This is a genomic window from Achromobacter sp. EG18, from assembly GCF_059759395.1.
This window is the reverse complement of the sequence record NZ_CM186213.1, coordinates 4,154,377-4,208,662: the sequence shown is the minus strand read 5'-3', so window position 1 is coordinate 4,208,662 and position 54,286 is coordinate 4,154,377. Positions and strand designations below refer to the sequence as shown.

Annotated in this window: 55 protein-coding genes and 1 riboswitch (1 of these 56 cut by a window edge); of the genes, 31 read left to right on the top strand and 24 right to left on the bottom strand. The window is 67.8% G+C overall.

The genetic code is table 11. The annotated features are described in order from the left end of the window. The 9 genes from AC6CR5_RS19255 to AC6CR5_RS19215 form a co-directional block, all read left to right on the top strand. Positions 1-121, top strand: partial view of an ABC transporter ATP-binding protein gene (locus tag AC6CR5_RS19255; RefSeq protein WP_020925885.1) — the 3' portion only. The gene continues 719 nt to the left of window position 1, outside the view; the window shows 121 of its 840 coding nt (coding positions 720-840); the start codon falls outside the window, past its left edge; it ends in the stop codon at positions 119-121. Continuing rightward, positions 108-1,064, top strand: a complete 957-nt coding sequence (locus AC6CR5_RS19250; protein WP_026382054.1) for an MlaD family protein — start codon at positions 108-110, stop codon at positions 1,062-1,064. Before AC6CR5_RS19255 ends, AC6CR5_RS19250 begins: the two co-directional genes overlap by 14 nt. Beyond that, complete coding sequence (locus tag AC6CR5_RS19245; protein WP_498084820.1) at positions 1,061-1,666, top strand: ABC-type transport auxiliary lipoprotein family protein; 606 nt, start codon at positions 1,061-1,063, stop codon at positions 1,664-1,666. Before AC6CR5_RS19250 ends, AC6CR5_RS19245 begins: the two co-directional genes overlap by 4 nt. A 32-nt stretch (positions 1,667-1,698) precedes the next feature. Next, positions 1,699-2,352 (top strand): alpha/beta hydrolase, encoded by a 654-nt coding sequence (locus tag AC6CR5_RS19240; RefSeq protein ID WP_006389740.1) that lies wholly within the window; start codon positions 1,699-1,701, stop codon positions 2,350-2,352. Between the two features lie 153 nt (positions 2,353-2,505). Beyond that, positions 2,506-3,768 carry a D-alanyl-D-alanine carboxypeptidase family protein gene (locus AC6CR5_RS19235; RefSeq protein WP_102949840.1) on the top strand — a complete coding sequence of 421 codons (1,263 nt, stop codon included), beginning with the start codon at positions 2,506-2,508 and terminating at the stop codon, positions 3,766-3,768. A gap of 132 nt (positions 3,769-3,900) precedes the next feature. Then, entirely contained in the window at positions 3,901-4,767 is an 867-nt protein-coding gene (locus tag AC6CR5_RS19230; protein WP_006389742.1) for a D-amino acid aminotransferase, read from the top strand. A gap of 110 nt (positions 4,768-4,877) precedes the next feature. Further along, a complete protein-coding gene (locus AC6CR5_RS19225) occupies positions 4,878-5,150 on the top strand; it encodes a DUF493 family protein (RefSeq protein ID WP_006389743.1) in 273 nt (90 codons plus the stop codon). Positions 5,151-5,161: 11 nt separating this feature from the next. After that, positions 5,162-5,806: a lipoyl(octanoyl) transferase LipB gene (gene lipB, locus AC6CR5_RS19220; RefSeq protein WP_006389744.1), complete on the top strand. Its 645-nt coding sequence runs from the start codon at positions 5,162-5,164 to the stop codon at positions 5,804-5,806. Then, on the top strand, positions 5,803-6,531 hold the full coding sequence (locus AC6CR5_RS19215; RefSeq protein WP_054443616.1) for a tetratricopeptide repeat protein: 729 nt from the start codon (positions 5,803-5,805) through the stop codon (positions 6,529-6,531). The genes lipB and AC6CR5_RS19215 overlap by 4 nt, the downstream gene beginning before the upstream one ends. 64 nt (positions 6,532-6,595) lie before the next feature. On the opposite strand, the gene AC6CR5_RS19210 is transcribed toward AC6CR5_RS19215, so the two are convergent. Continuing rightward, entirely contained in the window at positions 6,596-7,408 is an 813-nt protein-coding gene (locus AC6CR5_RS19210; protein ID WP_150101114.1) for a substrate-binding domain-containing protein, read from the bottom strand. 149 nt (positions 7,409-7,557) lie between these two features. On the opposite strand from AC6CR5_RS19210, the gene lipA reads away from it, so the two are divergent. Both lipA and AC6CR5_RS19200 read left to right on the top strand, forming a co-directional pair. Then, positions 7,558-8,565 carry a lipoyl synthase gene (lipA, locus tag AC6CR5_RS19205; RefSeq protein ID WP_054446385.1) on the top strand — a complete coding sequence of 336 codons (1,008 nt, stop codon included), beginning with the start codon at positions 7,558-7,560 and terminating at the stop codon, positions 8,563-8,565. A gap of 93 nt (positions 8,566-8,658) precedes the next feature. After that, positions 8,659-10,004 (top strand): IS3 family transposase gene (locus AC6CR5_RS19200; protein WP_412169861.1). Its coding sequence is split into 2 segments (ribosomal slippage): positions 8,659-9,123 and positions 9,126-10,004, totalling 1,344 coding nucleotides; the frame shifts between segments, so codons are not numbered across the junction. A gap of 43 nt (positions 10,005-10,047) precedes the next feature. On the opposite strand, the gene AC6CR5_RS19195 is transcribed toward AC6CR5_RS19200, so the two are convergent. Continuing rightward, the gene (locus tag AC6CR5_RS19195; RefSeq protein ID WP_150101115.1) at positions 10,048-10,611 is read right to left on the bottom strand and encodes a cob(I)yrinic acid a,c-diamide adenosyltransferase; all 564 of its coding nucleotides are present in this window, start codon (positions 10,609-10,611) and stop codon (positions 10,048-10,050) included. 143 nt (positions 10,612-10,754) lie between these two features. On the opposite strand from AC6CR5_RS19195, the gene AC6CR5_RS19190 reads away from it, so the two are divergent. After that, positions 10,755-11,060, top strand: a complete 306-nt coding sequence (locus tag AC6CR5_RS19190) for a copper-binding protein (RefSeq protein ID WP_047993158.1) — start codon at positions 10,755-10,757, stop codon at positions 11,058-11,060. A 154-nt stretch (positions 11,061-11,214) separates the two neighbouring features. Here the strand turns inward: AC6CR5_RS19190 and hslU are convergent, their stop codons facing one another. From hslU to AC6CR5_RS19165, 5 genes are all read right to left on the bottom strand, one after another. Continuing rightward, the gene (hslU, locus tag AC6CR5_RS19185) at positions 11,215-12,549 is read right to left on the bottom strand and encodes an ATP-dependent protease ATPase subunit HslU (protein WP_173000099.1); all 1,335 of its coding nucleotides are present in this window, start codon (positions 12,547-12,549) and stop codon (positions 11,215-11,217) included. A 73-nt stretch (positions 12,550-12,622) separates the two neighbouring features. Further along, entirely contained in the window at positions 12,623-13,162 is a 540-nt protein-coding gene (gene hslV, locus AC6CR5_RS19180; RefSeq protein WP_006389751.1) for an ATP-dependent protease subunit HslV, read from the bottom strand. A 207-nt stretch (positions 13,163-13,369) separates the two neighbouring features. After that, a complete protein-coding gene (gene dksA / locus AC6CR5_RS19175; RefSeq protein WP_006389752.1) occupies positions 13,370-13,834 on the bottom strand; it encodes an RNA polymerase-binding protein DksA in 465 nt (154 codons plus the stop codon). A 127-nt stretch (positions 13,835-13,961) separates the two neighbouring features. Beyond that, entirely contained in the window at positions 13,962-15,092 is a 1,131-nt protein-coding gene (locus AC6CR5_RS19170; protein WP_006389753.1) for a CobW family GTP-binding protein, read from the bottom strand. 361 nt (positions 15,093-15,453) lie between these two features. Beyond that, on the bottom strand, positions 15,454-15,957 hold the full coding sequence (locus tag AC6CR5_RS19165) for a Fur family transcriptional regulator (protein WP_006389754.1): 504 nt from the start codon (positions 15,955-15,957) through the stop codon (positions 15,454-15,456). Between the two features lie 314 nt (positions 15,958-16,271). Here AC6CR5_RS19165 and AC6CR5_RS19160 point away from each other — a divergent pair, with 314 nt between their 5' ends. The 5 genes from AC6CR5_RS19160 to AC6CR5_RS19140 are packed head-to-tail and all read left to right on the top strand — an operon-like array spanning position 16,272 to position 20,664. Next, a complete protein-coding gene (locus tag AC6CR5_RS19160) occupies positions 16,272-16,994 on the top strand; it encodes a metal ABC transporter ATP-binding protein (RefSeq protein ID WP_020925903.1) in 723 nt (240 codons plus the stop codon). Beyond that, entirely contained in the window at positions 16,991-17,857 is an 867-nt protein-coding gene (locus AC6CR5_RS19155) for a metal ABC transporter permease (protein ID WP_047993160.1), read from the top strand. The genes AC6CR5_RS19160 and AC6CR5_RS19155 overlap by 4 nt, the downstream gene beginning before the upstream one ends. A 19-nt stretch (positions 17,858-17,876) precedes the next feature. Further along, a complete protein-coding gene (locus AC6CR5_RS19150; RefSeq protein ID WP_498084819.1) occupies positions 17,877-18,887 on the top strand; it encodes a metal ABC transporter substrate-binding protein in 1,011 nt (336 codons plus the stop codon). A gap of 50 nt (positions 18,888-18,937) precedes the next feature. Further along, on the top strand, positions 18,938-19,531 hold the full coding sequence (locus tag AC6CR5_RS19145; protein WP_230846565.1) for a DUF1007 family protein: 594 nt from the start codon (positions 18,938-18,940) through the stop codon (positions 19,529-19,531). Continuing rightward, entirely contained in the window at positions 19,522-20,664 is a 1,143-nt protein-coding gene (locus AC6CR5_RS19140; RefSeq protein ID WP_047993161.1) for a nickel/cobalt transporter, read from the top strand. Before AC6CR5_RS19145 ends, AC6CR5_RS19140 begins: the two co-directional genes overlap by 10 nt. A gap of 13 nt (positions 20,665-20,677) precedes the next feature. Here AC6CR5_RS19140 and xerC read toward each other — a convergent pair whose 3' ends face one another. The 5 genes from xerC to AC6CR5_RS19115 are packed head-to-tail and all read right to left on the bottom strand — an operon-like array spanning position 20,678 to position 25,135. Then, entirely contained in the window at positions 20,678-21,652 is a 975-nt protein-coding gene (xerC, locus tag AC6CR5_RS19135) for a tyrosine recombinase XerC (RefSeq protein WP_498085750.1), read from the bottom strand. A gap of 34 nt (positions 21,653-21,686) precedes the next feature. Next, positions 21,687-22,364, bottom strand: a complete 678-nt coding sequence (locus AC6CR5_RS19130; protein ID WP_024070714.1) for a DUF484 family protein — start codon at positions 22,362-22,364, stop codon at positions 21,687-21,689. Positions 22,365-22,368: 4 nt separating this feature from the next. Continuing rightward, positions 22,369-23,280 carry a diaminopimelate epimerase gene (gene dapF, locus AC6CR5_RS19125; RefSeq protein WP_054448280.1) on the bottom strand — a complete coding sequence of 304 codons (912 nt, stop codon included), beginning with the start codon at positions 23,278-23,280 and terminating at the stop codon, positions 22,369-22,371. Between the two features lie 48 nt (positions 23,281-23,328). Continuing rightward, positions 23,329-24,219 (bottom strand): lysophospholipid acyltransferase family protein, encoded by an 891-nt coding sequence (locus AC6CR5_RS19120; RefSeq protein ID WP_020925911.1) that lies wholly within the window; start codon positions 24,217-24,219, stop codon positions 23,329-23,331. 49 nt (positions 24,220-24,268) lie between these two features. Then, positions 24,269-25,135, bottom strand: a complete 867-nt coding sequence (locus AC6CR5_RS19115; protein ID WP_006389764.1) for a lysophospholipid acyltransferase family protein — start codon at positions 25,133-25,135, stop codon at positions 24,269-24,271. A 277-nt stretch (positions 25,136-25,412) separates the two neighbouring features. Here AC6CR5_RS19115 and metK point away from each other — a divergent pair, with 277 nt between their 5' ends. Further along, positions 25,413-26,576, top strand: coding sequence for a methionine adenosyltransferase (metK, locus tag AC6CR5_RS19110; RefSeq protein ID WP_006389765.1), 1,164 nt, complete (start codon positions 25,413-25,415; stop codon positions 26,574-26,576). Positions 26,577-26,638: 62 nt separating this feature from the next. Here metK and AC6CR5_RS19105 read toward each other — a convergent pair whose 3' ends face one another. Next, positions 26,639-28,066, bottom strand: a complete 1,428-nt coding sequence (locus AC6CR5_RS19105) for an amidase (RefSeq protein WP_498084818.1) — start codon at positions 28,064-28,066, stop codon at positions 26,639-26,641. A gap of 93 nt (positions 28,067-28,159) precedes the next feature. Beyond that, positions 28,160-29,464 carry an MFS transporter gene (locus tag AC6CR5_RS19100; RefSeq protein ID WP_006389768.1) on the bottom strand — a complete coding sequence of 435 codons (1,305 nt, stop codon included), beginning with the start codon at positions 29,462-29,464 and terminating at the stop codon, positions 28,160-28,162. A 111-nt stretch (positions 29,465-29,575) separates the two neighbouring features. Here AC6CR5_RS19100 and AC6CR5_RS19095 point away from each other — a divergent pair, with 111 nt between their 5' ends. Then, on the top strand, positions 29,576-30,550 hold the full coding sequence (locus AC6CR5_RS19095) for an Lrp/AsnC family transcriptional regulator (RefSeq protein WP_498084817.1): 975 nt from the start codon (positions 29,576-29,578) through the stop codon (positions 30,548-30,550). Between the two features lie 41 nt (positions 30,551-30,591). On the opposite strand, the gene AC6CR5_RS19090 is transcribed toward AC6CR5_RS19095, so the two are convergent. Genes AC6CR5_RS19090 through AC6CR5_RS19080 form a run of 3 tightly spaced genes read right to left on the bottom strand, consistent with a single transcriptional unit; the run spans position 30,592 to position 35,168 of the window. Next, positions 30,592-33,081, bottom strand: a complete 2,490-nt coding sequence (locus AC6CR5_RS19090; protein WP_047993167.1) for a branched-chain amino acid ABC transporter ATP-binding protein/permease — start codon at positions 33,079-33,081, stop codon at positions 30,592-30,594. After that, on the bottom strand, positions 33,081-33,959 hold the full coding sequence (locus AC6CR5_RS19085; protein ID WP_150101120.1) for a branched-chain amino acid ABC transporter permease: 879 nt from the start codon (positions 33,957-33,959) through the stop codon (positions 33,081-33,083). The genes AC6CR5_RS19090 and AC6CR5_RS19085 overlap by 1 nt, the downstream gene beginning before the upstream one ends. 18 nt (positions 33,960-33,977) lie before the next feature. Then, positions 33,978-35,168: an ABC transporter substrate-binding protein gene (locus AC6CR5_RS19080; protein WP_047993169.1), complete on the bottom strand. Its 1,191-nt coding sequence runs from the start codon at positions 35,166-35,168 to the stop codon at positions 33,978-33,980. A 197-nt stretch (positions 35,169-35,365) separates the two neighbouring features. On the opposite strand from AC6CR5_RS19080, the gene AC6CR5_RS19075 reads away from it, so the two are divergent. Genes AC6CR5_RS19075 through AC6CR5_RS19065 form a run of 3 tightly spaced genes read left to right on the top strand, consistent with a single transcriptional unit; the run spans position 35,366 to position 37,749 of the window. After that, positions 35,366-36,325, top strand: a complete 960-nt coding sequence (locus AC6CR5_RS19075) for a polysaccharide deacetylase family protein (protein WP_026382078.1) — start codon at positions 35,366-35,368, stop codon at positions 36,323-36,325. Between the two features lie 34 nt (positions 36,326-36,359). Then, entirely contained in the window at positions 36,360-37,124 is a 765-nt protein-coding gene (locus AC6CR5_RS19070) for a GntR family transcriptional regulator (protein ID WP_006389774.1), read from the top strand. A 1-nt stretch (position 37,125) separates the two neighbouring features. Further along, the gene (locus AC6CR5_RS19065) at positions 37,126-37,749 is read left to right on the top strand and encodes a flavin reductase family protein (protein ID WP_020925921.1); all 624 of its coding nucleotides are present in this window, start codon (positions 37,126-37,128) and stop codon (positions 37,747-37,749) included. A gap of 18 nt (positions 37,750-37,767) precedes the next feature. On the opposite strand, the gene AC6CR5_RS19060 is transcribed toward AC6CR5_RS19065, so the two are convergent. Continuing rightward, positions 37,768-38,691: a LysR family transcriptional regulator gene (locus tag AC6CR5_RS19060; protein WP_020925922.1), complete on the bottom strand. Its 924-nt coding sequence runs from the start codon at positions 38,689-38,691 to the stop codon at positions 37,768-37,770. Between the two features lie 130 nt (positions 38,692-38,821). Between AC6CR5_RS19060 and AC6CR5_RS19055 the strand changes: the two genes are divergently transcribed. The 9 genes from AC6CR5_RS19055 (at position 38,822) to metF (ending at position 47,573) form a co-directional block, all read left to right on the top strand. Further along, positions 38,822-39,808 carry a tripartite tricarboxylate transporter substrate binding protein gene (locus AC6CR5_RS19055; RefSeq protein WP_047993171.1) on the top strand — a complete coding sequence of 329 codons (987 nt, stop codon included), beginning with the start codon at positions 38,822-38,824 and terminating at the stop codon, positions 39,806-39,808. 61 nt (positions 39,809-39,869) lie between these two features. Continuing rightward, complete coding sequence (leuC, locus tag AC6CR5_RS19050) at positions 39,870-41,291, top strand: 3-isopropylmalate dehydratase large subunit (RefSeq protein ID WP_047993172.1); 1,422 nt, start codon at positions 39,870-39,872, stop codon at positions 41,289-41,291. Beyond that, positions 41,288-41,926: a 3-isopropylmalate dehydratase small subunit gene (gene leuD, locus AC6CR5_RS19045; protein WP_200222030.1), complete on the top strand. Its 639-nt coding sequence runs from the start codon at positions 41,288-41,290 to the stop codon at positions 41,924-41,926. Before leuC ends, leuD begins: the two co-directional genes overlap by 4 nt. Positions 41,927-41,955: 29 nt before the next feature. Next, positions 41,956-42,852 carry an alpha/beta fold hydrolase gene (locus AC6CR5_RS19040; RefSeq protein ID WP_047993174.1) on the top strand — a complete coding sequence of 299 codons (897 nt, stop codon included), beginning with the start codon at positions 41,956-41,958 and terminating at the stop codon, positions 42,850-42,852. A gap of 208 nt (positions 42,853-43,060) precedes the next feature. After that, positions 43,061-43,297, top strand: coding sequence for a DUF1289 domain-containing protein (locus AC6CR5_RS19035; protein WP_047993175.1), 237 nt, complete (start codon positions 43,061-43,063; stop codon positions 43,295-43,297). 79 nt (positions 43,298-43,376) lie between these two features. Continuing rightward, entirely contained in the window at positions 43,377-44,417 is a 1,041-nt protein-coding gene (locus tag AC6CR5_RS19030) for a glycosyltransferase family 4 protein (protein ID WP_054517697.1), read from the top strand. A 67-nt stretch (positions 44,418-44,484) separates the two neighbouring features. Beyond that, positions 44,485-44,620: riboswitch (S-adenosyl-L-homocysteine riboswitch) on the top strand. Between the two features lie 100 nt (positions 44,621-44,720). Next, entirely contained in the window at positions 44,721-46,139 is a 1,419-nt protein-coding gene (gene ahcY / locus AC6CR5_RS19025) for an adenosylhomocysteinase (RefSeq protein WP_006389783.1), read from the top strand. Positions 46,140-46,259: 120 nt separating this feature from the next. Next, the gene (locus AC6CR5_RS19020; protein ID WP_006389784.1) at positions 46,260-46,595 is read left to right on the top strand and encodes a phage holin family protein; all 336 of its coding nucleotides are present in this window, start codon (positions 46,260-46,262) and stop codon (positions 46,593-46,595) included. Positions 46,596-46,730: 135 nt separating this feature from the next. Next, positions 46,731-47,573 (top strand): methylenetetrahydrofolate reductase [NAD(P)H], encoded by an 843-nt coding sequence (gene metF, locus AC6CR5_RS19015; protein WP_020925929.1) that lies wholly within the window; start codon positions 46,731-46,733, stop codon positions 47,571-47,573. Positions 47,574-47,740: 167 nt separating this feature from the next. Here the strand turns inward: metF and AC6CR5_RS19010 are convergent, their stop codons facing one another. The 6 genes from AC6CR5_RS19010 to AC6CR5_RS18985 form a co-directional block, all read right to left on the bottom strand. Continuing rightward, positions 47,741-48,739 carry a tripartite tricarboxylate transporter substrate-binding protein gene (locus AC6CR5_RS19010; RefSeq protein WP_498084816.1) on the bottom strand — a complete coding sequence of 333 codons (999 nt, stop codon included), beginning with the start codon at positions 48,737-48,739 and terminating at the stop codon, positions 47,741-47,743. Between the two features lie 153 nt (positions 48,740-48,892). Further along, complete coding sequence (locus AC6CR5_RS19005; RefSeq protein ID WP_026382086.1) at positions 48,893-49,756, bottom strand: proteasome-type protease; 864 nt, start codon at positions 49,754-49,756, stop codon at positions 48,893-48,895. Between the two features lie 55 nt (positions 49,757-49,811). After that, positions 49,812-50,615 carry a transglutaminase family protein gene (locus AC6CR5_RS19000; protein WP_024070704.1) on the bottom strand — a complete coding sequence of 268 codons (804 nt, stop codon included), beginning with the start codon at positions 50,613-50,615 and terminating at the stop codon, positions 49,812-49,814. A 13-nt stretch (positions 50,616-50,628) separates the two neighbouring features. Continuing rightward, positions 50,629-51,615, bottom strand: coding sequence for an alpha-E domain-containing protein (locus tag AC6CR5_RS18995; protein WP_049055700.1), 987 nt, complete (start codon positions 51,613-51,615; stop codon positions 50,629-50,631). A gap of 2 nt (positions 51,616-51,617) precedes the next feature. After that, positions 51,618-53,048: a circularly permuted type 2 ATP-grasp protein gene (locus tag AC6CR5_RS18990; protein ID WP_054505683.1), complete on the bottom strand. Its 1,431-nt coding sequence runs from the start codon at positions 53,046-53,048 to the stop codon at positions 51,618-51,620. Positions 53,049-53,454: 406 nt separating this feature from the next. Further along, positions 53,455-54,129: a 5-formyltetrahydrofolate cyclo-ligase gene (locus AC6CR5_RS18985; RefSeq protein ID WP_150101123.1), complete on the bottom strand. Its 675-nt coding sequence runs from the start codon at positions 54,127-54,129 to the stop codon at positions 53,455-53,457. Between the last annotated feature and the right edge of the window lie 157 nt (positions 54,130-54,286).

The window sequence follows — 54,286 nt, the reverse complement described above, 5'->3', positions numbered from 1 at the left end:
CACGGTGCCGGAAGTGCTGAAGGTCGATCACCCGTTCATTCATACATTCTTCCTGGGCGAGCGCGGCTTGCGCGCGCTCGGGGACATGGCGCCGAAGGGAACGCATCATGGAAAACCGTAGTCACGCGCTCATGGCCGGCATCTTCACGCTGGTGCTGCTGGCCGCCGCTGCGCTGGTGGCCGTCTGGATCGGCCGCGACCGGACCAAACTGCAAACCTATGAAATCATCTCGGCAACGGCCGTCAGTGGGCTCAATCCGCAGTCGACCGTGCGCTACCAGGGTGTGCCGGTGGGCAAGGTGCAGTCGCTGGCGCTGAACCCCGACAAGCCCGGGCAGGTGCGTATCCGCATCGGTGTCGCGCCGAACACGCCCATCACCGAGTCGACCTGGGCCGAGCTGGGCGTGCAGGGCGTCACGGGCATGGCCAACGTGGAACTGCGCGACGACGGCAGTTCGTTCAAGCGGCTGGCGTCGAGCGCCGCCAACCCGGCCGCGATCCCGCTGCGGCCGGGTTTCCTGGACCGCATCGAGCAGCGCGGCGGGCGTCTCATTTCCAATGTCGAGGACGCCACCGAGCAGCTGCGACGCCTCTTGAGCGAGCAGAACGTGCAGGCGCTGACCGCCAGCCTGCAGAATGCCACCGACATCACCCACTCGCTCAAGGAAGCCAGCCGCGACCTCGGGCCGGCGCTGGCCAAGCTGGGGCCCCTGGTCGATTCGCTGGGCAGCACCTCGCGGCAGGCGGATCGCGCGGCGCGCGAGGTGGCCGACCTGGCCCAGCAGGCGCGCCAGTCGCTGGCGCGCCTGAATGCGCCGGACGGCGCGCTGGCCGCGGCCACGCGCAGCTTGAACGACATCGCCTTTGCCGCCTCACGCCTGGATGGCGAGACGCTGCCGGCCGTCACCAGCATGGCGGCCAGCGTCAGCGAGGCCGCGCGCGGGGCCACCTTCACATTGCGTCGCGTGGACAACACGCCACAATCGCTATTGTTCGGACCGCCGCCGGCCGCGCCCGGTCCCGGCGAGGCCGGGTTCGCCGGATTTGGGAGACAGCAGAAATGAAGATGCGCAGTGCGATTCAGGCCCTGGCTTTGACGCTGGCGTTGGCCGGCTGCGGCGTGGGCCGCGTGGGCGCGCCACCCGCCGTGTTCGACCTGGGGCTGGATGCCCGCCCGGCGCCGCAGCTGCCGGCCCGCGAGCCGATGGCGCTGGTGTTCTCGGCGGTGCCGGCGCTGTCCGGCACCGGCGTCATCTGGCGCGTTGGCGACAGCGCCGCGCCGCAGTCCTATGCCACTTATCGCTGGGCCTCGTCGCCGTCCGACCTGGTGCGCCAGCGCCTGATCGAGCGGCTGTCGCGCCAGGGGCCGGTGCTGGCCGAGCGCGCCAGCGGCCAGACGCCGCAGTTGCAGGTCTACCTGTCGCAGTTCGAGCAGGTGTTCACGCCGGATGGTTCCGCCAGCGAAGGCCGCGTGCTGCTGCAGGCGGTATTGCTGAATGGCCGCAACGTGGTTGGCCAGGTGCGCATCGCGACACAGGCGCCGGCGCCCACGCAGGACGCCGCCGGCGGCGTGGCCGCGTTGCGCCAGGCCACCGACGACGCCGCCGACCAGCTGGCGCAATGGCTGGCCAGCCAGCCCAAGGCCGCGGCCCGGCCCGGCGGTTAACATTCTTTCTTTTCAAGCAGCACGAGTCCGATATGCCCGCAAGCACAGAAACCCACGCCTTTACCGGAGCCGCCGGCCGCATCGATTGCGCCGTGGATTGGCCTGACGGCACGCCGCGGGGCTGGGCCCTGGTGCTGCATCCGCACCCGTTGCAGGGCGGCGCGCGCGAGAACAAGGTGGTGACTACGCTGTCGCGCGCCTGCGTCCAGCACGGCCTGGTGGCGGTGCGCCCCAATTTCCGCGGCGTCGGGCTGTCCGAAGGCGAATTCGACAAGTCCGTGGGCGAGACCCAGGACATGCTGGCGGTGGTCGCGCAAATGCGCGAGCGTCATCCGGAACTGGCGGACGCGCCGTGGGTGCTGGCCGGCTTTTCCTTCGGCACCGCGGTTGCCGCGCAGACCTACGCCGCGCTGGCCGACCAGGGCGACACGGTACTGCCCAGCGCGCTGATGCTGATGGGGCCGGCCGTCAACCGCTTCCAGTCGCATGAGGTCCAAGTGCCCGGCGACACGCTGATGGTGCATGGCGAAGAGGACGAAGTCGTGCCGCTGTCCGAGGCCATGGACTGGGCCCGTCCGCGTTCGATCCCGGTGGTGGTGATCCCCGGCGCCTCGCATTTTTTCCACGGCAAGCTGCTGGTGCTGCGCCAGCTGGTGCAGGCGCACCTGAAGGTCAAGCTTGACTGAATGGCGCGCCGCGCAAGGCGGCGCGTTGCATCAGGTTGCATGTTTTAGCTGCCCGAGGAACCCATCGCGGGCCGGACGGGTCTCATCGACTGCCTATAATTGTCAGCCACTTGCCCCGCGCCAGCGGGCGTCTTTCCTGGACCCACGTTGCCGATGAAGAATTTGCCTCACTCCGTTCACTCCCCCGTTGTCTTTGCTCGTCGCGCCCTCGCCGGCGCGGTGCTGTCGGCGATGCTCGCCGCCTCGCTGCCGGCCTGGGCCCAGCAGGCGCCCGCCGCGGCGCCGGCAGCCGCGGGCGCCACGGCCCCCGCGCCGACGGCGACGGGCGTGGTGCCGGTGGGCGACGTGTCGGCGGTGCCCGCGCCGACCATCGCGGCCAAGGCCTGGATCGTGATCGACGTGAACAGCGGCCAGACCCTGGCGGCGTCGAACCCCGACATGAAGGTCGAGCCGGCCTCGCTCACCAAGATCATGACGGCCTACGTCGTGTTCAATGCGCTCGAGGAAAAGCGCCTGACGCTGGAGCAGACCGTGCCCGTGTCCGAGCACGCCTGGCGCACCGGCGGTTCGCGCATGTTCATCGAGCCGCGCAAGCCGGTCACTGTCGATGAGCTGAACCAGGGCATGATCGTGCAATCGGGCAACGACGCCTCGGTGGCGCTGGCCGAAGCGGTCGGCGGCAGCGAAGCCGCGTTCGCCACGCTCATGAACCAGGAGGCCGAGCGCCTGGGCATGCGCAACACCCACTTCATGAACGCCACCGGGCTGCCCGATCCGCAGCACATGACGTCCACGCGCGACCTGGCCACGTTGTCGGCGCACCTGATCACCGATCATCCGCAGTTCTTCCACTACTACAAGCAGAAGAGCTTCACCTACAACAAGATCACCCAGCCCAACCGCAACCGCCTGCTGTGGGCCGACCCGTCGGTCGACGGCATGAAGACCGGCCACACCGATTCGGCCGGCTACTGCCTGGTGTCGACCGCGGTGCGCGGCGACCGCCGTATCCTGGTGGTGGTGGTGGGCACAGACAGCGAAGCCACCCGCGCCGAGGAAAGCCTGAAGCTGCTGAACTGGAGCTTCCAGAACTTCGACACGGTCAAGCTGTTCGACAAGAGCCAGCCCGGCATCGACGCCCGCGTCTGGGAAGGCACCGCCGAGAACGTCAAGCTCGGCCCGCCCAACCCGGTCTCGATCGCGGTGCCGCGCGGCAAGGCCGGCGATCTCAAGCCCGTGGCGCAGCGCACCGATCCCCTGATCGCCCCGCTGACCAAGGGCCAGCAGGTCGGCACGCTGCAGTTCACGCTCGACGGCAAGGTGCTGCGCACCGAGCCGCTGGTGGTGCAGGACGCCGTCGAACGCGCCGGCTTCTTCGGCCGCATGGTCGACACCGTCAAGCGCTGGTTCCAGTAAACGGACCCGCCGCGGCCGCGGCCGCGGGTGTAAGCTAGCAACGGGCGTTTCGTGCGCGAGACGCCCGTTTTGCATTCTTCCGGGGCGGGCCGGCGGCGCGCCCCTGTTCCATTTCAAATTCAGGAGTGCGTCATGATTCCGGGCGTGCCGGGCGAAAGCCAGGTGTATCTCAACGGTGAGTTTCTGCGCGTGGACGAGGCCAAGGTCTCCGTCCTGGATCGCGGCTTCATTTTCGGCGACGGCATCTACGAAGTCGTCCCGGTGTACCAGGGCAATGCCTTCCGCATGGCCGAACACCTCGACCGCCTCGATCGCAGCCTGGCCGCCTTGCGCATCGCGCAACCGTTCGACCGCAGCGGCTGGATCAACCTGATCCAGCAATTGCTGGAGCGGACCAACCTGGACACCTGCATCGTCTATCTCCAGGTGACGCGCGGCGTGGCCAAGCGTGACCACCAGTTCCCGGCCGAGCCGGTAAAGCCGACGGTGTTCGGCATGATCTCGGCGTGGGCGCCGCCCGGGGCCGCGGTGCGCGCGCAGGGGCTGTCCGCCATTTCCATCCCCGACGAACGCTGGCTGCACTGCGAGATCAAGTCGGTGTCGCTGCTGGGCAACGTGCTGGCCAAGCAGCAGGCGGTCGACGCCCATGTCGACGAGGTGCTGCAGTTCCGCGACGGCTTCCTCACCGAGGGTTCGTCCACCAACATCTGGGTGGTCTCCGGTGGCAAGTTGCTGGCGCCGCCCAAGAACAACCTGATCCTGGAAGGCATCCGCTACGGCCTGATGGGCGAATTGGCGGCCGAGGCCGGCATTGCTTTCGAGGCGCGCCGCCTGACCCAGGACGAGGTGGCGCAGGCCGACGAGCTGATGCTGTCCTCGGCCACCAAGGAAGTGCTGCCGATCGTTTCGCTGGACGGCCGTCCGGTGGGAGCCGGCAAGCCCGGCCCCGTTTATGAGCAATTGCGTGCGGGTTATGATGCCCGCATCGCCGCGCTCTAGGCCCCGCGGGGCGGCCCTGGCGGCCGCCCGCGCCGCGCGCTCCGGCGGCGGGCCTTGCCTGCTCGATGCCTGCCCCCATATAGATGTATTGACGCCCCAGGCCATCCATCATGCATATTCCGCCCGAAGAATCCCTCATCGAATATCCCAGCGACTTCCCCATCAAGGTCATGGGCAAGCATCATCCCGACTTCGCGCAGACGCTGACCGAAGTCGTGCTGCGCTTCGACCCGGGCTTCGATGCCGCCACGGTCGAGATGCGGCCCAGCAAGGGCGGCAACTACATGGGCCTGACCTTCACGGTGCGCGCCACCTCGCGCGAACAGCTCGACGGCCTTTACCAGGCCCTGCACGGCCACCCGATGGTGTCGATCGTCCTGTAAGGCCAGCGGTTGTGATCAAGTGGCTCGCGCGGCCGGCGGACTACCTGTCCGTGTGGCGGGAGATGCAGGCGTACACCGACCAGCGGTCGGCCGAGACGCCCGATGAAATCTGGCTGTGCGAGCATGCGCCGGTCTATACCCTGGGGCAGGCGGGCCTGCCCGAGCACGTGCTCAACCCGGGCGCCATCCCCCTGGTCCAGTGCGATCGCGGCGGCCAGGTCACCTATCATGGCCCGGGCCAGGTGATGGCGTATGCGCTGTTCGACCTGCGCCGCGTCGACATGTACGTGAAGGAATACGTGGCCCTGCTGGAGACGGCGGTGATCGATACGCTCGATGCGATGGGCGTGGCCGGCGCCTGCCGCAAGCCTGGCGCGCCGGGTGTCTATGTACCCGACCCCGACGGCGGCCGCGAATTGGCCAAGATCGCCGCGCTGGGCATCAAGATCCGCAATGGCCGCGCCTATCACGGCGTGTCGCTCAACGTGGCGATGGACCTGGCGCCGTTCCTGGGCATCAATCCCTGCGGCTATGCCGGCCTGCGCACGGTCGACATGGCGTCCTGTAGCGTGCGGCGCGATCCCACCGAGGTGGGCGACGCGCTGGCCCGCAACCTGGCCCGCTTGTGGCGCCAGGCAAGGACAACACCCGCATGAAGACAAGCTTTACGCCGGCCGAAGTGGCCGCGACCACGCCCGAGCAACTGGCCGCCCTGCGCGCCGGGCCGGCGCCGCAGTATGCCGCCTGGATCCGCGCGGCGGCCGAAATGGGCCTGGTCGAGGCGCAGACCATCTTCGGCCAGATGCTGCTCGATGGCGTTGGCGTGCGACAGGATCAGGCCGAAGGGTTGGCCTGGTTCAAGCGCGCCGCCAATGCCGACCATCTCATGGCCATCAACATGATCGGCCGCTGCTATGAAAACGGCTGGGGCGTGCCCGCGGACGATACCGTGGCGGCGTACTGGTTCCGGCTGGCCGCCGACCGCGGGTTGGACTGGGGCATGTACAACTACGCCCACATGCTCAAGAGCGGCCGCGGCGGCGTGACGCAGAACCGCGCGGCGGCGCTGGCGCTGTACCAGCAGGCCGCGCAGGGCGGTCACGTCAAATCCATCGGTGTGGTCGGTCGTTTCTACGAAACGGGCGACGTGGTCGAGCAGGACCTGGAACGCGCGTTCGACTGCTACCGGCGCTGCGCCGAAGGCGGCGATTTCCGCGGCATGTTCCACCTGGGCCGCATGCTGTTGCTGCGCGGCCGCAAGGAAGAGGCGGTGCAATGGCTGGTGCGCGTGCCGGAGACGTCCACGCCGGCCTTTCTGCGCGAGGCCGACGCCATGCTGCGCGACTGCGGCTTTCCTGCGTTGTACGAGACTGGCGCCTGAGCGGCGTCCGGGGCCGCGCCGCACGCCCGACCCGATCGATTTCTGGCCCGGCCGCGCGCGCCGGTCAGGTACTCAAGCGTGCCTCGAACACGGCATTCAGCGTCAGCCGCGTGCCGGCCGGCTGCTCGCCATCGAGCCGGTCCAGCAGCAGTTGTCCCGCGCGCCGGCCCAGCTCGGCCGCGTCCACGCCCAGCGTCGTCAGTCCCTGGACCCATTGCGGCGCGCTGCCGTCCTCGGTGAAGCCCAGCACCGCCAGGTCCTGCGGCACGTGCAGGTCGCGGTTGTGGGCCTCCGACACCGTGGCGGCGGCCAGCAGGTCCGAGGTACAGAACACCGCATCGAAGATCGTATTGGTGGCCAGCAGGCGCAGGAACGCCATGCGGCCATCGTTCAGTTGCTGCGCCTCGGGTTGCACGATGTCGGCGACCACGGCCAGCCCCAGCGCGGCCGCGCTGCCGAGGAAGCCTTCGCGGCGGGCCCGTTCCCACGGGGTGTCGGCGCTGACACAGGCGACACGGGCATGGCCCTTTTCGGCCAGATGGCGGGCGGCCAGGCGGCCCGCCTCGGCATTGTCGATCGTCACCAGGCTGTCCAGCGGGGTGGCGGGCAGGCTCCAGGTCTCCACCACCGGGATTTCCAGCGCCGTCACGGCGGCGCGCAGTTGCGGGTCGTCGAGCGGGCCGATGACCAGCGCCGCGGCCGGTGCCAACTGGGCCAGTAGCGACAGCAGGGACGCATCACGCCACGGGCCGGCGGCCAGGTAGTAGCCGGCTGGCGCCAGCATTTCGGCGCATGCCTGCACGGCACGGGTGGCCGGCGCAAGATCCAGCCGGGGGGCGATCAGGACGATGGGGCGGAGCGAGGACAGGGTGGACATGAGGGGAGGCGGCGCGAATTCGTCAGGCGTGACGATAACCCGGCGCGGCCCGGTGTCGGGCCTTTCGGGGTGGATTCGGGCACAGGGGGTAAAATGTCCTCTTTTGTCTCAGACCGCAACGCCTTGCGCGCCGGTCGTGAAGGTGTTCCATGTCCACGCTTGCCGAGTCGTCTGTGCCCTCGAACGAAGCCGCCGCCGCGCCCGCGGAAACGGCGTACGATCCGACGCAGAAACAGAAATCCCAGGCCAAGACGGCGCGCATCCCGATCAAGATCATTCCCGCCGAGCGCCTGAAGAAGCCGGAATGGATCCGCGTCAAGGCGGCCCAGCCGGGGTCGCGCTTCTACGACATCAAGCGCATCCTGCGCGAGCACAATCTGCACACGGTGTGCGAGGAAGCGTCCTGCCCGAACATCGGCGAATGCTTCGGCAAGGGCACGGCCACGTTCATGATCATGGGCGACAAGTGCACCCGCCGCTGCCCGTTCTGTGACGTGGGCCATGGCCGCCCCGACCCGCTCGACACCAAGGAACCGGAAAACCTCGCGCGCACCATCGCCGCGATGAAGCTGTCGTATGTGGTGATCACTTCGGTCGACCGCGACGACCTGCGCGATGGCGGCGCCGGCCATTTCGTCGACTGCATCACCCACATCCGCGAACTGTCGCCCAGCACGCGCATCGAGGTGCTGGTGCCCGACTTCCGCGGCCGCCTGGACCGAGCGCTGACCATCCTGAACGCCGGCCCTCCGGACGTCATGAACCACAACCTGGAAACCGTGCCGCGCCTGTACAAGCAGGCCCGCCCGGGTTCGGACTACATGCACTCGCTCAAGCTGCTGGCCGAGTTCAAGAAGCTGCATCCGAATGTGCCGACCAAGTCGGGCCTGATGCTGGGCCTGGGCGAGACCGACGAGGAAATCCTGCAGGTGATGCGCGACATGCGCGAGCACAACGTCGACATGCTCACCATCGGCCAGTACCTGCAGCCGTCGGAACACCACCTGCCAGTGCTGCGCTACGTGCATCCCGACACCTTCGCGATGTTCGAGCGCGAGGCCTATGCGATGGGCTTCTCGCACGCGGCGGTGGGCGCCATGGTGCGTTCGTCGTACCACGCCGACGAGCAGGCGCATGCGGCGGGCGTGCCCAACTGAGGGCCGCGCCGTCTCCACGTCAGAATGAAAAATGCCCCGCGATGAACTGACCCCCGAAAGTTGGACGCAATCCAACCTTCGGGGGTTTTTCGCATGGCGAAGTACGAAGAGCAATTCAAGATCAAGGTGGTGCAGGCATACCTGCAAGGCACAGGCGGCTTCAAATCGGTGGGGCGCCGACACGATGTGCCGTACTCCATGGTGCGGCGGTGGGTCGAGAGCTTTCGAGCGCATGGCGTTGATGGGTTGCGCAGGCAATCTGGCTCGTACAGTGCGGCCTTCAAACAATCGGTGCTGATCAAGATCCGGCGCGAAGGTCTATCGGACACGCAGGCAGCGGTGTTGCTGGGGATTCGTCATACAGGGCACATTATGAAATGGCGCGCCCAGTATGATGCTGGGGGTATAGAGGCGCTGGCGCGCAAGCGCCCAGGAGCAAGCATGCCGCATAAGTACCCCCCAGAGCCGGTGTCCAAGGACATGACCAAGGAAGAACTCGAGCAAGAGCTGGCCTATCTGCGCGCGGAGAACGATTACCTAAAAAAAATGAAGGCCTTGATCGAAGCGGAGAAGACCCGGGCGCTGGTTGGAAAGCGCAAGTGGTCCAAGGATTAAGGCCCAAGCATCCGCTGGCACTACTGCTACGCGTAGCCAAGCTGTCGCGCAGCACGTTTTATTACCACCTGAAGTCGTTCGGAGCCGTGGACCCGTACACCGAGCTCAAGCAGCGCATCAGCGCGGTCTACGCCCATCACAAGGGCCGCTACGGCTACCGCCGGATTACGGCGGTCTTGCGCCAGGCCGGCGAGCTAGTGAACCACAAGACCGTGCAGAAGCTGATGCAGGCGCTAGGCTTGAAGTCGCTGGTGCGCGCCAAGAAGTACCGGTCCTACCGAGGCCAATCGCACCACGTGGCGGCCAACGTGTTGGCGCGCGACTTCGAGGCGGCGCGTCCGAACCAAAAGTGGGTCACCGATGTGACCGAGTTCAACGTACGTGGCGAGAAGCTGTACCTGTCGCCGGTGATGGACCTGTACAACGGCGAGATCGTGGCCTACGAGACCAGCCGCCGGCCGGTGTTCAAGCTCGTAGGCAGCATGTTGAAGAAGGCGCTGGCGAAGTTGTTGCCCGATGACCGACCCGTTCTGCACTCCGACCAGGGATGGCAATACCAGCAGCCCAACTATCGGCAGATACTGGCATCTCGGTCTGTGACCCAGAGCATGTCACGCAAGGGCAACTGCCTGGACAATGCCGCCATGGAAAGCTTCTTCGGCACGCTCAAGGCCGAGTTCTTCCACCTGAACCGCTTCGAAAGCATCGACCAGTTGCAGACCGGTATCCGGCAATACATCCGTTACTACAATCACGATCGCATCAAGCTCAAGCTAAAAGGCCTGAGCCCGGTGCAATACCGAGTCCAGGCCTTCGGGCTTTAGCCGACCGTCCAACTTCTGGGGGTCAGTTCACGAGGGGCATTTTTCATTCTGACGCCTGCCGCGACACGCGGCTGGTCCAGAACACGTCGGGCCGGCCCGCCTCGCGGTTCAGATAGCGCGCCAGCACGAACATCAGGTCCGACAGCCGGTTCAGGTATTGCCGCACCGGCGCGTTCACCGCTTCCTCGCGCGCCAGCGCCACCACGGCGCGTTCGGCGCGGCGGCAGGCGGTGCGCGCCAGGTGGGCCTGCGCCGCCGCGCGCGAGCCGCCCGGCAGGATGAATTCGCGCAGTGGCGGCAGGGCCGCGTTGTAATGCGCCAGCCGCGTATCCAGGTGCGCCACCTGGGCGTCTTCCAGCGCGACATGGCCGGGAATGCACAATTCGGCACCCATATCGAACAAATCGTGTTGGATCGTCAGCAGATCGGCGGCCACGTCGGCCGGCATGGGCTCGGTCAGCAGCAGGCCGATGACGCTGTTCAGTTCGTCCACGTCGCCCAGCGCGGTGATGCGGGCCGCGTCCTTGGGCACGCGCGACCCGTCCCCCAGTCCGGTGCTGCCGTCGTCTCCGGTGCGGGTGGCGATGACTGAAAGGCGATTGGCCATGAAACGTCCTTTGCAAACAACCGTCAGAATTGTTGCGTTATTGCGGGGAAACTATTGCACGAGGACGGTATCCTAGCATTGTGGAAAGCGTGCGCGGGCCGCAAGGCCGGCATGCCGCTTTCGTCGCAATCGGAGGATAAAGCATGGCTTTCAACCGCAAGTACACCACGCCCATGGCTGTCGCCACCGCGATGGCCGTCGTGTCGCTGGCCACGCCGCTGGCGTTCGCGCAGCAGGCCGAGGCCAGCGGCGAGGTGCGGCGCGTGGACCCGGGCGCGGGCAAGGTCACCATCAAGCACGACGCCATCAAGGCGCTGGACCTGCCGGCCATGACGCTGGTGTACGACGCCGATCCGGCGTTGCTGGCCAAGATCAAGGCCGGCGACAAGGTGCGTTTCACCGCGGAGCGCAAGGATGGCAAATACGTGGTGACCGCGATCACCAACTGAACTGCCTGGCCGGGCGCCGCTGGCGCGTCCGCCCGGCGACAGATTCCGCCGCCGGTGGTTTCGGTGGAGGTGGCCTTCGCACGAAAAAGGCCCGCCGCAATTGCTTGCGGCGGGCCTTTGTATTCGTGCTGCCGGCCAGGCCGGGACGCGAGGCTTAGAGCACGTAGCGGGCCAGGTCCTGGCTGCTGGCGGCTTCGGCCAGTTGCGCGTTCACGTAGGCGGCATCGATCTTGACCGTCTTGTCGGTGCTGGAGGTCGCGTCGAACGACAGTTCGTCCAGCAGCTTTTCCATCACGGTGTAGAGGCGGCGGGCCCCGATGTTCTCGGTGGTTTCGTTGACCTCGTAAGCCAGTTCGGCCAGCCGGCGCACGCCTTCTTCAGTGAATTCCAGCTGCACGTCCTCGGTGGCCATCAGCGCGGTGTACTGCTTGGTCAGCGAGGCGTCCGTATCGGACAGGATGCGCACGAAGTCCTCGGCGGTCAGCGATTCCAGTTCGACGCGGATCGGGAAGCGGCCCTGCAGTTCGGGAATCAGGTCCGACGGACGCGCCAGGTGGAAGGCGCCCGAGGCGATGAACAGGATGTGATCGGTGCGGACCATGCCGTAGCGCGTGTTGACGGTGGTGCCCTCGACCAGCGGCAACAGGTCGCGCTGCACGCCCTGGCGCGAGACGTCGGCGCCGCCGCTTTCCTGGCGCGCAGCGATCTTGTCGATCTCGTCCAGGAACACGATGCCGTTCTGCTCGACGTTGTTGATCGCGGCGGTGCGCAGGTCTTCCTCGTTGACGCGCTTGGCGGCTTCCTCGTCGACGATCAGCTTGAAGGCTTCGCGCACCTTCATCTTCTTGGATTTCTTCTTGTCGCGCGCCATCCCGGCGAACATGCCGCGCAGCTGCTCGGCCATTTCTTCCATGCCAGGGGGCGTCATGACGTCCATGTGCGGCGCGGTCTGGGCTACTTCGATCTCGATTTCCAGATGGTCAATCTTGCCCTCGCGCAGGCGCTTGCGGAACGTCTGGCGGGCGCTGTTGTCCTCGCCGCGCTCGGGCTCGCCCGAGCTGCCGCGGGGCGGCGGCACCAGGGCGTCGAGGATGCGGTCTTCGGCGGCGTCCTCGGCCTGGGTGCGCACGCGGCGCATTTCCAGTTCGCGGGTCTGCTTGATCGAGTATTCGGTCAGGTCGCGGATGATGGTGTCGACGTCGCGGCCGACGTAGCCCACCTCGGTGAACTTGGTGGCCTCGATCTTGATGAACGGCGCGTTGGCCAGCTTGGCCAGGCGGCGCGCGATCTCGGTCTTGCCCACGCCGGTGGGGCCGATCATCAGGATGTTCTTGGGGTGGATCTCGTGGCGCAGCGGCTCGGCCACCTGCTGGCGGCGCCAGCGGTTGCGCAGGGCCACCGCCACCGCGCGCTTGGCGCGGTTCTGGCCGACGATGTACTTGTCGAGTTCGGAGACGATCTCTCCGGGCGTCATGTTGGATGCGGACATGAGGGCGGATCCTTGAAGCAGGGCTGGGCTGGGGGACGGGCCGCGGCGCCGGACGGGCGCCGCGCGGCTGGCGTCAGTCGCCCAGCGTCTCGATGACGTGGTTCTGGTTGGTGTAGATGCAGAGGTCGCCGGCGATCTCGAGCGATTGCTTGACGATGGTCTCGGGCGCCAGCTCGGTATTGCGCAGCAGCGCCAGCGCGGCGGACTGGGCATAGGCGCCGCCCGAGCCGATGGCGGCCAGGCCATGCTCGGGTTCGAGCACGTCGCCGTTGCCGGTCAGCACCAGCGTGTGCTCGGCGTCGGCCACGATCAGCATGGCTTCGAGCCGGCGCAGGACGCGGTCGGTGCGCCAGTCGCGGGTCAGTTCGACCGCCGCGCGCATCAGGTTGCCCTGGTGTTTCTCGAGCTTGGCTTCGAAACGCTCCTGCAGCGTGAACGCGTCGGCGGTGGCGCCGGCGAAGCCGGCCAGGATCTTGTCGTGATACAGGCGGCGGATCTTGCGCGCCGTGCCTTTGATGACGATGTTGCCCAGGGTGACCTGGCCATCGCCGCCGAGCGCGACGCGGTTACCGCGACGCACGCACACGATGGTGGTGGCGTGAAATTGTTCCATGCGTTCCTTCCTTTGAAAGGACTAGCTGGGGGCGATGCGGACGAAATCAAGCCTTGCGGGTCGATGAAAATCGATCCGCGCGTCGCGCCTTCGGCTTTGCTGGCGCAGATTGCAGGCGCTTTCGCCCCGAGGCGGTTCGGCAATGAAAAAAGGCCATGCTGGAAACCAGCATAGCCTTTTGGTGTGGCGCTTGAATAACGGGACGGATCAGTCGCCGTACAGCTTCTGCCGCATTTCGCGCCGTTCCTGCGCTTCCAGCGACAGGGTGGCGGTGGGACGGGCCAGCAGGCGCGGGATGCCGATGGGTTCGCCGGTTTCCTCGCACCAGCCGTATTCGCCACTGTCGATGCGGGCGATGGACTGTTGCACCTTCTTCAGCAGCTTGCGCTCGCGGTCGCGGGTGCGCAGCTCCAGGGCGTGTTCTTCCTCGATGGTGGCGCGGTCGGCGGGATCCGGCACGAATTGCGTTTCACGCAGGTGCTCGGTGGTTTCGCCGGCGTTGGCCAGGATGTCCTGTTCGAGTTGTTTGAGCCGTTCCTTGAAGAACGCCAGCTGGCGTTCGTTCATATAGTCGGACTCGGGCATGGCCAGCAATTCCTTCTCGCTGGGCAGATCAATCGCCGTATCGCTCGTCGACTTGCTTGATTTTTTGGTTGCTGCCTTGGTAGCCATGAAAACACTCCACTATGAATCGATCCTGGCGCGGGCTTGTCTTCCCGGTCCGTGTGCTTGCTGCCTACGCTATTCGTACCTCACAGTACTGCCTTCGTCGCACCGCGTCACGTATCCAAAAAGGGGATCACCCCGCCAGGCACTGCTCCAAGCCCCGGGTAAAAATCTCCTGGGGCAGCTTGCGGCCAATGAAGACCATCTTGGTGGACGGCTTTTCGGCCGCGGTCCACGGTTTGCCGGGTTCGGCGCCCATCATCATGTGCACACCCTGGAACAACATGCGGCGGTTGATGCCCTTCATGTACAGAATGCCCTTGTAACGCAACAGGTCCGGGCCATAGACCTGCACCACGCCGCCCAGGAATTCCTCGAGGCGGGCAGGATCGAACGGCTTGTTGGAGCGGAACACGAAGGCGCCGATCTCGTCGTCGTGCTTGGGGTGGTGATGATGCGCGTGATTGCAGTGCGCCCCGCATTCGCCGTCGTGATCGTGGTCATGGTCGTGACCGTGGTGGTCGTGGCCGTGATCATGATCGTGGCCGTGCCCGTGGGCATGGCTGTGGGCGGCATCGGGGTGCTCATCGGCCAGGAAGTCCGGGTCGATGTCCAGAATGGAATTCAGGTTGAAGCCGCTGATGTCGATGATCGACTTCAGGTCGGCGTCGCCGAAGTTGACCGGCGTGATGGGCGCGCGCGGGTTCATCCGCAGCAGGCGGTTGCGCAGCGCTTCGTAGTCGACGTCGTTGACCAGGTCTTTCTTGGAAATCAGGATGCGGTCCGCGAAGCCGACCTGCTTCTGGGCCTCGGGCTGTTCATCCAGCGTCGCCATGCCGTGCTTGGCGTCGACCACCGTGACCACCGCGTCCAGGCGGTAGTATTCGGCGATGTCGTCGTCCATGAAGAACGTCTGGCACACCGGGCCGGGATTGGCCATGCCCGTGGTTTCCAGGATGACGCGTTCGAAATTCAGGGTGCCGGCCTCGCGCTTGGCGCGCAGGTCGGACAGGGTGCGCATCAGGTCGCCGCGCACCGTGCAGCAGACGCAGCCGTTGGACAGTTCGATGATTTCCTCGTCGCTGTCCTGCACCAGCAGGTCGTTGTCGATGCTTTCCGGCCCGAATTCGTTTTCGATGACGGCAACGCGGCGGCCGTGGAATTCGGTCAGGATGCGTTTGAGCAGGGTGGTCTTGCCCGCACCGAGAAAGCCGGTGAGGATGGTGACGGGAACCATTTTGTCCAAACTGCGCGGGGTGTTCATGGCGAAGCTGCTTGCGTGAATTAAAGGCGGTTAAACACGGCGGTCAAGCGCTGGGGTCTGGCGGGGCGGCGGCGGGTGCCGATTGCCTGCCAGACATCGCTCGACCGATGTTACTGCCACAGGCTGCGAGGGCCGCCGTTAGCGGCCGGACGCAGGATTACAGCACAGTCGGGGGCGGGGGGCAAACCCCGGGCCAACCCGGGGGGCGTAGCCGCCCAGATCGCGGCCGTACGCCGTCAAGTATCGGGCGATATCACTATTTTGGGGCGCTTTTCCGGATTTCAAGGGCCGGATCGAGGCGCGCCCGATGGAATGGGTGGCCGGCGAACCCGTAGGGCGCCGGCGGCCGTGCCCGATGCCTTCAATGATGATGGTGATGGTGCCCGCCATCGGCGGGTTGTTGCTTCTGGCACTGCGGGCACAGCGCGCGGATTTCGGTCTCGTGGGTGGCCAGCGTGTACCCGGTCTGGGCAACGCGTTCGGCCAATTGCCGGCTCATGGCGGGATCGGATACCTCGGCCACCGCGCCACAACTGGTACAGACCACCAGCAGATCGTGGGGAGCGCCGCCGGCGTCGTGGCAGGCGCTCCAGGCGTTGACGGCGTCCAGTCGGTGGATCAGGCCTTCGTCCATCAGGAAGTCGAGGGCGCGGTACACCGTCGGGGGCGCGGCGCCCGGATGCACTTCACGCATGGCGTCGAGCAACTCGTAGGCTTTCAGGCTGCGGCCATGGCGCAGCAGCAGTTCCAGCACCTTGCGGCGGATGGGGGTCAGGCGGCGGCCGCGTTGTTCGCACAGCGCTTCGGCGACGCTGAGTTGGGCGCCTACGGTGTCGCTGCGGGGAGAGCGGGGCGGAGCGGGCATGGCGGGTTTCATCTGGAAAGGGAACGCGCGCGAGCGCGCGAGATGCCTGGAAGGTAGCAGAAAACCTCCAGGTGCGGGCGAAACGCTCCCATTCAAGTGGGTATGGTTATGATATAACATAATAATATTCCGCTGTTTCTCTTCGTCATGTCCCATTTTTCGCTTTTGCCCCCGCGGTCCGGCGCCGCGTCGGGTCCGGGCGCTTCCTTGCGCTCCGCTTTCCTCGCCTCCGCTTGGCGCCGCATGGCTGTCGCGCTGGCCGCGGCGGCGGCGTTGTGGGCGTTGACCGGCTGGGCGCTGGACTGGTGGGCGCGATGAGCGTCGCGCCGGTGGCCATCGAGTTGTGCAACGCCTCCTTCGGTTGGCATGGCCATGCCGCCTTGCATAGTGTGTCGGGCCGCTTCGAGGCGGGCGCGATGACCGCCGTGGTCGGTCCGAACGGGGCCGGCAAATCCACCTTGATCAAAGGCATCATGGGCGTATTGCGGCCCCTGTCCGGCAGTGTCAGCGTCGGCGGCGTCGGCCGTTCCGAACTGGCGTGGCTGCCGCAGGCCGCGGAGCTGGATCGCTCCTTTCCCGTGTCGGTGCTGGACCTGGTCGCGATGGGAGCCTGGCGCCGGGTCGGCGGCTGGCGGCGCTATGGCGGCGAAGAGATCGACCGCTGCATGCAGGCGCTGCAGACCGTTGGCCTGGCCGACATGGCTGGCCGGGGGATCGATACGCTGTCCGGCGGACAGCTGCAGCGCACACTGTTCGCGCGCATGCTGGTGCAGGATGCGCCGGTGTTGCTGCTCGACGAACCCTTTACCGCTGTCGACAGCCATACCGCCGATGAGCTGATGGCGTTGCTCTGCGGCCTGCACGGCCAGGGGCGTACGGTGATCGCGGTGCTGCACGACATGGATCTGGTGCGTGACCACTTTCCACAGTGCCTGCTGCTGTCCGGTTCGGTGGTGGCGTGGGGCGATACCGCCGAGACGTTGACCGAGGCGAATCTGAAGACGGCGCGCCAATGGCACGCGAGGGCTTTCGCATGAGCGTGTCGCAATGGTTGATCGGCCCCTTTCTCGACTACGGCTTCATGCGGCGCGCGCTGGCTGGCGCCAGCGCCCTGTCCCTGGGGGCCGCGCCGCTGGGCGTGTTCCTGGTGCTGCGGCGCATGAGCCTGATGGGGGATGCCATGTCGCACGCGATCCTGCCGGGCGTGGCGGCGGGCTTCCTGCTGGCCGGCCTGTCGTTGGGCGCGATGATGCTGGGCGGCATCGCCACCGGGCTGGCCGTGGCGCTCCTGGCCGGCCTGGTCGCGCGCCTGACGCCGCTGCGGGAAGACGCCAGCTTCGCCGCCTTCTACCTGATATCGCTGGGCCTGGGGGTGCTGCTGGTGTCGCTGCGCGGGTCGAACATGGATCTGCTGCACGTGCTGTTCGGCACCGTGCTGGGACTGGATGACGCGGCGCTGCTGCTGGTGACGGCAACGGCCAGCATCACGCTGCTGGCATTGGCCGCGCTCTATCGCATGCTGGTGGCGGAATGTCTTGATCCTGGCTTCCTGCGCGCCAGCGGCGGCCGGGGCGGCTGGGTCCACATGGGCTTTCTGGTGCTGGTGGTGGTGAACCTGGTGGCCGGCTTCCAGGTGCTTGGCACGCTGATGGTGGTCGGCATCATGATGCTGCCGGCCGCGGCCGCCCGCTTCTGGATGCGTTCGGCTGCCGGCCAGATCCCGCTGGCCGGCGGCGTTGGCGTGGCCGCTTCGGTGACGGGCCTGCTGGTGTCGTATCACTTCAACGTGCCGGCTTCGCCCGCGATCATCCTGGCGGCCGGGGGCTGCTATCTGTTTTCCATCGTCTGCGGCCCGTATGGCGGGCTGCTGCGGGCGCCGCGCGCATTGCGTCGGGCCTGAACCCTCAAGGAGATTCGCTATGCGTTCCATTCTGCCGGCGTTGCCACGCCGCCGCGCCTTGCTGGCCGCCGCCGGCCTGTGGCTGTCCACGGCCTTCGGCGCGGCGCATGCCGCCGAACCGCTGCCGGTCGTGGCAAGCTTTTCGATCCTGGGCGACATCGTGCGCGAGGTGGGCGGCGACGATATCAAGCTGGACACGCTGGTGGGCCCGGACGGCGACGCCCATGAATACGAGCCAACGCCTGGCGATGCCAAGAAACTGGCGGCCGCCAGGATACTGTTCGTCAACGGCCTGGACTTCGAAGCGTGGTTGCCGCGGTTGGTGAAGGCCGCGGGCTTCACGGGTCCGACCGTCGTCGCCTCCAAGGGAGTGACGCCGCGCAAGTTCGCCGGCCATGAGCACGGCACGCACGATCACGGCCATGGCGGCAAGGACCACGACCACGCCCACGACCATGATCATGATCATGGCGCTGGCGAGGGCCAGCATCACCATCATGGCGACGCCGACCCGCACGCCTGGCAGAACCTGGCCAACGGCGTGACCTATGCGCGCAATGTGGCCGAGGGCCTGGCCGCCGCCGATCCCGCCCACGCTGGCGCCTATCGCAAGCGCGCCGATGCCTACATCGCCCGCCTTCAGGCCGCCGATGCCGCCGCGCGCAAGGCCTTCGCCGCGATCCCGGCCGAACGCCGCAAGGTAGTCACCTCGCACGACGCCTTTGGCTATTTCGGCGATGCGTATGGCGTGGATTTCATCGCGGCAATGGGCGTATCGACCGCGGCCGAACCGTCCGCCGGCGACGTGGCACGCATCATCGAGCAGGTCAAGCGCGACAAGGTGCCGGCGGTGTTCGTCGAGAACATCACCAGCCCCCGCCTGGTGCAGCAGATCGCGCGTGAAACGGGCGCCAAGGTGGGTGGTACGCTGTATTCCGATGCGCTGTCCAAGCCCGGACAGCCCGGCGCCACCTACCTGGAAATGTTTGAATGGAACGTACGTCAGCTCACCGCCGCATTGCGGCCCTGATCGCTGTCGCGGGCGCACTGGCGGCCAGCGCCGCCAGCGCCCATCCGCACATGTGGATCGATGCCCGCGCCGTGATCGACCTGGACGAGCAACATCGGGTCACGGCCGTGAGGCAGGTCTGGCTGTTCGACGAAATGTTCGGCGCCTATGCCACCCAGGGTCTCAAGAAGGGCAAGGGCGGCGCCCTGCCCGACGACACCTTGAAGACCATGGCGCAGGATTGGATGAAGGCGCTGGGCGAGCCGGTGTCGCATTACTTCACGCGTGTCACCGTGGCGGGCAAGAGCGCGGTGTTCGCCGCGCCGCGCGATGCGCGCGTGACCTGGAACCCCAAGACCGGTCGATTGGCGTTGGCGTTCACTTTGCCGCTGGCCGAGCCTGCCGCGCTGGACTCCGCCGGCGCCCAGGTCGATATCTATGACCCGACCTATTTCGTGGCGTACGCCTTCGAAGAAAAAGGGGCGGTCGCGTTGGGCGGACCCGGCGCGGCGGCCTGCAAGCAGGCTTACCGCAAGCCCAAGGAACTGGATTGGAACACCATGCAGCAACTGGCCGCGATCCCGGCCGATCCGGATGCCCTGCCGGAAGAGCTTTTCGCCATCACCAAGGGGCTGACGCACCGCATCGAGGTGCAATGCTCCTGACGCGGGGGCGGCCCATCGCGGCGGCCGCGTGCGCGTGGCTGCTGGCCCTGGGCGCGCTGGCCTGGACCGGCATGGCCGCGGCGCAGGGCGCCCATCCTTTCGGCGTGCCGGAAAGCGGCGCGGGGCTCGCCGGCGGTCCCGGTTGGTTGTCCGCGTTCTTCGGCCAGGTGTCGGTGTGGCAGACGCATTTCTATCGCCAGCTCACTGCCGCCGTGCGTGCCTGGCAGGCCGACGGCGGCGCTGCCTGGACGCTGATCGGCCTGTCTTTTGCGTACGGCGTGTTCCACGCGCTTGGGCCGGGACACGGCAAAGCGGTGATTTCTTCTTATGTGCTCGCCAATCGCCAGACCGCCCGCAATGGCGCGCTGCTGGCGTTGCTGTCGTCGTTGGTGCAGGCCCTGGTGGCCATTGCGATGGTGGCGGCGCTGGCGTTGGTGTTCAACGCCACGGCGGCGGTGATGAATCAGGCGACGCGTTGGCTGGAGCTGGCGTCGTATGCGCTGGTGACGTTGCTGGGGGCCTGGCTGGTCTGGATCAAGGCGATCCGGCCGTTGTTGCGCCGTCGGCCGGCCCCGGCAATGGCAGTGGCCGCTGCGCCGACGTCCGTGGCGTCCGCGCCGGTCTTGAAGGGCGCCGCGGCCTTGCGTGCCATCGGCGTGCGGGCCTCGGCGCCGCACGGGCATGCGGTGGCGCCTGCCCAACCGCATGACCACGACCATGACCATGACCATGTCCATGCGCATCACGACGATTGCGGCTGCGGCCACGCGCATGTGCCGCCGCCCGACCAGGTAGCGGGGCCGTTGAGTTGGCGTCGCGCCTGGTCCGCGATCTTTGCGGTGGGCCTGCGGCCCTGCAGCGGCGCGTTGATCGTGCTGGTGTTCGCGTTGTCCCAGGGATTCTTCCTGGCGGGGGTGGCGTCGGCGCTGGCGATGGGGCTGGGCACCGGCCTGACCGTGGCCGCGCTGGCCTGCCTGGCGGTCGCGGCCGGCGGCGCCGCCACGACACTGGGATCCCGCCTGTCGGGCGTGGCGGCGGCGCGGTTGCGCTACGGCGTGGAAGCGTTGGCCGCTCTGGCCGTGCTGGCATTGGGCGTGTTGCTGTTGGGTGGCATGCTGGCCGGCGGCGGATGAGCGCGCCCGGTGCTCAGGACTTGCGGCCGGCGCGTGGATGCGCCTGGTCGTAGGCGCGCGCCAGGTGTTGGAAATCCAGCCGGGTATAGATCTGGGTCGTGGAGATGTTGGCGTGGCCGAGCATTTCCTGCACGGCGCGCAGATCCTGCGCCGATTGCAGCACATGGCTGGCGAAGCTGTGGCGCAGCACGTGCGGATGCACGTGGGTCGGCAGGCCCGCGGCCTGCGCGACGTGCGCCAATTGCAGCTGCACCACGCGCGGCGAGATGCGGCGTCCGCGCGCGCCCAGGAACAGCGCGGCGGCATCTGATGGCGATGCGGCGGGCGGGGCCAGTTGCGGCCGCGCTTCGATCCAGCGTTGCAGCGCCGCCACGGCCGCCTGGCCCACGGGCACGGAGCGGCGCTTGCCGCCTTTGCCCAGCACGATCACTTCCGCTTCATCCAGATTGAGCCAACCGCGCGATTCATAGTCGGCCGAGCGCGCGAAGCGCAGGTCGAGCCCGACCAGTTCCGACAGGCGCAAGCCGCTGGAATACAACAATTCGAACATGGCCTGGTCGCGCAGCGCGGCCGGTTCGGTCGCCACTTTGGCAGGCGCGCGGTCCAGCAGGGCCTGCGTTTGTTCCACCGACAGGGCCTTGGGCAGGCTGCGCGGCGCCTTCGGCGCGCGCACGCCGGCGACCGGATTGCCGGCCAGGCCGATGGCGGGCGCCCACCACTGGTAGAAGCCGCGCCAGGCCGCCAGCGTGCGAGCCAGGCTGCGCGGGCCGCGGCCCTGAGCATGCAGGCGCGCGACGAACTGGCGGATATGGCCGTTGCCGAGCTTGTCGAGCGGCATTTTGGCGCGTTCGGCAAGTGCGTGCAGGAAACCCAGCTCGCGCCGGTAGCCGTCCAGCGTGTGGGGGGAATAGCGGCGGTTGCTTTCCAGATGGCGCAGCCATGCGGCCATCGGATCGGGCAGGGGAGCGTCCGGCGCCGGGTCCTGCATGGCGTGTTCCGGGGCTCCCGCGCTCATGGCTGGATCACGCCTTGGGGGCGGCCGGGTTCAACCGGTGCAGCGCGGCCGAGGCCAACTGGCCGATGGACTCGAGGAACGCGGTGCCCATGTCGGGCGTGAAACGCTCGGCGTCGTCCGAACCCAGCACCAACAGGCCCACGCTGGCGCCTTCGGCCTCCAGGCGCAGGGGCACCAGCGCCAGCGACTTGGGCTTGGCGTCCAGCCAGGCGACCGCCTCGAAGGCCGTGTCAGTGCCGCAGTACGGCGCCTTCAGGCTGTCGGTGAAGGTGCGCACGTCCTGGCTGACGGGTTCGCCGTAGCCGGTTTCGGGCAGGTCGGGCAGGTTCCACAGGCGCAGCGCCACGTGGTTCAGTTCGAACTGTTCGGCCAGCCCCAGGGCGATCTCGCCAGGCACCAGCTGCGGATCCGGTTCCGACAACAGTCGGCAGCACCATTTGGAGATGTGGCTGCCGATGGTTTCGTTGGCGGTGGCGTTGCGCACCAGTTCGTTCAGGCGCCATTCGAGTTCGCGGTTGCGTTCGCGCAGCGTGAGGATCTGGCGTTCGCCCAGCGAGATGGCGCGCGAGCCGTGCGGATGCGGCACCTGCAGCGTGGCGAAGACGTCGGCGTGTTCGTCGAAGAAGCCGGGATGTTCCTGCAGGAAAGCGGCGATGTCCTGGGCGGTGAAAGCGGTATCGGTCATGGGGTCAGCGGTTCAGCGCCATGGAGAAGACGAGCTTGTCGATATCGACCTGGCCCGTGAAGACGGATTCGGCAGGGCCGGTCAAGCGCAGTTGTTCGCCATTCCAGGCGATGGTCAGCACGCCGCCGCGCGTCTGCACGCGCACCGGGGAGTCGAGCAGACCGCGGCGGATGCCGGCAGCGACGGCGGCGCAGGCGCCGGTGCCGCAGGCCAGCGTCTCGCCGGCGCCGCGCTCATGCACGCGCAGGCGGATGCTGTGGCGATCGACGATCTGCATGAAGCCGGCGTTGACGCGGCGGGCGAAGCGAGGATGGTTTTCGATCAGCGGGCCGACGATGGCGACGGGCGCGGTGTCGACGTTGTCCACCACCTGCACCGCGTGCGGATTGGAAATGGCCACGGCCGACAGGGCCACGCTGCGCGGCAGGCCGGCGGGCACGTCGAGCTCCAGCTGCCAGAGCGTGTCCTGGCCTTCGGTGCGCGAGGCCAGGCCGGCGGTGTCGAACGGCAACGCGGCCGGGTCGAAACGGGTGCTGCCCATGTCGACGGTGACCTGTTCGTCGTCGCCTTCGTCCAGCACCAGGATGCCGGTGGCGATTTGGGCGCGCAGCGGGTTACGGTCGGACAGGCCTTGTTCATGCACGAAGCGCACGAAACAGCGGGCGCCATTGCCGCAATGCTCGACCTCGCTGCCGTCGGCATTGAAGATGCGGTAGCGGAAGTCGGCATCGGGCCGGGTGGCGCGTTCGACCAGCAGGATCTGGTCGGCGCCGATGCCGAAATGGCGATCGCCGAGGGCGCGGGCGCGCTCGGGCGTCATTTCGATGGCCTGGCGGACACCGTCCAGGACGACGAAATCGTTGCCCGCGCCATGCATTTTGGTGAAATTCCAGTTCATGGGAGGATTATCGCCCATTCTGGCCCTGAAAACCGCGCCGCCGCACGGCGCATGTCCGAACGCGCGCTAGTAGATCTTGGGCTCGCCCGGCGGCCGCGTCTTGAAGCGGCGATGCACCCAGTAATACTGGCTGGGACAGCGGCGCACCCAGGCTTCCAGTTCCCGGTTCAGGCGCGCGGTGGCCTCCTCCAGCGTATCGTCGCCGGGGAAGTTCTCGAGCGGCGGCAGTACTTCGGCATGGTAGCGGCCTGTTTCCGGGTTCCAGAAATCCAGGATGGGCAGCACCGCCGCATTCCATTTCTTGGCCAGTTGGGCGGTCGCCAGCAGGGTCGCCGCGGGAATGCCGAAGAACGGCACGAATACCGAGCCCTGGCGGCCGAAATCCATGTCTGGCAGGTAGTACACCGGCCGCGGTGCGCGCAGATGGCGCAGCAGTTCGCGCACGCCGTCCTTGCGGCTGACCAGGAAGACCTCGTTGAAGCGGGCGCGTCCGGCCGCGACGACCGCGTCGATGTGCGGATCGCTTTGCGGCGTGTACATGGTGGCCGCGCTCGGCACTTCCATGGTGAGGCGGGTGGCGGCGGCATCCAGGCCGATGAAATGCGGCGCCAGCAGGATGACCGAACGGCCCTGGGCGGTCAGCTCGTTGATGCGCTCGGCGCCGCTTTGCGTGACCATGTCCTGGATTGCCTCGGGCGTGCCGTACCACAACACGCCGCGGTCGACGATGGACTGCGCCAGCGCCCTGAAGTGTTCGCGCACCCAGCGTTCGCGCACCTGCGCGGGCTGTTCGGGGAAGCACAGCTCGAGGTTGCGGCGCACGATGCGGGTGCGCGATCTGGCCAGCCGCATGGCGAGCCAGCCGAGCGCGGCGCCGATGCGTTGCCGGTTGGCGGGCCGCATGCGGCCAAACCACTTCAGCAGGGAGACCAACGTGCGCGTTTTCGAATCGTTCATGGGTAAAAAGCGTGGGACCAGGGCGGCGGGACGGAATGGGGCGACGGCCTCAGCCGGAGGCGGCGGCGGTGTCGTCGGCTGGCGCCGGGGGCGCGCCGCGAGGGGTCTTGTAGCGGTTGTAGCTCCAGAGATACTGCTGCGGGCAGCGGCGGATCAGGGTTTCCATGGCGGCGTTGAGCAACGCTGCCTGGGCCTGGGGATCGGCCGGCAGCGGTTCCGGCACCCGCACGTAGTGGATGCGCCAGCCGCGCCCGCCCGGCAGGCGCTCGCCCGCGGTCAGGATGATCGGCACGCCGGTCTGGGTGGCCAGCTTGCCCGGCAGCGTCATGGTGTAGGCCATGCGTCCGAAAAAAGGCGCCCAGACGCCGTCGCCGACGCCCGGAGCCTGGTCCGGCAGCATGCCGACGGATTCGCCGCGTCGCAGGGCGCGCACGAATTCGCGCACGCCCTGCATGGTCGCCGGCACGGCATTGACGGCCGAGCTGTTGCGCGCGGTTTCCAGCAGCGGCGCCAGGATGTCCTTGCGCGGCGGGCGGAACATCACGGTCATGGGCATCAGGCGGGCCAGGTAGCGCGCGGTGATCTCGAAACAGCCCAGGTGCGGGGTCAGGAACAGGATGCCGCGGTTTTCGGCGCGGGCGGCGCTGACCACGTCGTTGTCATCGGAAACGACCTGGGCCAGGCTTTGCTCGTTGCGAAACCAGACCCGCGGCATTTCCAGGATCATGGCGCCGGCCTCGCCCGCCGCCCGCCGGGCAAAGGCCGGCTCGGGATAGCCCGCCTGCGCCGCATTGGCCTGCAGGCGGCGCCGGTACTTGCCCGGAAACGCATACGCGGCGCGGCCAAGCAGGCGTCCCAGCGCGTGCGCGACGGGCAGGGGCAAGGAGGCGAACAGGCGAAATAGGACGAGCAGCATGCGGCAAATGAGCGATATCGGGCATGGTGATGCCGGTGCTCGCGGGAAAGACCCCACCCCCGGCACAAGCATAAGACCGACATTTTCGCTTAAAATCGACCCGTCGCCGAGTTAACCGACAACTTGCGGGGCGACGGCAGGATACCGATGCGTCATGCATCGCTTGCCAAATCCGCTAAAGCGTCGCGCCCAGATCAGCGTATGCCATGCAGTCCGGGGTGCAACGCGCCTCGTGAACCCAATGTTCCGGTTGTACCGGACACGAAAGGACGCATCTGTGGCCAATAACGACTTTCTCTTCACTTCCGAATCCGTTTCCGAAGGACACCCCGACAAGGTAGCCGACCAGGTTTCCGACGCGATTCTGGACGCCATCTTCACCCAGGACCCCAACGCCCGCGTGGCGGCGGAAACCCTGTGCAACACGGGCCTGGTCGTGCTGGCCGGTGAAATCACCACCACCGCCAACGTCGACTACATCCAGGTCGCGCGCGACACGATCCGCCGCATCGGCTACGACAACACCGAGTACGGCATCGACTACAAGGGTTGCGCGGTGCTGGTCGCCTACGACAAGCAATCGCCCGACATCGCCCAGGGCGTGGACCGCAGCTCGGAAGACTACCTGAACCAGGGCGCGGGCGACCAGGGCCTGATGTTCGGCTACGCCTGCGACGAAACGCCCGACCTGATGCCGGCCCCGATCTGGTACGCGCACCGCCTGGTGCAGCGCCAGAGCGAACTGCGCAAGGACGGCCGCCTGCCGTGGCTGCGCCCCGACGCCAAGTCGCAAGTGACCTTCCGCTACATCGACGGCCGCCCGGCGGAAGTCGATACGGTGGTGCTGTCGACCCAGCACGCGCCGGAAGTCACGCAAGAGACCATCCGCGAAGCGGTCATCGAAGACATCATCAAGCCCAGCTTCCCCGAAGGCCTGATCACGCCCAAGACCAAGTTCCTGGTCAACCCGACCGGCCGCTTCGTCATCGGCGGCCCGCAAGGCGATTGCGGCCTGACCGGCCGCAAGATCATCGTCGACACCTACGGCGGCGCATGCCCGCACGGTGGCGGCGCGTTCTCGGGCAAGGATCCGTCCAAGGTCGACCGTTCGGCCGCCTACGCCGCCCGCTACGTGGCCAAGAACATCGTGGCCGCCGGCCTGGCGCGCCAGTGCCAGGTGCAGGTCAGCTACGCCATCGGCGTGGCCGAGCCGATCAACATCACCGTCTACACCGAAGGCACCGGCGTCATCCCCGACGACCAGATCGCCAAGCTGGTGCGCGAGCACTTCGACCTGCGTCCGAAGGGCATCGTCAACATGCTGGACCTGCTGCGTCCGATCTACACCAAGACCGCCGCGTATGGCCACTTCGGCCGTTCCGAGCCGGAATTCTCGTGGGAAGCCACGGACAAGGTCCAGGAACTGAAGAAGTCGGCCTGAGCGTCGCGCCTTCGCAAAAAAGCCCCTGCACGCAGGGGCTTTTTTTTCGGCCGGGGTTGGAATCAGAGACCCCAGGCTGACAGGTCGGGCGTGCGCAGGACCGGCGCCAGGATGCGTTCCAGCGCGGCGGCGCAGTCCAGCAGCGCGGCATCCGCGCCGGCGGGCGCCAGCAACTGCACCGCCATCGGCATGCCGTCGACGTCATGGCCGGCCGGTAATGCGATGGCCGCCGCGCCCAGGAAGTTGGCCGGACGCAGCAGCTTGCCCAGGCCGGTGTGGCGCGTGTCGGCAGGGTCCAGCGCCTGCGCGGCCTGGTCGCAGGCCGGCATCAGCAAGGCATCGATGCCCTGCATGGCGGCGGCGAACGTGGCCATGTCCGCATGCCGCCGTTGCAACGCGGCGGCGTAGTCGGCCGGCGCGATGCGGCCGCCGGCGGCGATGCGCGTGCGCACCACTTCCCACAGCGGTTGATCAGGGTCGTCGGCCAGGTGGCCGAAATGGCGGTAGGCCTCGTAGGCCAATACTAGCGAGTTGTCGTCCGCCATGCGCGCGAACGACAACGACGCCGGCGGATGCCAGGCCTCGGGCGTGATGCCGGCCTGGTCCAGCCGTTCCTGCGCTTCGTGCCAGATCCGCAGGCCTTCGTCGGCCAGTGTCGCGGGCCAGGCCTGTGGCGCCAGCACGGCCACGGCGCCGCCACGGCGGGCGGCCGGACGCCGCAGGGCGGCGATGCTGGCAGCGGGCAGGGCCAGCGTGGCGACATCATCGATGTCGGGGCCGGCCAGCAATTGCGTCAGCAGGCGGGCGTCGGCCACGCTGCGGCAGATCGGCCCCAGCACGTCCAGCGTTTCGGACAAGGGCAGGCAGCCAGCGCGGCTGATCACGCCAGAGGACGGCTTGTAGCCGACCACGCCATTGAGCGCCGCTGGCGCGCGCACTGAGCCGCCGGTGTCGCCGCCCACCGCCAGGGGCGCCAGGCCGGCCGCCACCGCCACGCCGGCCCCGCTGGACGAACCGCCGGGCGCGCGCGCGGTGGCGGCATCCCACGGGTTGCGGGCCGTGCCCTGTGTCGGGTTCTGGCCCGACAGGCCGAACGCGAATTCAGTCATGCGGGTCTTGCCCAGGATCACCATGCCCTGCGCGGCCAGGGCGCGCGCGGCGGCCGCGGTTTCGTCGCTGATGACGCCGCTGCGGGTTTGCGAGCCGCCGCTGGCGACCGTGCCGGCCCAGTGCAGGCTGTCCTTCACCGCCACCGGCACGCCGTGCAGGGGCCCCATCGAGATGCCGGCTGCCAACAGCCGGTCGGCGGCTTCCGCCTGGGCCAGCGCGCGCTCGGCCGTGACCTGGCTGTAGGCGGCCAGCGCCGGCGCGCGCTCGATGCGGTCGAGAAAGTGGACGGTGACCTGGCGGGAGCTGATTGCGCCGTCACGGATGGCGCGCGCGAGTTCGCGGGCTTCGCGGAAATGCAGGGGAGTGTCTTGGTCGGGCATGGCGCTCACGGAAATGGAAAAGCTTTCCGGCCCTGGCGGAGCCGGAAAGCGCTGTGGGGAGGCGTCGGGGCGCGGTTGCGCACGCGTCGGGGATTACTTCAGTGACTGCCCGCGGGTCTCCGGCATGCGGATGAAGGTGATCAGCGTGATGACGGCGCCGGCCAGCACGTAATAGAAGAACCAACGCTCCATGCCCTTGCTTTGCAGCCAGGTCAGCAGGTACGGGGTGGTGCCGCCCAGCAGCGCCACGACCAGGTTGTAGGGCGTGCCGATACCGACGGCGCGCACGCTGGTGGGGAACTGCTCGGACATGATGGCCGGCGCGATCGAGGTGTACATGGCGTACAGCACCAGGCCGAATAGTTCGACGGCGAGGATCGAGCCGAACGACGGGCCCAGCGTGGTCATCAACGGGTAGAAGAACACCAGATAGCCGGCGGCGAAGAAGATCAGCTGCGGCTTGCGGCCGATGCGGTCCGACAGCATGCCGAACACGGGCTGCACCAGCATGAACACGATCAGCGCGACGGTGTTGGCGGCGAACGCGACCTGCGGATCGGCCTTGACCTGGCGGATGGCGTAGGTCGGCACATAGGCCACGAAGATGTAGAACGCGAACGTGGTCAGGATCGAGAAGCCGACGATGCGCAGCACTTCACGCGGATGTTCGCGCATCAGGGTGCGCAGCGGCTGCTTTTCGACGCCGGCTTTCTTGGCGTGCGAGAACGCCTCGGTTTCCGGGATCGCGCGGCGGATCCACATGCCGGCCAGGCCACCCAGCGCGCCCAGGAAGAACGGAATGCGCCAGCCCCAGTCGGCCATTTCGGCCTTGCTCAGGGTCGAGGTCAGCAGCCAGCCCACGGCGGACGCGGCCAGGATGCCCACCGCGGCGCTGAAGAAGACGAAGCTGGAATAGAAGCCGCGCTTGTTGGGCGGCGCCATTTCCGCCAGGAAGGTCGTGGCCGAGGCATACTCTCCGCCCAGCGACAGGCCTTGCAGCAGGCGCGCGGCGGTCAGCAGCAGCGGGGCGGCCAGGCCGATGGTGGCGTAGGTCGGGGTGACGGCGATGATCAGCGAGCCGCCGGCCATCATCAGGATGGTCAGGCCCAGCGCGGCCTTGCGGCCATAGCGGTCCGAGAAGATGCCGAGCACCCAGCCGCCGACGGGCCGCATGAAGAAGCCGACGGCAAAAATACCGAAGGTCGCCAGCAATGCGGCGGTTTCGTTGCCCTCGGGGAAAAACTGCTTCGAAAAGAAGATGGCGAACGACGCATAGATGGTCCAATCGAACCATTCCACCGCATTGCCTACACTACCGGCCAGAATCGTGCGGGCGCGCGACACGGGCGCGGCGTTTGCCCCCTGCGTGGCGCGCAGGGTTGCGGAAGGGGTACTCATAACGTCCTCTGTTTTATTTTTGGTCAAATAGACCGTTAAATTTTGTGTTTTTTTCAATGCGCGAACGTTAGATTAATGAATATAGTCACGTCAAGTAAGGGTAAGCCCCTAATGCCGGCGCTCGATGACACCGATCTCGCCTGCCTGATCGCCCTGCAGGCCGACCCGCGCGCGTCCTGGCGCGAGCTGGGCGCGGCCACCGGTATCGCCGAACGCACCGTGGCGCGGCGCATCAAGCGGCTGATGGACGCCGACGCCCTGCGGGTCATCGCCGAAGCCGATCCGCTGGCCACGGGTCGTGGCGTGGTGCTGCATGCCTGGGTGCGCTGCCGGTCGGGACGCGTGGCCGAGGCGGCCGACGCCCTGGCGCAGCTTGGCATCACTCAGCTCGTGGTGACGCTGGCCGGCACGGCCGATTTGATGGCGGAACTGACGCTGGCGGACGCGGCCGACATGCCCGACGTGGTGACGCGGGTGCTGCCGTCGATCGATGGCGTCGAGCATGTGGAGGCGCGATTGGTGCTGCGGCCATTCCGCCGCGCTGGTCAATGGCGCATCCAGGCCGGCGACGCCCCGCCCGAGGGGCCGGAGTCCGCCGTTACGCAGCCGCCCGCAGCGCTGACCGAGTCCGAACAGCGCATCGTCGGGCACCTGATGCGCGACGGCCGCGCCAGCCTGGCCGAGCTGGCCGCGCATGCCGACGTCAGCGAGCCCACTGCCCATCGCCTGCTGCAGCATCTGGTGGAGCGGCGCGCGCTGAGCTTTCGCGTGGAAGTCGAGCCCGCCCTGGTGGGCTTTCCGGTCGAGGCGGTGATCTCGGTGCAGGTGCGGCCGCAGGCGGTCGATGCCCTGGCCGCGCACCTGGCGCTGGATCCGAATACGCGCTGCCTGTTCGGCACCAGCGGCGCCTCGCAACTGTTCTGGCACGTGCTGTGCCGCGACAGCCTGCACCTGTGGGACGTGGTCACGCGCAGGCTGGGTGAACTCGATGGCGTGTTGGCCAGTGAAGTGGGCGTGGTGATGCGCGCCTACAAGCGCTGCGGCATCGTGCGCGAGGGCGCGCGGCTGGGCGCTGACGCCACCTGAATCCGCGCAAAAGCAAGCCTGGTGTGCCAGGCTTGCTGCATTCAGGTGCCGAGGTAGGCGCGCGCCAGCGCCCCATCCGCGGCGATTTCCCGCGCCGTGCCGTGCGCCGTCACGCGGCCGGACTCCAGCACGTAGGCGCGGTCGGCCAGCGACAGCGCCAGCGCGGCCATCTGGTCCACCAGCAGGATCGTCATCGATTCCGCCCGCAGCCTGTCCAGCGCTTCGAACAATTCGTCGATGATCTTCGGCGCCAGGCCCAGGGACGGCTCGTCCAGCAACAGGATCACCGGCTTGGACATCAACCCTCGGGCGATCGCCAGCATCTGCTGTTCGCCGCCGGACAGCAGGCCGGCCCGCTGGTGCAGCCGCTCGCGCAGGCGCGGAAAACGCGTCAGCATCTCCTCTACGCGCGCTTCGCGATCGGCTGGATGCAGGAAGGCGCCCAGCCGGATGTTGTCGAGCACGCTCAGGTCCGGGAACACCTGCCGCCCCTCGGGGACCAGGACCAGACCTCGCGCCACGATGCGGTCCGCGCTCAGCCCCTGCAATTCCTGCCCTTGCAGGTGCATGCCGCCCTGGACGGGCCGGTGCAGCCCGGCCAGCGTGCGCATCAGCGTCGACTTGCCGGCGCCGTTGGCGCCCAGCAGCGCGACCATTTCGCCCTCGCGCACCTGCAGGTCGATGCCATGCAGCACCGGGTTGGCGCCGTAGCCGGTGGTCAGGTTGCCCACTCCCAGCACTTCCGGCGCGACGCCGCCGGTAACCGGACGCGCACGCGCCGCGGGCGCCTGGCGCGCCGCATCGTCGCCCAGGTAGGCTTGCCGCACGGCTTCGGACTGCTGGATCTCGCCGGTGGATCCCTGCGCCAACTCGCGCCCCGCGTCGATGGCGACAACGTGATCCGAGACGCCCATCACCAATGCCATGTCGTGCTCGACCAGCAGTACGCCGGCGCCGGCGTCGGCAATGCGCCGCAGCAGGGCGGCCAGTCGTGTCTTGTCCTCGCGGGACAGGCCCGCCGCGGGCTCGTCCATCAACAGGACGTCGGCGTCGGTGGCCAGCGCGCGGGCAATCTCCACCAGCCTGCGATCCACGTGCGCAAGATCGGCGGCCGGCGTGTCCAGGTCGCCTTCGTATCCGCAAAAGGCCAGCAGGGCGCGGGCCCGCTCGCGCGCATCGGACGACAGATAACGGCGTGCGGCCAGCAGGCCGCCCAGCCGGCCGCGCAACAGGCCCAGTGCGACGTTGTCCTCGACACTCAAAGTGTCGAACAACTGCGAGGTCTGATAGGTGCGCGCGATGCCCTCGCGCGCCACGCGGTGGGCCGGCAGGCCGGCCAGCGGCGCGGCGCCCAGCGCGACGCTGCCGCTGGTGGGCTGGTAATAGCCGCTGAGCATGTTGATGACGGTGGACTTGCCCGCGCCGTTGGGGCCGATCAACGCGGTGATGGCGGCGGGCGCGACGTGAAACGATACGCCCTGCACCGCGCGCACCCCGCCGAACGTCATGGTCAGCGTGTCGGCGCGCAGGGCGCGGCGGGCCCGGCCATTGGCGGCCAGGCCGCCCTGGCGTGGGGCCAGACGCGGTGTCAGGCCGCGTCGCCGCCAGCGGGCCAGCAGTCCCGCCGCGCCTTCGGGCGCCGCCCACAGCACCACGAGGAGGAAGGCGCCGAAGAACAACAGGCGATATTCCTCCAGGCTCGACAGCAGTTCGGGCAGCAGTCCGACCACCACCGCGCCCAGCAGGGGCCCCGCCAGCGAACCGGCGCCGCCGATGGTGACGGCCAGCACGAACAGGATCGACTGCATGAAGTTGAAGTTGTGCGGCGTGATCATGCCGGCCTGCGGCGCATACAGGCCTCCCGCCAGGCCGACCACGGCCGCCGACACCATGAAGGCCACGGCCTTCACCACCAGCGGGTTGAGGCCGATGGATTCACTGGCCGTTTCGCTGTCCTTGACCGCGCGCATGGCCGCGCCCCAACTGCCGCGCGCCAGCAGCGCATAACCGGCCAGCGCGGCGAACACCGTCACGATCGCGAGCATTGCCACCCCGCGGTCTCCGCCCAGCGCGCCGAGCGCGGGCTGGGCAATGCCCATCAACCCGTTCTGGCCACCGGTGAGATCGCCGCCCTCGACCAGGGTGTGTTCCACGATGAAGCCGAAGGCGATCGTGATCATCGCCAGGTAGGGCCCTTGGACCCGCAGCGCCGGGAGCGCCAGCAGCAGCCCGAACACCCCTGCCACCGCCGCGGCAACGGGCCATGCCAGCCAGAAATTCCAGCCCGCCTGGCCGGTGAGGATAGCCACCGTGTACGCCCCGATGGCGTAGAACGCGGCATGGCCGAACGACATCTGGCCGGTCAGGCCCAGCAGCACGTTCAGGCCGATGCCGGCGAGCGCCAGCAAGGCCACGTTGCCGATCACGAAAACGTAATAGCCGTTGACGCTGGCCGCCAGGGCCAGGCTGACGACCGCCAGCACCGCATAGACGGCCAGCGCCGGCCAAGAGAATGCAGATTGCCGGGCCATCAGACCTTCCTCACGGCCGCGCGGCCGAACAATCCGTTGGGCCGCATGGCCAGGATGGCGATGACCAGCGCGAAGCTGATGATCTGGGTATAGCCGGAACCCAGGGCGACGGTGATCAGCCCTTCGGCCACGCCGAACAGCAGGCCGGCGAGCATGACGCCCCAGGCGCTGGTGATGCCGCCCAGTATGGCAACCACGAAGGCCTTCAGTCCGAACAGGGTGCCCATGTCGGCCTGCACGTTGAACAGCGGCGCGACCAGCGCGCCGGCCACGCCCGCGAACAGGGTCGAGACAGCAAAGGCGACCATGATGGCGCGCCGCACCGGAATGCCCATCAGGCGCGCCGCGTTCGGGTTCTGCACCACCGCAAGCAGTGCCACTCCCCAGCGGGTGCGGCGCGACAGCGCATGCAGGGCGGCAGCCAATGCCAGTCCGACCAGCGGGATCAGCAGTTGCAGCGGATACACGCCCAACCCCAGGCTGCCGATTTCCAGCGGCGCTTGCGCCAGCGGAGACGGCAGGCTGCGCGGCTCCTTGCCGAAGGTGAACATCACCAGGTTGTCCAGCACGATGCCCAAGGCCACCGTCGACATGAGCCAGGCGTTCGAGCCGCGGCTGGCGAACGGTCGGACCGCCAGCCGCTCGACCACCAGGCCATACAACGCACACAAGGCCAGCGCCAGCGGCAAGGCGGCAAGCAGCGGCCAGCCCAGCGTCTGCGCAAAGGTAAAGGTCAGCACCGCGCCCAGCATCATGGAGCTGCCCTGGGCGAAGTTGACCGTGCCGGATACGGCGTAGGTCAGGTAGAACCCCAGGGCCATCAGCCCATACATGCTACCCAGGCCCAGGCCGCTGACGATGGCGGACATCCACAGCATGCGTCTCTCCCCTCGCGCTTACTGCGCGCCCTTGACGGGCAGGATGCGGTTGTCGACGAAGTGCGTCCACACGTAGTCGTCTTCGCGCAGGGCGTCATGCGAGGCCGGCGTGAAGGGCTGCTCGTAGGTCTTGATCAGGCCTTCGTATTTGCCGATCTTGTAGAAGCCCTGCCGCACGGCGTCGCCGTCGGTGGAACCGGCCTGCGCGATCGCCAGCGCCGCCAGTTGCATGCCGTCATAGGCATTGGCCACGCCCACGGCCGGGGTGATGTCCTGCGGGCCCTTGATGTCGGAATACTTGGCCTTGAGCGCCTGCATCACTTTCTCGCCCACCGGACCCTGCTTGCCGAAGAAGCTGTAGGTCTGCACGAAGTGCACGTTCTTGGCGTTGGGGCCGGCCAATTCGGTGAAGCGGCCGCCGGCCGGGCCCCAGTGCGATACCACCGGCACCTTCCAGCCCATGCGGTCCAGCGACTTCACCACCTGCGCCGAGGGCCCGACGTTGCCCACCAGGAACAGCGTGTCGGCGCCGGCCGCCTTCAGGCGGCTCAGTTGCGGCGTGACGTCGAGGTCGGCGGGTTGGAATTTCTCGACGCCGGCCGGCGTGATCTTGGCGGCGGCGAGCGCGGCGTCCAGCCCCTTTTCGTTCGATTCGCCCCAGGGGTTGTTCACCAGAATCATGCCCGGCTTGGCGCTCTGGAACGTCTTGCGGGCGTACTGCACCATGGCGCTGTCGACGATCTCGTCCATCGCCGAGACGCGGAACACGAAGTTGGGGTTGCCCTTGTTGTGCGTGATCGCGGTGCCAGCGGCCCAGGGGCCCATGAATGGCACCTTCTCCTGGTTGACGATGGGCACGATCGCCATCGACACCGGGGTATCCAGGCCGCCGAACAGCACGGCAACCTTTTCCTTGTAGATCAGCTCGCGCGCCGCGGCCATGCCCTTGGCGGGGTTGCCTTCGTCGTCGCGCCGCACCAGCACCACCTGGCGCCCGCCCAGCAGGCCGCCCTTGGCGTTGATCTCGTCGATGGCGATGGTCATACCGCGCGTCAAGGCTTCGCCGGCACGCGCCGATTCACCCGACAGGGCGGTGATGAGGCCGATCTTGATGGGGTCGGCGGCCAGCGCGGGTTGCGCGGCCAGGCCGGCCGCGAACAGGGCGGCGGCAGTGGCGCGGAGCATGAAGGAACGGCGGGTCGGGCGCATCGGGGCACTCCTGGAAAAGTGGAATGGATCTTGCATGGGAGAGGTGCTGCTGCCGTTCCCGATGCAAGATCCATGCCACCCGCGCTTCGGTGGCGTGCCCCAGGGGGAAAACGGTGGTTTGTCGACGTTGGAGCCTGTTTTTGTTTTCAAAAGAACAGGGTTTTTGTTCACAATCATGCATCAGGATTTGCACCAAAATGAATCCATCCCTGCTTCAAGGCACTAATGCGGGGCCTGCCGCGCCCTGGACTCCCGCGCCGCTGGCCGGCCACGACCGTTTCGCCTACCAGCCCATCACCGGCCGCGCGGACTACGCCTGGCCCAACGGCGCGCGGTTGGCCGTCTACCTGGGGTTCAACATCGAGCATTTCGCCTTCGGCGAAGGGCTGGGCGCCGAGCTGGGGCCGGCCTCGCCGCATCCGGATGTGCTCAATTACGCCTGGCGCGAGTACGGCAACCGGGTGGGCGCCTGGCGCTGCCTGGAACTGTTCGACGCGTTGGGACTGCCAGCAGGGGCGCTGATCAACACCGCGCTGTATGACCATTGTCCGGAACTGGTGGATGCCTGCCTGGCGCGCGGCGACGAGCTGATCGGCCACGGCTACAGCAACGCGCATCGCCAGGGGGGGCTGGGCGAAACGGAGGAACGGGCGTTGCTGGAACACTGCCGCGACCGCATCGGCCGCCACGCCGGCAGCGCCCCGGCCGGCTGGCTGTCGCCGTGGATTTCGGAAAGCCGCGCCACGCCGGACCTGCTGGCCGAGACTGGCTACCGCTACACCTTGAACTGGTGCCACGACGACCAGCCCACGCGCATGCGCACGCGTGCCGGCGACCTGTGGGCGATTCCCTACCCGCAGGAGCTGAACGACATCCCCATGATCATGGGCCGCAAGATGGATGCGCGCGATTTTGCCGATATGATTCTCGACCAGTTCGAGGAAATGCGGCTCCAGGCGCAGCGCCAGCCCCTGGTGATGGGCATCGCGCTGCATCCGTATATCGTGGGGCAGCCCTACCGCCTGCGGCACCTGCGTCGGGCGCTGGCCCCGCTGGCGGCCGCGCGCGACCGGGGCGAGATCTGGTTCGCCACGCCGGGCCAGATCTGCGCGCACGTCGATGGACTGTCGACGGCGCCCGGACTGTCTTTCCGTTGACCGCTCCTTTGCCTTCGTTGCCACCGAGTCCGCCATGCCTACCCGCGATCCCGCCAAATCCCGTCCCAGGGCGACGCCGTCGCGCCGCGCCGCCGCCGCCGTGTCCGAACACTTGGAGGACACGGCCCCCGATGCCGACATGGAGCGCCGCATTTGCGAGGCGGTCTATGAAAGTGTCATGAGCCAGCGGCTGACGCCCGGCACCAAGCTGCCCGAGGCGGCGCTGTGCGACATCTTCGGCGTTTCGCGCTCGGTCGCGCGCAAGGCGCTGCAACGCCTGGCCCACGAGCATGTGGTCGACCTGCACCACAACCGCGGCGCGGTGGTGGCCGAGCCCACCCCCGAGGACACGCGCCAGATCTTCGAGGCGCGGCGCGCGCTGGAAGCGGCCCTGTTGCCGCTGGCGGCCGCGCGCGCCACCAAGGCCGATTACGCCTCGCTGCGCAAGCAGTTGCGCGACGAGCATGCCTTGCTGCATCGTGCCGGCCAGCCCGCCTGGGCGCGCCAGGCCAGCGCCTTCCATGTGCGCCTGGGCGAGCTGTCGGGCAACGCCATCCTGCACGGCTACCTGGCGGAGCTGGTGTCGCGCTGCTCGCTGATCGTGGCGCTGTATGAACCGCCCGGCAACGCCGCCTGTGAGCATGGCGAACACGTGCAGATCGTCGACCTGATGGAGCAGGGGCAGGTGGCCGAGGCGGTCAAGATCAACGACAACCATCTCGCGGACCTGGAGCGGCGCATCAGCCTGGAGCGCCCACAGCCCGCACAAACCCTGGCCCAGATGCTGGGAATGGCCTGACATGGACATCGACTTCGATTCAATCACCGAATACCAGCGCTACAAGCTGATGGCCAGCCTGATCGTGCCAAGGCCGATCGCGCTGATCACCACCCTGTCCGAAACCGGCGTGGTCAATGCCGCGCCCTTCAGCATGTTCAACATGCTGGGCGAGGATCCGCCCATCGTCATGGTCAGCATCAACCGGCTCGAGGACGGCAACCTGAAGGACACCGCGCGCAACATCGCGCGCGACCGCGAATTCGTGGTGCACCTGACCGACGAGGCCATGGCCGAGAAGATGCACCGCTGCGGCGACCGCCTGCCGGCCGACGTCAGCGAGCTGGCGCACGCCGGCCTGGACGCCGCGCCGAGCCAGCGGGTGGCGCCGCCGCGCATCGTGCAGGCGCCGGTCGCGTTCGAATGCACCCTGTTCGAGACCCTGGAAACCGCCAGCCGCCAGATCTTCATCGGCCAGGTGCGCTGGCTGCATGCGCGCGACGGCCTGATCGACACGGACACCTGGCGCGTGCGGCTGCAGGATTATTTTCCGGTGGGCCGCTTTGGCGCCAGCTTCTACGTCACCACGCGCGACCGCTATGCCATCGGCGACATGCCGGCCAGCACCGCCATCGACGAGATCTGACAGCGCGCGGGACGTTCGTCACCAGACGGCGGCCTGCGAACCCGGCGCGCGCAGATGGCGGGCGAAGCGCTGCGCCAGGAAATCGACGAACGCCAGGGTCTTGGCCGGCAGGTTCAGGCGCTCCGGATACAGCACGTGGATGTCGGCCGGCGGCGTCGACCATTCCGGCAGGATCTGCCGCAAGCGGCCGGCCCGCAGGTGCTCGGCGGTCTCCCATTCCGATCGCATCACGATGCCGTGGCCGTCCAGGGCCCATTCCAGCGCGCTCTGGCCGTCGTTGGAGCTGACCGGGCCGCGCACCTTCACGGTCTCGGCGCGCTGGCCGGATTCGAGCCGCCAGGTGCCGTAGGCCACGTCATTCTCGCGCACGACGATACAGCGGTGGCGCTGCAGCTCGCCCGGCGCGCGCGGCTCGCCGAAGGTTTCCAGGTAGCGCGGCGAGGCGCACAGCAGGCGCCGGTTGGAGGCGATCTTGCGGGCCGTCAGGCGCGCGTCGGGCAGGTCGCCGAAACGCACCGCCACATCGAAGCCTTCCTCGATCAGGTTCAAGGGCCGATCGGTCAGGCGCAACTGCACCTCCACTTCCGGATACTGACGGGCGAAATCCGAAACGGCCGGGGCCACGTAGGCGCGGCCGAAGCCGAAGGTGGCATTCAGGCGCAGCAGCCCCTGGGGCTGCGCCCGGCTGCTGGAGACCGAACGCTCCAGCGCCTGCAGGTCGGCCAGGATGCGGCTGCCTTCCGCCAGATACAGCTCGCCCTCTTGCGTGACGCTGACGCGGCGGGTGCTGCGATTGAGCAGGCGCACGCCCAGGCGCTGTTCCAGCTTGGCCAGCCGCGTGCTGACCGCTGGCGGCGTCAGCCCCAGCTCGCGCGCGGCCGCGGACAGGTTGCCGTGCTTGACCAGCAGCGAGAAGAAGGCCAGGTCGGAGAGCGCATCCATGGGCAGATTTATAAATTGGATCTAATAAAGATTTAGGTATTTAAGTAATTATAAGAATGAAGTGGGCTTATACACTGGGTTGACCGATACAGAGCCGCCTCACGCGGCCGACCAGGAGGAGACCCGACCCATGAAGACCCCTCATCATCTATTGCGCAGCCTGCTCGCGCTTGCCGCCGCCGCTTCCTGTTGGATGGCGCCGGCCCTCGCGGCCGACGCCTTTCCCCAGCGGCCCGTCACCCTGATGGTGCCGTTCGCGCCTGGCGGCAGCGTGGACATCGCCGCCCGCCTGATCTCCGAGGCCTGGGGCAAGACCCTGGGCCAGAGCGTGATCGTCGAGAACCGCGCCGGCGCGTCCGGCAATATCGGCATGGCCGCGGTGGCCCGCGCCGAGCCGAACGGCTACACGCTGGCCATCAACACCATGTCGCTGGCGATCAATCCAGCGTTGTTCCGTTCCATGCCGTTCGACACCGCGCGCGACCTGCGTTCGGTCGGCACGGTGGGCACCTCGCAGCATGTGCTGACGGTGTCGCCGTCGCTGCCGGTGAACAATGTCAAGGAACTGCTCGACTACATCCGCGCGCGTCCCGCCAATGAACTGAGCTTCGGTTCGGCCGGCACCGGCAGCACCTTCCACATGGCCGCCGAACTGTTCAAGTCGGTGTCGGGCACGCAGATCCTGCACGTGCCCTACAAGGGCGGCGGTCCGGCCATGGTGGACACCATCAGCGGCCAGGTGCAGATGAGCTTCCCCGTGCTGTCCGCGGCCAAGCCGCAGGTCGACGGCAAGAAGCTCAAGGCGCTGGGCGTCACCGGCACCACGCGTTCGCCGCTGCTGCCGGACGTGCCCACCATCGCCGAGTCCGGCCTGCCCGGCTACGCCTTCACCACCTGGTTCGTGATCAGCGCGCCCGCCGGCACGCCGCAGGCGGTGGTGGACACGCTCAACGCCAGGCTGGCGCAGGCGCTGCAATCGCCCGAGCTGTCCGAACGCATGCGCCGCGAGGGCTTCGATCCGCTGGTCTCCACACCCGCCGAGACCGATGCCATGGTCAAGGGCGAGATCACGCGCTGGGCCGGCATCGTCAAGGACGCCGGCATCGAGGCCAACTGAGCGGCGACACAGGTTTCATCGCGCCCCGCGCGGGCGCGTTTTTTTGCAAGGAAGCACCGACATGCCCGGCATGACGCTATACGACAAGCTGGTGGCCAGCCATGAGGTGGCCCGCATCGACGACGAGCACATCCTGCTGTACGTCGACCTGCACATCATGAACGAGTACACCAGTCCGCAGGCCTTCAGCGGCCTGGCCGCTCGTGGTCGCGGCGTCCTGCGGCCCGGGCAGCAGATGGCGGTGGTGGATCACATCATTCCCACCCATCCGGTGCCGGCCGCGCTGCGCGTGATTCCCGACGATGCCTCGTCGCGCCAGGCCCGCAATCTCAAGCGCAATTGCGACGAGCAGCGCATCGCGCTGTTCGACACCACCGACCCGCTGCAGGGCATCGAGCACGTGATCGCGCCCGAGCACGGCATGATCCTGCCGGGCATGGTGGTGCTGTGCGGCGACAGCCACACCACCACCTATGGCGCGCTGGGGGCGCTGGGCTTTGGCATCGGCACCTCGGAAGTCGAACATATCCTGGCAACGCAGACGCTGGTGTACCGGGTCGCGCGCAATATGCGCATCCGCGTCGACGGTCATCTGCCCGCCGGCGTGTCGGCCAAGGACTTGGTGATCTACGTGGTGCACCGCATCGGCGCGCAGGGCGCGCGCGGCCACGCGGTGGAATACTGCGGCAGCGCCATCGATGGCCTGTCGGCAGAGGCCCGCATGACCCTGTGCAACATGACGGTGGAAGCCGGCGCCCGCGCCGCGCTGATCGCGCCCGACGCCACCACCGACGCCTATGTTGCCGCCCACGCGCGACACCTGGACGCCAGCGAACTGGCGCAGGCGCGCGCCTACTGGGCCACCCTGCGCACGGATGCTGACGCGGCGTTCGACGCCGAGCATGTCTTCGACGCGGCGCGGATCGCGCCGTTCGTGACCTGGGGCACCAGTCCCGACCAGGCCATGCCGATCACCGGCACGGTCCCCGATCCCCAGGCCGAGCCGGATGCGCTGGCACGCCTGGCGCTGGAAAAGGCCGTGGAATACATCGGCCTGCAGCCCGGTGCGCCGATAGCCGGGGTGCCGATCGAGCGGGTCTTCATCGGCTCGTGCACCAATGGGCGCATCGAGGACCTGCGCGTGGTCGCCGACGTCGTGCGCGGCCGCAGGGTGGCCGATGGGGTCCGCGCCATGGTGGTGCCGGGCTCGGGCGCGGTGCGCGCCCAGGCCGAGGCCGAAGGCATCGCGGCCACGCTGGTCGATGCCGGCTTCGAATGGCGCCAGCCGGGCTGTTCGATGTGCCTGGCCATGAACGACGACGTGCTGCGGCCGGGCGAGCGCTGCGCGTCCACCACCAACCGTAACTTCGAAGGCCGCCAGGGCCGCGCCGGACGCACCCATCTGATGAGCCCCGCCATGGCCGCCGCCGCCGCCCTGGCCGGCCGCATCGTTGACGTGCGCGACCTGGAGAACCCGCAATGAACCAGATCATCAGCGGCGTCGCCGCGCCCCTGCCGTATTCCAATCTGGACACCGACCAGATCATGCCCAAGCAGTTCCTGCGCATCATCGACAAGGCCGGGCTGGATCGTGGCCTGCTCTATGACCTGCGCTTTGACGCCGACGGTGCGCCGCGTCCGGATTGCGTGCTGAACCAGCCCGCCTACGCCGGCGCCGCGGTGCTGGTGGCGGGGCCCAATTTCGGTTGCGGCTCCAGCCGCGAGCACGCGGTCTGGGGCCTCATGCAGTACGGCATCCGCGCGGTCGTGGCCGCCAGCTTCGGCGAGATTTTCTACTTCAACGCGCTCAACAACGGCCTGCTGCTGGTGAGCCTGCCGCCGGCCGACGTTGACGCGCTGCTGGCGCGGGTGTCCGATCCCGCCGGCAACCGCGTCGAGATCGATGCGCTGGCGGGCACGGTGCGGGCCCCGGACGGCTGGACCGGGCATTTCGACCTGCCGGCGCGGCACCGCCGCATGTTTGCGCAGGGGCAGGACATGGTGGGCGCCTCGTTACAGCAATTGGCGGATGTGGAACACTTCGAGGCCGGCCACTGGGCCCGCCATCCCTGGATGAAAGACGTAGCGCGCCGCGTGCGCGACCGGCTCGGCCAATGAACGCCACAGACTGAGAGGCACAGACCGCAATGACCGCATTCTTCGATCTGCCCGTGCGCCGCCACGAGGCCAATGGCATCCACATCGCCGCCCGCGTCGATGGCTCGGGACCGCCCTTGCTGCTGTTGCACGGCCATCCGCAGACCCACGCCATCTGGCACCGCGTCTGGCCCGAACTGACGCGCCGCCACACCTGCGTGGCCGCCGACCTGCGCGGCTATGGCGACAGCGACAAGCCCGCGGCCACGCCGGACCACGCCGCGCATTCCAAGCGCGCCATGGCGGCCGACATGGTGGCGCTGATGCGCGCCCTGGGGCACGAGCGCTTCGACATCCTGGCCCACGACCGCGGCGCCCGCGTGGCGCACCGGCTGGGCCTGGACCACGCGGAGGCGGTCGGACGCATGATGCTGCTGGATATCGCGCCAACGCTGGACATGTACGAGAACACCACCCGCGCTTTCGCCCAGGCCTACTACCACTGGTTCTGGCTGATCCAGCCCGCGCCCATGCCCGAGACCATGATCGAACGCGATCCAGTGTTCTACCTGCGTTCGGTGATGGGCGGCCGCCCCGGCGGGCTGGCGCATTTTTCCGACGAGGCGATGGCCGAGTACGAGCGCACGGCGCGCCTGCCGGGCTGGGCCACCGGTATCTGCGAAGACTACCGCGCCTCCGCCACGCTGGACCTGGAGCATGACCGCCAGGGCCGCGCGGCCGGCGAGCGCCTGCGCATGCCGCTGCGCGTGCTGTGGGGCGAGCGCGGCGCGGTCGGGCGCAATTTCGACGTGCTGGGGTTGTGGCGGGCGGTGGCCGACGAGGTCGACGGAGGGCCGTTGCCCGGCGCCCACTATCTGGCCGAGGAAACGCCCGACGCATTGCTGCGCGAAGTGGCCAGCTTTTTCGGCTGGGACGGGCGGGAATAGGGGCGGCTGCATCGCGGCCGCACGGGGCAGCGCGGCTGCCGAAGCAGCCTGCTGGGGACTTCCGACCGCGCTCCACGCCAGGCCATCGCTACCGGCCTGGCGGTCAGGCCAGCGGCGTGGATTGTCCCTTTGGCCTATTGTCAATCAAGCCACGGCGGGCGATAGGGCCATCCAAAAAGGGACGCACCGCCGGTGGTAACCTTCGGCCATGAATCCCTCTTTTGCCGATCTGACCGAATTGCCTGAGCCCGAGGACGCGCAACGCGCGTTCCGGGCCTCGGATTCCCCCTGCGTTGCCGTTTGTTCCACGCTGTTCGACGATATCTGCCGGGGTTGCGGCCGCACGGCCATGGAAGTGGCCAACTGGGTCTTTATGACGGAAGAGGAAAAGCGCGAGGTCTGGATCCGCATCAAGGCGCAGGGGTATCCCCGCCGTAACAACTAGGCCGGCCGCGCCGGGCGCGGTCTTGAGGGTGTCACATGGCGCGGGCTAAATCGCGCTATTGCCCACTTCCGGCCCCATCATGCGCATCGTCCTGGTTACGGATGCCTGGCATCCGCAAGTCAATGGCGTCGTCCGCACCTGGACGACCATGCAGCAGATCCTCACCGAATGGGGCCACGAACTGATCGTGGTGAATCCCCAGGGCAGCCGCACCGTGCCGGCCCCGTCCGAGCCGGACCTGCGGCTGTGCCTGCAGCCCGGACGGCAACTGCGCCGCATCCTGGGCGACACCGTGCCCGACGCGCTCCACATCGCCACCGAAGGCCCGCTGGGCCTGGCGGCGCGCCGCATGGCGCTGTCGCGCGGCTGGCGCTTCACCACTTCGTTCCACACGATGTTCCCCGACTACCTGCAGGCGCGCATGGGTATTCCGGCCGCGCTGCCATGGCGCTTCCTGCGCTGGTTTCACCGGCCGTCGCAATGCGTGCTGGTGCCCACGCCGACGGTGCGCGACATCCTGGTGCGGCGCGGCTTCGCCAATCTGCGTATCTGGTCGCGCGGGGTCGATCCCCGCAAGTTCCAGCCCACCCCCGGCCAAGCGTTCCAGGACCTGCCGCGGCCCGTCTTCCTGTCGGTCGGCCGCGTGGCGCGCGAGAAGAACCTGGACGCTTTCCTGTCACTGGACCTGCCCGGCAGCAAGGTGGTGGTGGGCGCCGGCCCCGACGAGGCGCGTCTGAAAAAACGCTTTCCCCAGGCGGTATTCCTGGGCATGCAGAACGACGAGGCCCTGCCGGCGTTCTACAGCGCGGCGGACGTCTTCGTGTTTCCCAGCCTGACGGATACGTTCGGCCTGGTGATGCTGGAGGCCATGGCCTGCGGCACGCCGGTGGCGGCGTTCCGCAGCGAAGCGCCGCTGGCGGTGGTGACGCAAGGCGTCACCGGTTTCCTGGATGACGACCTGGCCCATGCCTGCCGCGCCGCCTTGCCGCTGGACCGGCACGCCGTGCGCGAGCACGCCCTGACGCGCAGCTGGGACGCCGTGGCCACGGATCTGCTGGCATCGCTGGTGCCCCTGACCCCCGGCGCGGAGCTGGCCGGGCCCTTGGCCCCGGCAGGCTGACCGCCGCCGATCCGACATTGCATGCCGGGCTTTCCACCGCCCGGGCCAAACCGGTACAATGCCCGTCAATCCTGAGGAGCGTTGCGACGACCTTGCGGTTCCCGCCATGTCCCATGGCCCGCGGAACCCGGTTCGCCAGGCTCAGGAATCCTTGTTCAAGCGCCGTGCCTTGCTCGGCGTTACAGCAACGGCGCTCACCTTTGTCGCGTATGGCGGAAAAGGCGAGCACTCGAGTGTCGTGGTGGTTTCGCGTTGTCCGGCCGTATCGTGCGCCGTTCGTCATTCACGTGGAGCCTACACACCATGAACGCTGTCACCGATAAATCCTTCTCCGACTACATCGTCGCCGACCTGTCGCTGGCAGGCTGGGGCCGTCGCGAGCTGGCCATCGCCGAAACCGAAATGCCCGGCCTGATGGCCATCCGCGAAGAGTTCGCCGCCAAGCAGCCGCTCAAGGGCGCCCGCATCGCCGGCAGCCTGCACATGACCATCCAGACCGGCGTGCTGATCGAGACGCTGGTGGCCCTGGGCGCCGAAGTGCGCTGGGCCTCGTGCAACATCTTCTCCACGCAGGACCACGCCGCCGCCGCCATCGCCGCGTCGGGCACGCCGGTCTTCGCCGTCAAGGGCGAAACGCTGGAAGAATACTGGCAGTACACCCACAAGATCTTCGAATGGCCCAATGGCCAGAACGCCAACATGATCCTCGACGATGGCGGCGACGCCACGTTGATGCTGCACCTGGGCACCAAGGCCGAGAAGGACATCTCGGTGCTGGCCAACCCCGGCAGCGAGGAAGAGCGCGTGCTGTTCGCCGCCATCAAGAAAACGCTGGAGCGTGATCCGAAGTGGTACTCGACCCGCCTGGCCCTGATCAAGGGCGTGACCGAGGAAACCACGACCGGCGTGCACCGCCTGTACCAGATGTCGCAGAAGGGCGAGCTGGCCTTCGCGGCCATCAACGTCAACGACTCGGTCACCAAGTCCAAGTTCGACAACCTGTACGGCTGCCGCGAATCGCTGGTCGACGGCATCAAGCGCGCCACCGACGTGATGGTCGCCGGCAAGATCGCCGTGGTCGCCGGCTATGGCGACGTGGGCAAGGGTTGCGCCCAGGCGCTGGTCGCCCTGCGCGCCCAGGTGTGGGTCACCGAAATCGACCCGATCTGCGCCCTGCAGGCCGCCATGGAAGGCTTCAAGGTCGTGACCATGGAAGAAGCCGCCGCCCATGGCGACATCTTCGTCACCGCCACCGGCAACTACCACGTCATCACGCGTGAGCACATGAACGCCATGAAGGACCAGGCGATCGTCTGCAACATCGGCCACTTCGACAACGAAATCGACGTCGCCAGCCTGGCCGACTGCAAGTGGGAAGAGATCAAGCCGCAAGTCGACCACGTCATCTTCCCGGACGGCAAGCGCATCATCCTGCTGGCCCAGGGCCGCCTGGTGAACCTGGGCTGCGCCACCGGCCACCCCTCGTTCGTGATGTCGTCGTCGTTCGCCAACCAGACCATCGCCCAGATCGAGCTGTTCACGCGCAACGAAGCCTACAAGTCGGGCGAAGTCTACGTGCTGCCCAAGCACCTGGACGAGAAGGTCGCGCGCCTGCACCTGAAGAAGCTGGGCGTGAACCTGACCACGCTGCGCAAGGACCAGGCCGACTACATCAGCGTGCCGGTCGAAGGTCCTTACAAGCCGAATCACTACCGCTACTGATGCTTGTAGCAAAATAGGAAAGTGCCGCGCCATGTCGGCGCGGGCTTTCCGGTCCGCGGGGCTTGCCCGTCTCGCCTGGCGACGACGGGACCGCGGAGCGTCAATACAGGAGGTCGAACAATGGCATTGATACTCGTCTGGATCCTGAACGCGGTGGCCCTGCTGGCCGTTGCCTATCTGCTGCCCGGCATCACCGTGGCCAGCTTTGGTTCGGCGCTCATTGCCGCGCTGGTGCTGGGTCTGGTCAACATGCTGGTCAAGCCGGTGCTGGTGCTGCTGACACTGCCCATCACGATCGTCACGCTCGGTCTCTTCCTCATCGTCATCAACGCCTTGTTGTTCTGGTTCGTCGGCTCCGTGCTGAAGGGTTTCCAGGTCAACGGGTTCTGGTGGGCCGTGGGCGGTGCGATCCTGTACAGCATCATCTCGGGCCTGCTTACCAAACTGATCCCCTGAATTCCCACCCCCGAGCGCCACGCGCTCCCCTCAAGGGGGCGTGCCAGCGGGCCGGCAAAGCCGGCTCCGCGGCACCCCGAGGGGGCGGCACCTGTTTCATGCGATGCGCGTGGCGCTATGGATAACTGATCCGATATGTCCGACTCGACTTCTCCGGCTTTCAGCCTGGAATTCTTTCCGCCTCGCGACCTGGCCGGCCAGGAGCGGCTGGTCCGCGCGGCCAAGCAGATGCTGGCGATCCAGCCCAAGTACGTCAGCGTGACGTTCGGCGCCGGCGGCTCCACCCGCGCCGGCACGGCCGACGCGGTGCGCACGCTGCGTAACCTGGGCTGCGATGCGGCGCCGCACCTGTCGTGTGTCGGCGCCTCGCGCCAGGACCTGCGGGACATCCTGCAGGCCTACAAGAACGAAGGCGTGCGGCGCGTGGTCGCCCTGCGCGGCGACCTGCCCTCGGGCATGGGCGGCGACGCCGGCGAACTGCGCTACGCCAACGAACTGGTGTCGTTCATCCGCGAGGAAACGGGCGATTGGTTCCACATCGAAGTGGCGGCCTATCCCGAAATGCACCCGCAGGCCGCCAATCCGTCGGCGGATCTGGATCACTTCGTGGCCAAGGTCAAGGCGGGCGCCAATGCCGCCATCACCCAGTACTTCTTCAACGCCGACGCCTACTTCGACTTCGTCGACCGGGCCCAGGCCAAGGGTGTGCGGGTGCCGATCGTGCCGGGCATCATGCCCATCACCAACCACACCCAGCTGCTGCGCTTCTCGGAAATGTGCGGCGCCGAAGTGCCGCGCTGGATCCGCCTGCGCCTGGCCGAACTGGGCGATGACAAGGCCTCGATCCGCGCCTTCGGCGTGGATGTGGTCACCGAGCTGTGCCAGAACCTGCTGGACAACGGCGCGCCCGGCCTGCACTTCTACACCCTCAACCATGCCGAAGCGCCGCTGGCGGTGTGGAAGGAACTGAGCGTGTAGCAGCCAGGCTGCTCGTCAGGCGGCAACGGAAAGGCCGGCAATCATTGCCGGCCTTTTTTTCGACGTGTCACAGCCACGTCGCGGGCCTGCCGGCATGCGTCTCTTGCCGCCGCCACCTGTCGGCAGGGCGGTGGCGGCAGGCGCACGTCCGGGGCGAGCCCGGTGCTTCAGTCCGCGTACACGCCCGCCTTGCGGATGATCGGCCCCCACTTGTCCACTTCCGACTGCAGCCAGCTTTGCAGGCCGGCCGGCGTCTGCTTGGCCTCGGGCACGATTTCCGCGCCCAGTTCGGCCATCTTCTGCGTGAAGGCGGGGTCCTTCAGCGCCGCGCGCAGCGACTCGTTGAACTTTGCCACCACTTCCGGTGGCGTGCCCTTGGGCGCATAGACGCCGTGCCAGACCTTGACCTCGAAGCCCTTCACGCCACTTTCCTGCAGGGTCGGCGAGTCCGGCAGCGTCCTGATGCGGTCGAGCGTGGTGACGCCGTACAGCTTCACCCGCTGCGCCTTGATGTGCGGAATGGTCTGCGTGGTCTGGTCGCACAGCACATCCACCTGGCCGCCCAGCAACGCCGTCAGCGCGGGCGCGGTGCCGGCATACGGAATGGTGGTGAACTGCGTCCCGAGCGCTTCCTGCAGCAGCATGCCGCACAACTGCGATACCGCGCCCAGGCCGGCGTTGGCCAGGTTGATCTTGTTGCCGTTGGCGCGCGCGTACTTGATGAATTCGACCATGTCGCCCGGCGGCAGGTCCTTGCGGCCCAGCAGCGTCATGGGGACGTCGGCCACCTGGCCGACGTAGGCGAAGTCGGTGAGCGGGTTGAACGGCAGCTTGCGATACAACGCGGGCGCCGTGGCCATGCCGTTGTGGTGGATCAGGAAGGTATAGCCGTCCGGCGCTGCCCGCGCCACGTGCGTGGCCGCCAGCGTGCCGCCCGCGCCCGGACGATTTTCGACCACGATGCTCTGGCCCAGCGTCTTGGACATGGCGGCGCCCAGGCTGCGGGCCACTACGTCGGTGGGACCGCCCGCCGCGAACGGCACGACCAGGGAAATGGGATGGTTGGGATAGCCGCCCTGGGCCGCGGCGGAGCCGCCGGCCAGGCAGCCCAGCGCCAGCAGCGGCACGGCCAGGCGCCGCAGGGGGCGCGGGAAATATGGGGTCATGTCTCGTCCTTGTGGTGTTATGGCGACCCGCAAGACGATGCATGGCGGGCTGGCGCCAGTGTGGCGCGCCAGCCGGAAGATGAGAATTTGCGGTTTTACAAGCCGGGCTTAGGGAAGCGGAAAGCCGGGTTTGTACGGTGAGACAGGTCCTGCCTAGTTCGGCTGGTCCTTCCCCGGGTCTTGCGCCAGCACCTGCGGCGTCGGATAGGCCGGCGGCGTCATGTCCACCGGTTCGGCGCGCAGCGGCTGGTGGATGCGGCTGGCGGGCACCAGCGAGCCGGGGTCTTCAGGACGGGTCCAGAGCGGATCGGGGATCTCGGCGAACACCTGGCGCAGGCGTTCGCCCCACGTGCCGCGGATCATGCGGAAATATTCGTTGTGTTCGTCGATGCTGGCGAAATGGGTGACGCGCAGCGCGTCGGCGTCGTAGACCAGCAGGTCCAGCGGCAGCCCGACCGAGATGTTCGAGCGCAGCGTCGAATCCATCGAGATCAGCGCGCACTTGGCGGCCTCGTCCAGCGAGGTGTCGGGGCGCAGCACGCGGTCCAGGATGGGCTTGCCGTACTTGGCCTCGCCGATCTGGAAGTACGGGCATTCCGAGCCGGCCTCGATGAAGTTGCCGGCCGAATACACTTGGAACAGGCGGCAGCGCTCGCTGCCGATCTGGCCGCCGAAGATCAGGCTGACGTTGAAGTCCACGCCCTGTTCGTGCAGGGCCGCGGCCTCGCGGTGGTAGACCGCGCGCACCGCCGCGCCGACGCGGCGGGTGGCCTCGAACATGTCGGGCGCGTTCCAGACGGTTTCGCCGCCCTCGTCGTGCTGCCGTGCCAGCGCGTTCAGCACGGCCTGGCTGACGGCCAGGTTGCCGGAGGTCATCAGCACCATCATGCGTTCGCCGGGACGCTCGAAGACGGTCATCTTGCGGAATACGCTGATCTGGTCGACCCCGGCATTGGTGCGGGAATCGGACAGGAAAACCAGGCCGGCGTCTAAGCGGGCGGCTACGCAGTAGGTCATGATCGAAAAAAGGGAAAAGCCACACCGCATTGTATTGCGGCGTGGCCGGACGGGGTTATTGCTGGGCCGCGGTCTGGACCTGCACGTTGACCTCCATGGATTCCTCGCCGCCGCCGCTGCGCACGCCGCGCACCGGCGAGGCCGAGTCGTAGTCGCGCCCCACCGCCAGGCGGCAGTGGCAATCGGAGGCGAACTGGCGGTTGGTCACGTCCACGCTGGTCCAGCCGGCGCCTGCCAGCCAGACGTCGGCCCAGGCATGGCTGGCGGCGTGCTGGGCCGTGGTGTACAGGTAGCCGCTGACGTAGCGGGCCGGCACGCCCAGGCCGCGCACGCAGGCCAGGAACAGATGGGCGTGGTCCTGGCAGACGCCATGGCCCAGCGCCAGCACCTGGCCGGCGGCGGTGGTGACGTCAGTGGTGCCGGGCTCGTAGGCGACCCGGTCGTGGATCGCGGTGGCCAGTGTCAGCACGTCGGCGGGCGTGTTCAGGCCGTCGGGCAGCACGGCGTGGGCGAAGGCGAGGATGGTGTCATCAGCCTGCGTCAGCGGCGTCTGCACGCAATAGGCGTGCACCGGCAGGCGGCTGTCCTCGCCGCCCAGCGCGCCCTGCGTCAGCGAGCCGACCAATACCTGCCCGACCACGCGCAGCTCGATCTCGGTGTGCGGGCGGTTCAACGTCAGCGTGTGGGTGATGTTGCCGTAGGCGTCCACCTGCTGCTCGAGCGCGCCGGGCGCCTCGATGTGCCAGCGCAGCACGCGCTGGTGTTCGTCGTCGCGCGGCGTCAGCCGCAGGGTCTGGATGCTGTAGGTGACGGGCGCCGTATAGCGGTAGTGCGTGACGTGCGTGATGATCTGTTTCATGCCTGTCTCCTTGTCATGCCGACAACGGCACCAGGAAGTCCTGGCTGATCCGGTTGCCCAGGTCGTTGATGCGGTCCAGGAAGTGCTCCAGGTACTGGTGCAGACCGCTGCGCAGGATGTCCTCGACGCGGCCGAATTGCAGTTCGGCGCACAGCATGCCGGCGCGTCGCTGGGTTTCGGTCGAACGCTGGTTGGACACACGGGCCAGATCCTCGGATACCGCCCGCATGGCCGCCAGCAGCGAGCGCGGCATGTCGGGATGCAGGATCAGCAGCTCGGCGACGCGGTCCGGCGTGATGACGTCGCGGTACACCTTGCGATAGATCTCCAGCCCGGACACCGAGCTGAGCAGCGCCGACCAGCGGTAGAACTCGCTTTGCAGCGCGCCCGAAGGGCTGCCTTCGCCGCGGCCTTCCTGTTGCTGTTGCGGCGCGCCGTCGCCGTCGCGCTCGTGGAACTTCACATCCAGCATCCGCGCGGTGTTGTCCGCCCGCTCCAGGTGCATGCCGATGCGCAGGAAGTACAGCGCCTCGTCTTCCAGCATGGTGCCGATGGTGACGCCGCGCGCAAGGTGCGAGCGGAACTTGACCCATTCGAAGAACTCGCCCGGGTTGCGTTCCAGCAGGCCGGTGTGCAGGTGCTTGAGCAGTTCCAGCCAGGTGGTGTTGTAGGTCTCCCAGACTTCGGTGGTGAGGCTGCCGCGCACCGCGCGGGCGTTTTCGCGCGCGGCGCGCATGCAGCTGTAGATGGATGAGGGGTTCTCGGCGTCGCGCACCATGTACTGCAGCACGTCCTGCGGCGATATCGCGGCGTGCTTGGCGTGATAGAGGCGGTGCAATTCGGAGATGCGCAGCACGGCGTTCCACGAGCCTTCGCGGGTCTGCGCGTCCTGCGGCAGCAGCGACATCTGCAGGTTCACGTCCAGCATGCGGGCGGTGTTCTCGGCGCGCTCGGTGTAGCGGCACATCCAGAACAGATTGTCGGCGGTTCGGCTCAGCATCGTTATTCCTCCAGAACCCAGGTGTCCTTGGTGCCGCCGCCCTGGCTGCTGTTGACCACCAGCGAGCCTTCGGTCAGCGCCACGCGGCACAGCCCGCCGGGCACGGTACGGATGTCCTTGCCGCACAGCACGTAGGGGCGCAGGTCGACGTGGCGCGGCGCGACGCCGGATTCAACGTAGGTCGGCACCGTGGACAGGGCCAGCGTGGGCTGCGCGATGTAGTTGGCGGGATTGGCGCGCACCCGATCCTTGAACGACTCGACCTCGGCGTGGGTCGCGGATGGTCCCACCAGCATGCCGTAGCCGCCGGCGCCATGCACCTCCTTGACCACCAGCTCGTGCATGTTGGCCAGCACGTGCGACAGCTCGTCGGGACGGCCGCAGCGCCAGGTCGGCACGTTCGACAGGATCGGCTCCTCGCTCAGATAAAAGCGGATCATGTCGGGCACGTAGAGGTAGGTGGACTTGTCGTCGGCGATGCCGGTGCCGATGGCATTGGCCAGCGTCACGCGGCCGGCGCGATACACCGACAACAGGCCGGGCACGCCGAGCGCCGAGTCGGCGCGGAACGACAGCGGGTCGAGGAAGTCGTCGTCCAGCCGGCGGTAGATCACGTCCACCTTGCGCGGCCCCTGCGTGGTGCGCATGTAGACCGTGTTCTGCTCGACAAAAAGATCCTGGCCCTCCACCAGTTCCACGCCCATCTGCTGCGCCAGGAAGGCGTGCTCGAAATAGGCCGAGTTGTACATGCCGGGCGTCAGCACCACCACCGTGGGATCATCGCCGCCGTGCGGCGCCACTTCGCGCAGGTTGTCCAGCAGCAGGTCGGGATAGTGCGCCACCGGTTCGACCTTGATGCGGCTGAACGCGTCGGGCATCAGCCGCATCGACATCTTGCGGTTCTCCAGCATATAGGACACGCCGGACGGCACCCGCAGGTTGTCCTCCAGCACGTAGAACTCGCCGGCGCCGGCGCGCACGATGTCGACCCCGGCGATGTGGCAGTAGATGTCCTCGGCCACGTCCACGTCCTGCATTTCGGGGCGGTACTGGGCGTTCAGGAACACCTGCTCGGCCGGCACCACGCCGGCGCGCACGATCTCATGGCCGTGATAGATGTCGTGGATGAACATGTTGAGCGCCCGCACGCGCTGTTTCAGGCCGGCCTCCAGGCGGCGCCATTCGTCGGCGGGAATGATGCGCGGGATCATGTCGAACGGGATCAGGCGCTCGGTGCCGGCGGCGTCGCCCGCCACCGAAAAAGTGATGCCGACCCGCCGGAAACTCAGGTCGGCCTCCAGGCGGCGCGCCGCCATGGCTTCGGCCGATTGCTCCTGGTGCCAGCGCTCGAAGGCCTGGTAGTGGGAGCGTATGCCGCCGGCGCTGTCGCGCATTTCGTCATAGGCGGCGGGACGGGATGATCTGTCCTTCATGGCTCCTCCGTTGCAGATGCTGACGGCCGGCTTGGGCGCGGCCGTTGTCCGGCCATGCGTGGCCGGTCTGAATGAATAAGCAACCCGTGTGCCAGCTTGGGCTGGCGCCGACGGGGGGCCGCCTGGAGGTAAATATCCTCTGGTTGGCGGCGGCTGGCTACCCTCCGGACGTACGGAGGCAGCGATGGCGTGGGCGGGACGACGGCTTGCGCTGCCGGGGTGGGCGCGGCGGAACGGGTCCGAATGTGAGGCCGCGCGATGGCATGGCGTCAGCGCGTACGGCGCGCGCAGGCGCAGCGGGGTGGTACCCGCGTGGGATGCCGCGGCAAGCGGCAATCGGGGATATCAGGGTCAGATCATAGGGCCTGCACCGTTCTGGTGCAAGCCCTGGGGCAAAACTGGTGCGTCAGCGCAGCGTGTAGCGTTGCACCGTGGTGCCGCCCTGGCCGGGTTGTTCCTGCGGGGCATGCGGCACCCAGCCGTCCGGCGTGATGACGGCGTCGAGGCGGAAGTCGTGGGCGGCCGGTTCATAGCCGGGGTCCAGCTCGCCGCAGCTCCAGGCCACGCCGATGGTGGTGAAGGCGTGGCCGCGCTCGCGCAGCGCCGCCAGCGTGCGGTCGTAGTAGCCGCCGCCGTAGCCGAGCCGGTCGGCGAATTCGGTGTAACCCAGGGTGGGGACCAGCAGCACGTCGGGCAGCACCTCGGCCCCCCGCGCCGGTTCCTGGATGCCATAGGGGCCGGCGCGCAGTTCGGCGTCGGGCGTCCAGGGCAGGAAGGCCAGCGGCGCGTTGCGTTCGCGCACCACCGGCAGCGCCACCGTGACACCATTTTCGGTCCATTGCTCCAGCAGCGGCCGCAGGTCCGGCTCGTCTTCCATGGGCCAGAAGGCCGCCACGACGGCGGGCGCGCGGCGGCCGGCCCGCACGGCTTCGTCGCGGGCCACGTTGAGCCAGGTGAACAGCCGCGCGCGCATCAGCAGACCGCCGCGGCTGCGTTGGTCTTCAGGCAGTTCGGCACGCAGTTTCCGCAATCGCGTGCGTAGCTGGCTTGCGGTATCCTCTGGAGTATTTTGCGTAGTCATGCGGTAGCTGTAACAGGGGTGGAAAATGAAGGCGACAATGCGGGTCAGCGATAACACGTCTAACGGCGCGAACCTGCGCGCGGGCAACCGCGTCGGCTGCTGCGCCAACGATCACGCGCATCGCCGCGCCTGCCTCTGCGCCTATCACTGCGCGGAT

Excerpts from the sequence above, each read along its gene's own strand:
- AC6CR5_RS19165 (WP_006389754.1), bottom strand. The coding sequence starts at position 15,957 with ATGCCCGCTCCGCCCCGCTCTCCCCGCAGCGACACCGTAGGCGCCCAA.
- AC6CR5_RS19155 (WP_047993160.1), top strand. The coding sequence starts at position 16,991 with ATGAGCGTGTCGCAATGGTTGATCGGCCCCTTTCTCGACTACGGCTTC.
- AC6CR5_RS19080 (WP_047993169.1), bottom strand. The coding sequence starts at position 35,168 with ATGCGCCCGACCCGCCGTTCCTTCATGCTCCGCGCCACTGCCGCCGCC.
- AC6CR5_RS19190 (WP_047993158.1), top strand. The coding sequence starts at position 10,755 with ATGGCTTTCAACCGCAAGTACACCACGCCCATGGCTGTCGCCACCGCG.
- AC6CR5_RS19040 (WP_047993174.1), top strand. The coding sequence starts at position 41,956 with ATGACCGCATTCTTCGATCTGCCCGTGCGCCGCCACGAGGCCAATGGC.
- AC6CR5_RS19010 (WP_498084816.1), bottom strand. The coding sequence starts at position 48,739 with ATGACCCCATATTTCCCGCGCCCCCTGCGGCGCCTGGCCGTGCCGCTG.
- AC6CR5_RS19245 (WP_498084820.1), top strand. The coding sequence starts at position 1,061 with ATGAAGATGCGCAGTGCGATTCAGGCCCTGGCTTTGACGCTGGCGTTG.
- xerC (WP_498085750.1), bottom strand. The coding sequence starts at position 21,652 with ATGCAGGACCCGGCGCCGGACGCTCCCCTGCCCGATCCGATGGCCGCA.
- AC6CR5_RS19145 (WP_230846565.1), top strand. The coding sequence starts at position 18,938 with ATGTGGATCGATGCCCGCGCCGTGATCGACCTGGACGAGCAACATCGG.
- AC6CR5_RS19150 (WP_498084819.1), top strand. The coding sequence starts at position 17,877 with ATGCGTTCCATTCTGCCGGCGTTGCCACGCCGCCGCGCCTTGCTGGCC.
- AC6CR5_RS18995 (WP_049055700.1), bottom strand. The coding sequence starts at position 51,615 with ATGCTGAGCCGAACCGCCGACAATCTGTTCTGGATGTGCCGCTACACC.
- metF (WP_020925929.1), top strand. The coding sequence starts at position 46,731 with ATGTCCGACTCGACTTCTCCGGCTTTCAGCCTGGAATTCTTTCCGCCT.
- AC6CR5_RS19140 (WP_047993161.1), top strand. The coding sequence starts at position 19,522 with ATGCTCCTGACGCGGGGGCGGCCCATCGCGGCGGCCGCGTGCGCGTGG.
- AC6CR5_RS18985 (WP_150101123.1), bottom strand. The coding sequence starts at position 54,129 with ATGACTACGCAAAATACTCCAGAGGATACCGCAAGCCAGCTACGCACG.
- dapF (WP_054448280.1), bottom strand. The coding sequence starts at position 23,280 with ATGGGCGATAATCCTCCCATGAACTGGAATTTCACCAAAATGCATGGC.
- AC6CR5_RS19090 (WP_047993167.1), bottom strand. The coding sequence starts at position 33,081 with ATGGCCCGGCAATCTGCATTCTCTTGGCCGGCGCTGGCCGTCTATGCG.
- AC6CR5_RS19195 (WP_150101115.1), bottom strand. The coding sequence starts at position 10,611 with ATGGCCAATCGCCTTTCAGTCATCGCCACCCGCACCGGAGACGACGGC.
- AC6CR5_RS19065 (WP_020925921.1), top strand. The coding sequence starts at position 37,126 with ATGGACATCGACTTCGATTCAATCACCGAATACCAGCGCTACAAGCTG.
- leuD (WP_200222030.1), top strand. The coding sequence starts at position 41,288 with ATGAACCAGATCATCAGCGGCGTCGCCGCGCCCCTGCCGTATTCCAAT.
- AC6CR5_RS19005 (WP_026382086.1), bottom strand. The coding sequence starts at position 49,756 with ATGACCTACTGCGTAGCCGCCCGCTTAGACGCCGGCCTGGTTTTCCTG.
- ahcY (WP_006389783.1), top strand. The coding sequence starts at position 44,721 with ATGAACGCTGTCACCGATAAATCCTTCTCCGACTACATCGTCGCCGAC.
- AC6CR5_RS19000 (WP_024070704.1), bottom strand. The coding sequence starts at position 50,615 with ATGAAACAGATCATCACGCACGTCACGCACTACCGCTATACGGCGCCC.
- AC6CR5_RS19120 (WP_020925911.1), bottom strand. The coding sequence starts at position 24,219 with ATGAACGATTCGAAAACGCGCACGTTGGTCTCCCTGCTGAAGTGGTTT.
- AC6CR5_RS19235 (WP_102949840.1), top strand. The coding sequence starts at position 2,506 with ATGAAGAATTTGCCTCACTCCGTTCACTCCCCCGTTGTCTTTGCTCGT.
- AC6CR5_RS18990 (WP_054505683.1), bottom strand. The coding sequence starts at position 53,048 with ATGAAGGACAGATCATCCCGTCCCGCCGCCTATGACGAAATGCGCGAC.
- AC6CR5_RS19095 (WP_498084817.1), top strand. The coding sequence starts at position 29,576 with ATGCCGGCGCTCGATGACACCGATCTCGCCTGCCTGATCGCCCTGCAG.
- AC6CR5_RS19075 (WP_026382078.1), top strand. The coding sequence starts at position 35,366 with ATGAATCCATCCCTGCTTCAAGGCACTAATGCGGGGCCTGCCGCGCCC.
- AC6CR5_RS19130 (WP_024070714.1), bottom strand. The coding sequence starts at position 22,364 with ATGACCGATACCGCTTTCACCGCCCAGGACATCGCCGCTTTCCTGCAG.
- AC6CR5_RS19225 (WP_006389743.1), top strand. The coding sequence starts at position 4,878 with ATGCATATTCCGCCCGAAGAATCCCTCATCGAATATCCCAGCGACTTC.
- AC6CR5_RS19100 (WP_006389768.1), bottom strand. The coding sequence starts at position 29,464 with ATGAGTACCCCTTCCGCAACCCTGCGCGCCACGCAGGGGGCAAACGCC.
- AC6CR5_RS19060 (WP_020925922.1), bottom strand. The coding sequence starts at position 38,691 with ATGGATGCGCTCTCCGACCTGGCCTTCTTCTCGCTGCTGGTCAAGCAC.
- leuC (WP_047993172.1), top strand. The coding sequence starts at position 39,870 with ATGCCCGGCATGACGCTATACGACAAGCTGGTGGCCAGCCATGAGGTG.
- AC6CR5_RS19210 (WP_150101114.1), bottom strand. The coding sequence starts at position 7,408 with ATGTCCACCCTGTCCTCGCTCCGCCCCATCGTCCTGATCGCCCCCCGG.
- AC6CR5_RS19030 (WP_054517697.1), top strand. The coding sequence starts at position 43,377 with ATGCGCATCGTCCTGGTTACGGATGCCTGGCATCCGCAAGTCAATGGC.
- AC6CR5_RS19215 (WP_054443616.1), top strand. The coding sequence starts at position 5,803 with ATGAAGACAAGCTTTACGCCGGCCGAAGTGGCCGCGACCACGCCCGAG.
- AC6CR5_RS19240 (WP_006389740.1), top strand. The coding sequence starts at position 1,699 with ATGCCCGCAAGCACAGAAACCCACGCCTTTACCGGAGCCGCCGGCCGC.
- AC6CR5_RS19160 (WP_020925903.1), top strand. The coding sequence starts at position 16,272 with ATGAGCGTCGCGCCGGTGGCCATCGAGTTGTGCAACGCCTCCTTCGGT.
- AC6CR5_RS19055 (WP_047993171.1), top strand. The coding sequence starts at position 38,822 with ATGAAGACCCCTCATCATCTATTGCGCAGCCTGCTCGCGCTTGCCGCC.
- hslV (WP_006389751.1), bottom strand. The coding sequence starts at position 13,162 with ATGGAACAATTTCACGCCACCACCATCGTGTGCGTGCGTCGCGGTAAC.
- AC6CR5_RS19250 (WP_026382054.1), top strand. The coding sequence starts at position 108 with ATGGAAAACCGTAGTCACGCGCTCATGGCCGGCATCTTCACGCTGGTG.
- AC6CR5_RS19035 (WP_047993175.1), top strand. The coding sequence starts at position 43,061 with ATGAATCCCTCTTTTGCCGATCTGACCGAATTGCCTGAGCCCGAGGAC.
- dksA (WP_006389752.1), bottom strand. The coding sequence starts at position 13,834 with ATGGCTACCAAGGCAGCAACCAAAAAATCAAGCAAGTCGACGAGCGAT.
- AC6CR5_RS19085 (WP_150101120.1), bottom strand. The coding sequence starts at position 33,959 with ATGCTGTGGATGTCCGCCATCGTCAGCGGCCTGGGCCTGGGTAGCATG.
- lipA (WP_054446385.1), top strand. The coding sequence starts at position 7,558 with ATGTCCACGCTTGCCGAGTCGTCTGTGCCCTCGAACGAAGCCGCCGCC.
- AC6CR5_RS19115 (WP_006389764.1), bottom strand. The coding sequence starts at position 25,135 with ATGCTGCTCGTCCTATTTCGCCTGTTCGCCTCCTTGCCCCTGCCCGTC.
- AC6CR5_RS19230 (WP_006389742.1), top strand. The coding sequence starts at position 3,901 with ATGATTCCGGGCGTGCCGGGCGAAAGCCAGGTGTATCTCAACGGTGAG.
- AC6CR5_RS19020 (WP_006389784.1), top strand. The coding sequence starts at position 46,260 with ATGGCATTGATACTCGTCTGGATCCTGAACGCGGTGGCCCTGCTGGCC.
- hslU (WP_173000099.1), bottom strand. The coding sequence starts at position 12,549 with ATGTCCGCATCCAACATGACGCCCGGAGAGATCGTCTCCGAACTCGAC.
- AC6CR5_RS19170 (WP_006389753.1), bottom strand. The coding sequence starts at position 15,092 with ATGAACACCCCGCGCAGTTTGGACAAAATGGTTCCCGTCACCATCCTC.
- AC6CR5_RS19070 (WP_006389774.1), top strand. The coding sequence starts at position 36,360 with ATGCCTACCCGCGATCCCGCCAAATCCCGTCCCAGGGCGACGCCGTCG.
- AC6CR5_RS19105 (WP_498084818.1), bottom strand. The coding sequence starts at position 28,066 with ATGCCCGACCAAGACACTCCCCTGCATTTCCGCGAAGCCCGCGAACTC.